48 protein-coding genes (2 of these 48 running past the window's edge) are annotated in these 57671 nt (G+C 65.5%); 24 read left to right on the top strand and 24 right to left on the bottom strand.

The window, feature by feature from the left end; translation table 11 throughout:
* The 3 genes in view from GQY20_RS13080 to GQY20_RS13070 are tightly spaced (at most 1 nt apart) and all read left to right on the top strand, a layout consistent with a single transcriptional unit that may run on beyond the window.
* On the top strand, nucleotides 1–946 hold the final stretch of the coding sequence (locus GQY20_RS13080; protein ID WP_157217541.1) for an ATP-binding protein. Its footprint begins 1310 nt before the window's first position; only the last 946 of its 2256 coding nucleotides appear in the window; the start codon falls outside the window, past its left edge; its stop codon occupies nucleotides 944–946.
* Complete coding sequence (locus tag GQY20_RS13075; RefSeq protein WP_157217540.1) at nucleotides 947–1402, top strand: response regulator; 456 nt, start codon at nucleotides 947–949, stop codon at nucleotides 1400–1402.
* A 1-nt stretch (nucleotide 1403) separates the two neighbouring features.
* Nucleotides 1404–3047, top strand: a complete 1644-nt coding sequence (locus tag GQY20_RS13070; RefSeq protein ID WP_157217539.1) for a hybrid sensor histidine kinase/response regulator — start codon at nucleotides 1404–1406, stop codon at nucleotides 3045–3047.
* A 68-nt stretch (nucleotides 3048–3115) separates the two neighbouring features.
* Here GQY20_RS13070 and GQY20_RS13065 read toward each other — a convergent pair whose 3' ends face one another.
* Nucleotides 3116–3946 (bottom strand): alpha/beta fold hydrolase, encoded by an 831-nt coding sequence (locus tag GQY20_RS13065; RefSeq protein WP_157217538.1) that lies wholly within the window; start codon nucleotides 3944–3946, stop codon nucleotides 3116–3118.
* 139 nt (nucleotides 3947–4085) lie between these two features.
* Between GQY20_RS13065 and GQY20_RS13060 the strand changes: the two genes are divergently transcribed.
* Nucleotides 4086–4508, top strand: coding sequence for a hypothetical protein (locus GQY20_RS13060; protein WP_157217537.1), 423 nt, complete (start codon nucleotides 4086–4088; stop codon nucleotides 4506–4508).
* A 57-nt stretch (nucleotides 4509–4565) separates the two neighbouring features.
* On the opposite strand, the gene GQY20_RS13055 is transcribed toward GQY20_RS13060, so the two are convergent.
* Together GQY20_RS13055 and GQY20_RS13050 are read right to left on the bottom strand one after the other, a co-directional pair.
* Entirely contained in the window at nucleotides 4566–6212 is a 1647-nt protein-coding gene (locus tag GQY20_RS13055; protein WP_157217536.1) for a tetratricopeptide repeat protein, read from the bottom strand.
* Nucleotides 6213–6248: 36 nt separating this feature from the next.
* Nucleotides 6249–6944, bottom strand: coding sequence for a cistern family PEP-CTERM protein (locus tag GQY20_RS13050; protein ID WP_157217535.1), 696 nt, complete (start codon nucleotides 6942–6944; stop codon nucleotides 6249–6251).
* A 210-nt stretch (nucleotides 6945–7154) separates the two neighbouring features.
* Here GQY20_RS13050 and GQY20_RS13045 point away from each other — a divergent pair, with 210 nt between their 5' ends.
* Nucleotides 7155–8507 carry a hypothetical protein gene (locus GQY20_RS13045; RefSeq protein ID WP_157217534.1) on the top strand — a complete coding sequence of 451 codons (1353 nt, stop codon included), beginning with the start codon at nucleotides 7155–7157 and terminating at the stop codon, nucleotides 8505–8507.
* 17 nt (nucleotides 8508–8524) lie between these two features.
* Here the strand turns inward: GQY20_RS13045 and GQY20_RS13040 are convergent, their stop codons facing one another.
* From GQY20_RS13040 to GQY20_RS13025, 4 genes are all read right to left on the bottom strand, one after another.
* Nucleotides 8525–9502 carry an aldo/keto reductase gene (locus GQY20_RS13040; RefSeq protein ID WP_157217533.1) on the bottom strand — a complete coding sequence of 326 codons (978 nt, stop codon included), beginning with the start codon at nucleotides 9500–9502 and terminating at the stop codon, nucleotides 8525–8527.
* A 288-nt stretch (nucleotides 9503–9790) separates the two neighbouring features.
* Nucleotides 9791–11542, bottom strand: coding sequence for an N-acyl-D-amino-acid deacylase family protein (locus GQY20_RS13035; protein ID WP_157217532.1), 1752 nt, complete (start codon nucleotides 11540–11542; stop codon nucleotides 9791–9793).
* Nucleotides 11543–11639: 97 nt separating this feature from the next.
* The gene (locus GQY20_RS13030) at nucleotides 11640–12245 is read right to left on the bottom strand and encodes a TetR/AcrR family transcriptional regulator (protein WP_157217531.1); all 606 of its coding nucleotides are present in this window, start codon (nucleotides 12243–12245) and stop codon (nucleotides 11640–11642) included.
* 47 nt (nucleotides 12246–12292) lie between these two features.
* On the bottom strand, nucleotides 12293–13237 hold the full coding sequence (locus tag GQY20_RS13025) for an aldo/keto reductase (RefSeq protein ID WP_157217530.1): 945 nt from the start codon (nucleotides 13235–13237) through the stop codon (nucleotides 12293–12295).
* 142 nt (nucleotides 13238–13379) lie between these two features.
* On the opposite strand from GQY20_RS13025, the gene GQY20_RS13020 reads away from it, so the two are divergent.
* From GQY20_RS13020 to GQY20_RS13010, 3 genes are all read left to right on the top strand, one after another.
* The gene (locus tag GQY20_RS13020; RefSeq protein WP_232476033.1) at nucleotides 13380–13928 is read left to right on the top strand and encodes an MgtC/SapB family protein; all 549 of its coding nucleotides are present in this window, start codon (nucleotides 13380–13382) and stop codon (nucleotides 13926–13928) included.
* Nucleotides 13929–14008: 80 nt separating this feature from the next.
* A complete protein-coding gene (locus GQY20_RS13015; RefSeq protein WP_157217529.1) occupies nucleotides 14009–14620 on the top strand; it encodes a cysteine hydrolase in 612 nt (203 codons plus the stop codon).
* Nucleotides 14621–14700: 80 nt separating this feature from the next.
* Nucleotides 14701–16866: a prolyl oligopeptidase family serine peptidase gene (locus tag GQY20_RS13010; RefSeq protein WP_157217528.1), complete on the top strand. Its 2166-nt coding sequence runs from the start codon at nucleotides 14701–14703 to the stop codon at nucleotides 16864–16866.
* A 164-nt stretch (nucleotides 16867–17030) separates the two neighbouring features.
* On the opposite strand, the gene GQY20_RS13005 is transcribed toward GQY20_RS13010, so the two are convergent.
* Both GQY20_RS13005 and GQY20_RS13000 read right to left on the bottom strand, forming a co-directional pair.
* Nucleotides 17031–18008 (bottom strand): phosphatase PAP2 family protein, encoded by a 978-nt coding sequence (locus GQY20_RS13005; RefSeq protein WP_157217527.1) that lies wholly within the window; start codon nucleotides 18006–18008, stop codon nucleotides 17031–17033.
* Nucleotides 18009–18204: 196 nt separating this feature from the next.
* Nucleotides 18205–18582 carry a hypothetical protein gene (locus GQY20_RS13000; RefSeq protein ID WP_157217526.1) on the bottom strand — a complete coding sequence of 126 codons (378 nt, stop codon included), beginning with the start codon at nucleotides 18580–18582 and terminating at the stop codon, nucleotides 18205–18207.
* Here GQY20_RS13000 and GQY20_RS12995 point away from each other — a divergent pair.
* Entirely contained in the window at nucleotides 18565–18954 is a 390-nt protein-coding gene (locus GQY20_RS12995; protein ID WP_157217525.1) for a hypothetical protein, read from the top strand. The two genes, GQY20_RS13000 and GQY20_RS12995, sit on opposite strands and share 18 nt — an antisense overlap.
* A 290-nt stretch (nucleotides 18955–19244) precedes the next feature.
* Entirely contained in the window at nucleotides 19245–20150 is a 906-nt protein-coding gene (locus GQY20_RS12990; protein ID WP_157217524.1) for a TIGR03619 family F420-dependent LLM class oxidoreductase, read from the top strand.
* A 10-nt stretch (nucleotides 20151–20160) separates the two neighbouring features.
* On the opposite strand, the gene GQY20_RS12985 is transcribed toward GQY20_RS12990, so the two are convergent.
* Nucleotides 20161–20925, bottom strand: coding sequence for an IclR family transcriptional regulator (locus GQY20_RS12985; protein WP_157217523.1), 765 nt, complete (start codon nucleotides 20923–20925; stop codon nucleotides 20161–20163).
* Nucleotides 20922–22133 carry a CaiB/BaiF CoA transferase family protein gene (locus GQY20_RS12980; RefSeq protein ID WP_232476032.1) on the bottom strand — a complete coding sequence of 404 codons (1212 nt, stop codon included), beginning with the start codon at nucleotides 22131–22133 and terminating at the stop codon, nucleotides 20922–20924. Before GQY20_RS12980 ends, GQY20_RS12985 begins: the two co-directional genes overlap by 4 nt.
* A 103-nt stretch (nucleotides 22134–22236) precedes the next feature.
* On the opposite strand from GQY20_RS12980, the gene GQY20_RS12975 reads away from it, so the two are divergent.
* Both GQY20_RS12975 and GQY20_RS12970 read left to right on the top strand, forming a co-directional pair.
* Nucleotides 22237–23739 (top strand): aldehyde dehydrogenase, encoded by a 1503-nt coding sequence (locus tag GQY20_RS12975; RefSeq protein ID WP_157217522.1) that lies wholly within the window; start codon nucleotides 22237–22239, stop codon nucleotides 23737–23739.
* A gap of 152 nt (nucleotides 23740–23891) precedes the next feature.
* Nucleotides 23892–24653: an SDR family NAD(P)-dependent oxidoreductase gene (locus GQY20_RS12970; RefSeq protein ID WP_157217521.1), complete on the top strand. Its 762-nt coding sequence runs from the start codon at nucleotides 23892–23894 to the stop codon at nucleotides 24651–24653.
* Nucleotides 24654–24684: 31 nt separating this feature from the next.
* Here GQY20_RS12970 and GQY20_RS12965 read toward each other — a convergent pair whose 3' ends face one another.
* The 3 genes from GQY20_RS12965 to GQY20_RS12955 form a co-directional block, all read right to left on the bottom strand.
* Entirely contained in the window at nucleotides 24685–25329 is a 645-nt protein-coding gene (locus GQY20_RS12965) for a glutathione S-transferase family protein (RefSeq protein WP_157217520.1), read from the bottom strand.
* A gap of 135 nt (nucleotides 25330–25464) precedes the next feature.
* Nucleotides 25465–26004 (bottom strand): cytochrome b, encoded by a 540-nt coding sequence (locus tag GQY20_RS12960; RefSeq protein ID WP_157217519.1) that lies wholly within the window; start codon nucleotides 26002–26004, stop codon nucleotides 25465–25467.
* On the bottom strand, nucleotides 26001–27074 hold the full coding sequence (locus tag GQY20_RS12955) for a catalase family peroxidase (protein ID WP_157217518.1): 1074 nt from the start codon (nucleotides 27072–27074) through the stop codon (nucleotides 26001–26003). The genes GQY20_RS12960 and GQY20_RS12955 overlap by 4 nt, the downstream gene beginning before the upstream one ends.
* Before the next feature lie 181 nt (nucleotides 27075–27255).
* Between GQY20_RS12955 and GQY20_RS12950 the strand changes: the two genes are divergently transcribed.
* Nucleotides 27256–28971 (top strand): thiamine pyrophosphate-dependent enzyme, encoded by a 1716-nt coding sequence (locus GQY20_RS12950; protein WP_157217517.1) that lies wholly within the window; start codon nucleotides 27256–27258, stop codon nucleotides 28969–28971.
* Between the two features lie 30 nt (nucleotides 28972–29001).
* Here the strand turns inward: GQY20_RS12950 and ybaK are convergent, their stop codons facing one another.
* Nucleotides 29002–29475, bottom strand: a complete 474-nt coding sequence (gene ybaK / locus GQY20_RS12945; protein ID WP_157217516.1) for a Cys-tRNA(Pro) deacylase — start codon at nucleotides 29473–29475, stop codon at nucleotides 29002–29004.
* Nucleotides 29476–29685: 210 nt separating this feature from the next.
* Between ybaK and GQY20_RS12940 the strand changes: the two genes are divergently transcribed.
* From GQY20_RS12940 to GQY20_RS12895, 10 genes are all read left to right on the top strand, one after another.
* Nucleotides 29686–29991, top strand: a complete 306-nt coding sequence (locus tag GQY20_RS12940) for a Rieske (2Fe-2S) protein (protein ID WP_232476031.1) — start codon at nucleotides 29686–29688, stop codon at nucleotides 29989–29991.
* 119 nt (nucleotides 29992–30110) lie between these two features.
* Nucleotides 30111–31589: an aldehyde dehydrogenase gene (locus GQY20_RS12935; RefSeq protein WP_157217514.1), complete on the top strand. Its 1479-nt coding sequence runs from the start codon at nucleotides 30111–30113 to the stop codon at nucleotides 31587–31589.
* Entirely contained in the window at nucleotides 31589–32986 is a 1398-nt protein-coding gene (locus tag GQY20_RS12930) for a glutamine synthetase family protein (protein WP_157217841.1), read from the top strand. Before GQY20_RS12935 ends, GQY20_RS12930 begins: the two co-directional genes overlap by 1 nt.
* Before the next feature lie 60 nt (nucleotides 32987–33046).
* On the top strand, nucleotides 33047–33910 hold the full coding sequence (locus GQY20_RS12925) for an ABC transporter permease (RefSeq protein WP_157217513.1): 864 nt from the start codon (nucleotides 33047–33049) through the stop codon (nucleotides 33908–33910).
* Complete coding sequence (locus GQY20_RS12920) at nucleotides 33907–34752, top strand: ABC transporter permease (RefSeq protein ID WP_157217512.1); 846 nt, start codon at nucleotides 33907–33909, stop codon at nucleotides 34750–34752. The genes GQY20_RS12925 and GQY20_RS12920 overlap by 4 nt, the downstream gene beginning before the upstream one ends.
* Nucleotides 34753–34757: 5 nt before the next feature.
* Nucleotides 34758–35861, top strand: coding sequence for an ABC transporter ATP-binding protein (locus tag GQY20_RS12915; RefSeq protein ID WP_157217511.1), 1104 nt, complete (start codon nucleotides 34758–34760; stop codon nucleotides 35859–35861).
* Nucleotides 35858–36634 (top strand): gamma-glutamyl-gamma-aminobutyrate hydrolase family protein, encoded by a 777-nt coding sequence (locus tag GQY20_RS12910; protein WP_157217510.1) that lies wholly within the window; start codon nucleotides 35858–35860, stop codon nucleotides 36632–36634. The genes GQY20_RS12915 and GQY20_RS12910 overlap by 4 nt, the downstream gene beginning before the upstream one ends.
* Nucleotides 36635–36826: 192 nt before the next feature.
* Nucleotides 36827–38254 carry an aspartate aminotransferase family protein gene (locus tag GQY20_RS12905; RefSeq protein WP_198350947.1) on the top strand — a complete coding sequence of 476 codons (1428 nt, stop codon included), beginning with the start codon at nucleotides 36827–36829 and terminating at the stop codon, nucleotides 38252–38254.
* Between the two features lie 48 nt (nucleotides 38255–38302).
* Nucleotides 38303–39655: a glutamine synthetase family protein gene (locus tag GQY20_RS12900; RefSeq protein WP_157217509.1), complete on the top strand. Its 1353-nt coding sequence runs from the start codon at nucleotides 38303–38305 to the stop codon at nucleotides 39653–39655.
* Between the two features lie 139 nt (nucleotides 39656–39794).
* Nucleotides 39795–41105, top strand: coding sequence for an aspartate aminotransferase family protein (locus GQY20_RS12895; RefSeq protein ID WP_157217508.1), 1311 nt, complete (start codon nucleotides 39795–39797; stop codon nucleotides 41103–41105).
* Nucleotides 41106–41146: 41 nt separating this feature from the next.
* Here the strand turns inward: GQY20_RS12895 and GQY20_RS12890 are convergent, their stop codons facing one another.
* Together GQY20_RS12890 and GQY20_RS12885 are read right to left on the bottom strand one after the other, a co-directional pair.
* Entirely contained in the window at nucleotides 41147–43564 is a 2418-nt protein-coding gene (locus GQY20_RS12890) for a TonB-dependent receptor (protein WP_157217507.1), read from the bottom strand.
* Nucleotides 43565–43722: 158 nt separating this feature from the next.
* Nucleotides 43723–45021, bottom strand: coding sequence for an NAD(P)/FAD-dependent oxidoreductase (locus tag GQY20_RS12885; protein WP_157217506.1), 1299 nt, complete (start codon nucleotides 45019–45021; stop codon nucleotides 43723–43725).
* Nucleotides 45022–45121: 100 nt separating this feature from the next.
* Between GQY20_RS12885 and GQY20_RS12880 the strand changes: the two genes are divergently transcribed.
* Nucleotides 45122–46189 carry an ABC transporter substrate-binding protein gene (locus GQY20_RS12880; protein WP_157217505.1) on the top strand — a complete coding sequence of 356 codons (1068 nt, stop codon included), beginning with the start codon at nucleotides 45122–45124 and terminating at the stop codon, nucleotides 46187–46189.
* 59 nt (nucleotides 46190–46248) lie between these two features.
* Here the strand turns inward: GQY20_RS12880 and GQY20_RS12875 are convergent, their stop codons facing one another.
* The 7 genes from GQY20_RS12875 to GQY20_RS12845 all read right to left on the bottom strand — a co-directional run.
* Nucleotides 46249–46902, bottom strand: a complete 654-nt coding sequence (locus tag GQY20_RS12875) for a GntR family transcriptional regulator (RefSeq protein WP_157217504.1) — start codon at nucleotides 46900–46902, stop codon at nucleotides 46249–46251.
* Nucleotides 46899–48758: a flavin monoamine oxidase family protein gene (locus GQY20_RS12870; RefSeq protein WP_198350946.1), complete on the bottom strand. Its 1860-nt coding sequence runs from the start codon at nucleotides 48756–48758 to the stop codon at nucleotides 46899–46901. The genes GQY20_RS12875 and GQY20_RS12870 overlap by 4 nt, the downstream gene beginning before the upstream one ends.
* Before the next feature lie 116 nt (nucleotides 48759–48874).
* Nucleotides 48875–49285, bottom strand: coding sequence for a GFA family protein (locus tag GQY20_RS12865; protein WP_157217502.1), 411 nt, complete (start codon nucleotides 49283–49285; stop codon nucleotides 48875–48877).
* Between the two features lie 62 nt (nucleotides 49286–49347).
* Nucleotides 49348–50796: an efflux transporter outer membrane subunit gene (locus GQY20_RS12860; protein WP_157217501.1), complete on the bottom strand. Its 1449-nt coding sequence runs from the start codon at nucleotides 50794–50796 to the stop codon at nucleotides 49348–49350.
* Entirely contained in the window at nucleotides 50793–54122 is a 3330-nt protein-coding gene (locus tag GQY20_RS12855) for an efflux RND transporter permease subunit (RefSeq protein ID WP_157217500.1), read from the bottom strand. The genes GQY20_RS12860 and GQY20_RS12855 overlap by 4 nt, the downstream gene beginning before the upstream one ends.
* A 172-nt stretch (nucleotides 54123–54294) precedes the next feature.
* A complete protein-coding gene (locus GQY20_RS12850; RefSeq protein WP_269769736.1) occupies nucleotides 54295–57459 on the bottom strand; it encodes an efflux RND transporter permease subunit in 3165 nt (1054 codons plus the stop codon).
* Nucleotides 57456–57671, bottom strand: partial view of an MdtA/MuxA family multidrug efflux RND transporter periplasmic adaptor subunit gene (locus tag GQY20_RS12845; protein ID WP_157217499.1) — the final stretch only. The gene runs 1167 nt beyond the window's last position; 216 of the gene's 1383 nt are visible here — the last part of the coding sequence; its start codon lies off the right edge, out of view — the gene reads right to left on this strand; the stop codon is at nucleotides 57456–57458. The genes GQY20_RS12850 and GQY20_RS12845 overlap by 4 nt, the downstream gene beginning before the upstream one ends.

Genomic DNA, 57671 nt, shown 5'->3' with positions numbered 1-57671 from the left:
CGTGCTCTGGTTCCGCCCCGAGGCGGTTCGCACCGTCGGCTGGGGCGGATCGCCGGTGAAGCCGATGGATTCAGCGCCCGCTGGTGCGCGCATCCATCCGCGAAAATCCTTCGAGGTCTGGAAGGAGACGGTCCGCCTGCGCGCGCTGCCGTGGGACGAGGCGGAGATCGACGCCGCCAGCCTGTTGCGCGGTGCGATCGTCGATATCGTCCTGCGCCGCGCCGAGGAGATGGCGGAGCTCAACGATCAGCTTGTCCGATCGAACAGGGAACTGGAAGCCTTCAGCTATTCCGTCAGCCACGATCTGCGCGCACCGTTCCGCCACATCGTCGGCTACGCTCAGCTCCTCAAGCAGAACGAGGGCGAAGCGCTTTCCGAACGGGCCAACCGCTATATCGACACGATCATCGAATCAGCCCTGTCGGCCGGCACGCTGGTCGACGATCTGCTCAACTTCTCCCAGATGGGACGCTCGAGCCTGCATCCTCTGCGGATCGACATGAACGGCCTGGTCGATGAGGTCCGGCAGCGCCTCGCCATGCATATCGGCGACCGGGAGATCGAATGGAAGATCGGCGCGCTGCCGCCCGTAGTCGCCGATCCCACGATGATGCGGCTCGTCATCCAGAACCTGCTGGACAATGCGATCAAGTTCAGCCGCCACCGCGCGCATGCGGTGATCGAGGTGGGATCGCAGCCCGGCAATGGCGAGACCGTCTATTTCGTGCGTGACAACGGCACCGGCTTCGACATGGCCTATGTCGGCAAGCTGTTCGGTGTCTTTCAGCGGCTCCATCGGGTCGAGGAGTTCGAAGGCACCGGCATCGGCCTTGCGAATGTGAAACGCATCGTCGAACAGCGTCATGGCGGACGTGTCTGGGCCGAGGGTAAAGTCGATCAAGGCGCAACGATCTTTTTCGCGCTACCGAACGCCACCGGAGGTTGAATGGCTGCACCCGAATTGAAACCCATCCTGCTCGTCGAGGACAGTCCCAAGGATGTCGAGTTGACGCTGGCCGCACTGGAGCGGTGCCAGCTCGCCAACACCGTCGTCGTCACGCGCGATGGCGCGGAGGCGCTCGACTATCTGCATGCGCGTGGCGCCTATGCAGGCCGGAACAGCGGCGATCCGGTCGTCGTCCTGCTCGACCTGAAGCTGCCCAAGGTGGACGGGCTCGAAGTGCTGGAGCAGATCAAGAGCGACCCGCGGCTGCGCCACACCCCCGTCGTGATGCTGACTTCGTCGCGCGAGGAGCGCGATCTGGTGCGCAGCTATCAGCTCGGCGTGAACGCCTTCGTCGTCAAACCGGTCGGCTTCGAGCAATTCTTCGAAGCGATCCAGGATCTCGGCATGTTCTGGGCCGTTCTCAACGAACCGCCACCGAGAGGATTCGCTGCCTGAGATGAACGCACGCCCCACCGTCGACCTGTCGCCGATCCGCGTCCTGCACTTGGAAGACAGCGCGATCGATGCCGAGCTGATCGGGGAATATCTGCGCCGGGCGGCACGCCCCTGCACGGTCGAGCGGGTGTGGTCGCGGGCGGATTTCGTCCGCGCGCTCGAAGAAAACCGATATGATCTGATCATCGCCGACCATCAGCTACCCGCCTTCGACGGCGAAGCAGCGCTGGCCATCGCGCGCGAAATCGCGCCCGAGACGCCGTTTGTGTTCGTCTCCGGCACGCTCGGCGAGGATGTCGCCGTGGAAGCGCTGAAGCGCGGCGCGACCGACTATGTCGTCAAACAACGGCTGCATCGCCTGCCTGCCGTGGTCGATCGGGCACTGGCCGAGGCGCATGAACGAAGCGAGCGCCGGCGCGCGGAGGAGGAGCTGCGGCGGCTCAACGAGACGCTGGAACAGCGCATCGTCACGGCGATCGCCGAGCGCGAGGCAGTGCTCTCCCAACTTGCCGAGCTGCAGAAGATGGAGGCGGTGGGCCAGCTTACCGGCGGCGTCGCCCATGACTTCAACAACCTGCTGACGCCGATCGTGGGCAGCCTCGATCTGCTGCGACGGCGCCTGGAAGGCGACGATCGCTCGCAGCGCCTGATTGCGGCGGCGATGCAGGGCGCGGATCGCGCCAAGACGCTCGTTCAGCGGCTGCTCGCTTTCGCGCGCCGGCAGGTGCTGGAGCCGCGCGCGGTCGATGCACATGCGCTGATCGAGGGCATGATCGATCTCGTCGCGCGCACCGTCGGCTCACAGATCGAGATCCGCGTCACGGCCGCCCCCGATCTGCCGCCGGCGCGCGTCGATCCCGGACAGCTCGAGCTCGCGCTGCTCAATCTTGCGGTGAATGCGCGCGATGCGATGCCCGGCGGGGGCACGTTGCGCTTCGCCATCGATGCCCATGATGTGGGCCCCGACCATGGCATGGCGCTGCGCCACGGCCGTTATGTGCGCATTTCAGCCTGCGATACCGGCTGCGGCATGGACGAGGAGACGCTGAAGCGCGCGATCGAGCCCTTCTATTCCACCAAGGGCGTCGGCAAGGGCACCGGTCTCGGTCTCTCCATGGTCCATGGGCTCGCCGCCCAATCGGGCGGCGCACTTCACCTCGAAAGCACGCCCGGCCGTGGTACCTGCGCCGAAATGTGGCTGCCCGTGGCCAATGAAGCCGCGGAAGACATGAATGCGGGCACGCCGCGAGGCGTGCCGGCCACCCCGCCGGCGGTGATCCTGCTGGTCGACGACGAAGAAAGGGTGCGCGCAGGCACGGCGGAGCTGCTGGCCGATCTCGGCCACAGCGTGACGGAGGCAAGCTCCGCCACGCATGCGCTCTCCCTGCTGCGGGATGGTTTGCGGCCCGATCTGGTGATCACCGACTATCTCATGCCCGGCATGACAGGCGCGGATCTCGCGGCCGAGGTCCAGCGCCTGTTTCCCGGCATGCCCGTGCTGCTGGCAACCGGCTATGCGCAGCTTGCCGGACATCAGATGGCCAGCCTGCCGCTGCTCGCGAAGCCGTTCCGCCAGGCGGAGCTCGCCGGACGTATCCACGAGCTGCTGGCCGAGCAGGGCAGCACGATCAGGGGCGTCGCCTGAGAAGGCCCGGGGCCGAACGGCGCGCCGAAGCGCATCCCGCAACCGGCCCCGCACGCCCTTCGGTCTCGTCAGCTCCGGATGAAGGCCAGCAGATCGGGATTGATGATCTCGGGATGCGTGGTGCACATGCCGTGCGGCAGCCCGTCATAGCTTTTCAGCGTGCCGTTCTTCAGCAGCTTGACGGACAGCGGAGCGGAATCCGCATAAGGAACGATCTGGTCGTCGGTTCCGTGCATCACCAGCACGGGCACCTCGATCGCCTTCAGATCCTCCGTGAAGTCCGTCTCCGAAAATGCCTTGATGCAATCATAATGGGCCTTGGTTCCGCCCATCATGCCCTGCCGCCACCAGTTGCGGATGACGCCCTGGCTCGGCGTCGCGCCGTCGCGATTGAAGCCGTAAAACGGCCCGGACGGCACATCCAGGTAGAATTGCGCGCGATTGGCCGCCAGCGCTGCCCGGAAACCGTCGAACACCTCGATCGGTAGCCCGCCCGGATTGGCATCCGATTGCACCATCACCGGCGGAACCGCGCCGATCAGCACCGCCTTGGCAACGCGGCCCGGCTCTGCCCGTGCGACATAATGGGCCACCTCGCCGCCACCGGTGGAATGACCGACATGCACGGCGTCTTTGAGATCCAGCGCCGCAACCAGCGCGGCGACATCCGCGGCATAAGTGTCCATCTCGTTGCCGGTCGCCGTCTGCGTCGAGCGGCCATGGCCGCGGCGATCGTGCGCGATCACGCGGAAGCCCTCGCCCAGGAAGAACAGCATCTGGTTGTCCCAGTCGTCGCCGCTCAACGGCCAGCCATGATGAAAGACGATCGGCTGCGCATCCTTCGCGCCCCAATCCTTGTAGAAGATCTCGGTACCGTCCTCGGTGGTGATCGTGCCCATCGCTCCATCCTTTCATCGCGCGGGAGAAGGTCTCGTCCGGCGCTTGAAGGAATAATGGCGCTCGGGCAGCTTCGCGACGGGAATATTGCCTGCGCCCCCGCGAATCCGGCGCCGCTCGGCCAAAAGAAGGAGGAAGAGGATGGACATGTATCGCGCCGAGGCATTTTGCCGCAGCTATGGCGACGCCATGGCGGCCGAGGATGGCCGGGCCATCGCAGGCCATCTCGGCTTTCCCTACATGTCCTTCACCAACGGCCATGTCGGCGCGATGCGGAATCGCGGCGAAGCGGACGCCGCCTGCATCGGCCAGTTCGAGCGGTGGCGCAGGATCGGCCCCGGCTTCACCCTCCATCTCGTCGACATTGCGATCGAGCCGGTCTCCGGCGAATCCGCGCTCTGCCATCTCGCCATGGAGACACGCGGGCGCGACGGCTCGGCCGGCTGGCGCTGGACCAACGTCTATGGCCTGCGCCAGACCGCGCAGACCCAGCATTTCGAATTCGCCGTCGCCGACAACCAACTCCGCGAACTGCTCGCCCGCTACCCGGACTTCTACGGCTGAACCGCGGCCCCTTTCGCTTGAAGGGCGATGGCGAGAGGATGAGGCCGGCGCGGCGCCCTAGCTCCGTCCGAGGAACGCGACCGCCTGACGCCTCTCTCGGAAAGGGGCGGCGTTGAGGTTCAGCGCCGCCGCCGCCTCGCGCCGTGCGTCGTCCGCCTTGCCGCTGACCGAGAGGGCCTGGGCGAGATGCCAGCGTATATTGGGATTGGCCGGCGCCTTCTGTGCGGCAAGCTGGAGCATCGGCAGGCCGTCGGCCGACTGCCGGTCGGCCGAAAAGCTGATCCAGCCCAGCGTATCGAGAACCGCCCCGTTGGAAGGAGCGAGCGCGGCAGCCTTGCGGGCAAGCGGCTGCGCCTGCGCGACATCGCCCGCGTTGAAATAGGCCCAGGCGAGATTGTTCAATATCGCTGCATCGCGATCGCCGATATCCGATCGGATGCGTTCGTAGATGGCGATGGCGCGACGCCAGTCGGCCGCAGCGATCGCGCGGTCGCCATCGACGACCTGACGGGCGAGAGACTGCGCATCCGGCCTGGCCGCGCGGGCAGCATAGACTTTCGCGGCCGCTGCATCGCCCTGCTTGGTAAGCGCCTGCGCCATCAGGGTCAGGCTTTCCCGTGGCGCGCCCAGCTGATCGGCGGCAGGCCGCAGCGCGTCGATCGTGCCGGCGACATCGCCTGCGCGCCACTTCGCCGCGGCAAGCAGCCGGCGCGCGGGCAGATTGACCGGCTGACGCGAGACCAGCTTGTCCAGTTGATCGATCGCGCTTTCATTATTGCCCAGTCGATAGTCGAGCGCGCCGCGCAGAAGCATGGCGGGCGGATAATCGTCGAGTGCATCGCCGCCGCGCATCAGCAGCGTTCGCGCCAGCTCGTCATGCCCCGCATCCGCCGCAAGCTGCGCCTGGAGCTGAAAGGCATAGGAATTCTTCGGATCGAGGCGCAGCACCTGCCGCGTCGTCGCAAGCATCGCGCGGGTCTTGCCGCTGTCGCCCTCGATACCGGCACGCGTCAACAGCGCCGATAAATTCTGCGGATCGATCGCCAGCGCACGGCCGACCCAGGCACGGGCGCCGGTGAAATCCTTGTTCCGCGAGGCGATATCCGCCTGCAGCAGTATCGCTTGGAGCGATCGCGGATCGGCTTGCAGCGCGCTCTTCGCGCTCGCCTGCGCCGCGGACTGGTCGCCCAGCGCAAGCCGCAGGCGGCCGAGATCGGACCAGGTCCAGGCATCGTTCGGCGCGATGCGCAACGCATCCTTGAACGCCGCCTCGGCGCCAGCCGCATCGCCCTTCGCCGCCAGCGCCTCGCCCGTGACGCGCAGCGCGACCGCGCGATGGGCCGGCGGCGCCGCGACAGCCTCCGCTAGAGCCTGATCGAGCTTGCCCTGGCGCAGCAGCGCCTGGGCCATCAGATGATGCGTTTCCGATGCGGCCACGCCCCCGGCCAGCGCGCGCTGGAGCTCGGCTTCGGCCGCAATGCCATCGCCGCTTTCCAGCGCGGTGCGCGCCATCATCAGATGCGCCCGGGCATTGCCGGGGTCCGCCTGCACGGCGTTGAGCGCCTCGATGCGCGCGACCGCCACGTCATGGCGATCGAGCGCAGTCTCGGCATTTTTGAGCGAGACCGCAGGAGGTTGCTGCGCCACCTTGCCGCACCCGGTGAGTGCCAGGGCAGCAAGCGAAACGCTGACGAGAATACGCATATGCACCTCCGGACGTCTCTGCCGGCGATTTCCGTGTCAGGCCGCCAGAGCCAGACGGCGTGCCGGACGGCTGCGATTACGCGCGAAGGCGAGTCCCGCAAGGCCCACACCGAACAGGAGCAATGCCGAAGGCTCCGGAACCGGCGTGCCACCGCCCGACGAGCTGAGCGTGCCGGAGCCGACCGCGGAACTGATCCCACCGGCGCCGCTGATCGACTGATAGCGCACGAAGAAGTCGCTCAGGCTGAGCAGATCCGTCGGTGACGAGAAGTCGAGCGTCAGCGTTCCCGAAGCCGAGTTGCCGAGATCGACGCCGTCGCCGCCGCCACCGGCACAATTATTCGTGCCGCCGCCGCCTTTGAAGCAAACATCGACGGTGCCGACATTGGGCGCGTTGCCGGTTCCGACCGTATCGAAGACGCCGGTCGAGGAGGCGCCGGCAATGTCGGGATCGGTGTTGAAGCCGAAGCCCGAAATGCGCGATCCGGTGATTGGCGTGCCGGACGTGTTGTTGACGGTATAATCGAAGGTGTAGGAGTTGCCCGACACGCCCGAAAGGGTGAAGACGGTCTGGCCGGTCAATCCGTCGATCGTTCCCGCGCCGGTATAGCCGTTATAGTCCAGCGTGAAGCTCTTGCCGATATCCGTCGGCGCGACGCTGATCGAATCGGCAAAGGCCGGGGTTGCTACGAGAGCCAGGCACAGACCGGGCAATAGAAATGACAGGCGCATCGGCTTCCTCCCCACATCATGGTCGGACTTACCAAGCAAACATCATGCCAAAACACCGAATCAACATGTTGAATGGTTAACGACGCGCCCGGTGTAAATATTATCGACATTTTAACCGTCAGAGAGCGGCGTCGCGAAGCCGCGAAAATTCATCGTGCGAGAGACAAGGGACCTCCCGGCAATCCCTCCACCCATGCCAGCCTGGCTATCATGACCGACTACAGCCCCGCCCTGATCCCCGTCGTCCGCACGCTTGCGGCGCGCGGCGCGCTCGACAAGGATCTCGCTACCGCCTTCGGCGTGCCCTTCACGACCATCCGCGCCTGGAAGCAGCAGCATCCCGACTTCGCCGCCGCCTGCCGTCTGTCACCGGAGGCGGCGGACGCAGCCGTCGAACGCGCGCTGTTCCGACTGGCCACCGGCCATGACCGCGAGACCGAGCAGCTTGCCCTGAAGGACGGCGAACTGATCCGCACCACCGTCACCGAGCATGTCCCGCCCAACGACAGGGCCGCCGCCTTCTGGCTGCGCATCCGCCGCCCCGCCCGCTGGGCCGCGCCGATGGTGATCCGACGAGCCGGCCCCGACGATCTCACGCCTACCGAAGAGAGACTGCGCGAGATCGAGCATGTCGCCTATGAGGCCTGGTGTGCCGCGGTCGACGGCGAGCCGGAGATGGAAGGCGACGCCGACACGCTCGCTCGGATCGACGCGCTCGCTCCGGCGGATACGCCGACGGACGATACCGATCCTCTTCAGTTTCTCGCCGATCATCCTCCCCCGCAGGGGGAGGGGGACCAGCCGCAGGCTGGTGGAGGGGCTCACCTCCACTGCGGGCGTGTCGCCTGTCATACGCGGGAACCCCTCCACCGTGCTGCGCACGGTCCCCCTCCCCCTGCGGGGGAAGATGAAATGGCCGAACCGGCGGCAAGCGATACCCTCCCTCATCGCATACACCCCCCTCTGCCGGCACCGATCACCGCCCCCCTCGTCGAACCCATCGACGCCGACCCGCCCGCACCCGCATCACGCTACGACCCCGCCTTCGTGCCCTTGGCCCGTGCGCTGGCCGGACAAGGCGCGCTCGACCGCGATCTCGCCCATGCCTTCGGCGTCACCACCACCACCATCCGCCAATGGACGCTCCGCCACGCCGCCTTCGGCCAAGCCGTACGCCTTCCCAAAGACGTTGCAGACGATGCCGTCGAAGCCGCCCTCTTCGCCCGCGCCACCGGCTACAGCCATGTCCGCGAGAAGATCTTCCGTAACGACGATGGCGACATCATCCGCACCCAGACCCGCGTCGAGCAGCCGCCCTCGCTCGCGGCCATCCTCTTCTGGCTCTCCCGCTGCCCCGACCATCGCTGGTCGCTGAACGCCCGCCCCGATCTCGATCCGGACGAAGCCGCCGCCCTCATCGCCAAGACCCGCGAACGCGTCGCCGACTATGATCTCCACCGCCGCCACTGGCGCACCCATGGCTGCGCACCGCCCGGCCGCGACGAACCCGAGCCGCCCGAGTGGCTCTGGGACGAGGTGGAGGACTGGGACGAGGCCGCCTGATCGAGGGCGGCACCGCTTCAGCTGTGCCCGATCACCGCGTGCGGCACATAGGGGGCTTCGAGCTGCGCTATCTCCTCGGCCGACAGCTCGATATCGAGCGCCGCCACCGCATCTTCGAGATGGCCCGGCTTGGAGGCGCCGATGATCGGCGCGGTCAGGCCCTTCTTCTGCAGCACCCAGGCGAGCGCGATCTGCGCACGCGGCACGCCCCGCGCGGCGGCGACCGCCGCCACCGCCTCGATCACGCCGCGATCGGCCCCTTCGAGATCGTAGAGCGTCGCACCGAACTGGTCGGTCCTGGTACGCTCGGTCTCCTCGCCGACCGGCCGGGTCAGCCGGCCGCGTGCCATCGGGCTCCATGGGATCAGGCCCACGCCCTGATCGAGGCAGAGCGGGATCATCTCCCGCTCCTCCTCCCGGTACAGCAGGTTCACATAATTCTGCATCGAGACGAAGCGCGTCCAGCCATTGCGCTCGGCGACATGCTGGGCCTTGGCGAATTGCCACGCATACATGGAGGATGCGCCGATATAGCGCGCCTTGCCTGCCTTCACGACATCGTGCAGCGCCTCCATCGTCTCCTCGATCGGCGTGTGCGGATCCCAGCGATGGGTCTGGTAGAGATCGACATAGTCGGTGCCGAGCCGCGTCAGGCTGGCGTCTATCTCATGCATGATCGCCTTGCGCGACAGCCCCATCCCGTTCGGGCCCGGCCGCATCGGGCTGAACACCTTCGTGGCGATCACCACCTCGTCGCGCTTCGCGAAATCCCGGAGTGCCCGGCCGACGATCTCCTCCGAGCTGCCGGCCGAATAGACATTGGCAGTGTCGAAGAAATTGATGCCGAGTTCCAACGCCTGCTTGATGAAGGGACGGCTCTGCTCCTCCGGCAGCGTCCATTCGTGCATGCCCCGCCCCGGCTCGCCATAGGTCATGCAGCCCAGGCAGAGGCGCGACACCTCGAGCCCCGTCGATCCCAGCCTCGCGGTCTTCATCAGCCGATGCTCCCTGCTTTACGGACACGGCAGGCCGCCATGCCATGTGTCGGATGCGCGCGAGGTGGGTGCGGTGCCTTCGCTTGGCAAGGCAGCAGCGGCGAAATCCTCCGCGGGAGTGGAACCGGTTGCGACAAGCGTCATGGGCTCATCAATTCGTCATGCCAGCGCAAGCTGGCATCACTCTCAAAACGCACGCCGTACGGAGTAGAGAGCGATGCCAGCTTACGCTGGCATGACGTGGATTTATGCGAAGATCCCCGCTCCCCAGCAAACTGGGGGCGGATTTTACTCCGCCGCGATCTTCACCGCTTCGGCCTCTCCCTGCGGAGACAGCCATGTCCCCGGCTTGGCGCCCGTCGCCTGCTTGCCGTCGAACGTCACCTCGCCACCCACCACGGTGAGCCGCATCGGCGCGGCCGGGCGGGAATAGCGCCAGGTGATGCCGCCCATGCCGTCGTCCGCATCATAGACACGCTCCATGTCGTGGCGCTGCAGCTCGTCGAGGTTGAACACGGTGAGGTCGGCGCGCTTGCCCACCTTGATCTCGCCGATGTCCGTCAGGTTGAAATGGCGGGCGAGCTTGCCGGTCTGGATGTGCACCGCCTGCTCTACGGAGATCACCTTCAGGTCGCGGACATATTTGGTGAACAGCAGGATATTCTCGCCGCCGCCGCACAGCATCTGCTGGTGCGCGCCGGCGTCGGAGATGTTGCCGACCGTATTCGGGTCGTTCATCAGCTCGACCACCAGATCCTCGATCAGCGCGTCCGCCGCCATCCGCACCGCGGAGCGCACGCCATTGGCGAGGAACCATTCGGCCATCGCGTCGGACCGGTGCACGCCGAGCTGCTCGGCATAGTCCTGCAGCGTGATGTCGAACGGCCCGGTGCCGTTGTCCGAGCCGATGCGGGTCAACAGCAGGCGATCGCAATTATTCTGCGGCGCCATCGGCCAGCATTTCGTGTCCCACGTCTCGCGGGCGCGGGCGCGCCAGTCCGGATCGCGCAGGATTGCGGCTTTTTCCTCGTCCGTCTCCGCCAGCACCACCTCATGCCAGACATAGTCGTTGGACTGGGCGAAGAGCAGCGACTTGAAGATGCTGATCTGCGCGGTGAGCGCGACATGGGCATAACCCGGCCACACGTCGATGCCCTCGGCGCGCATCGCGGCGATCCGCTCCTTCATCGGCGCCACGCGCTCGCGGCTATATTCGCGGAAGGGGATGGCGCCGGCGATCTGGACGCGGAAGCCGCGGCCCTTCAGCATGCGCGTCATCCGCTCGGTCTGGGCCGGGCCGGTGTGGCGCATGATATTGTCGATGATCACCTGATAGCAGGCGCCGGGATGACGATCGAGCACGTCGAACAGCGCCATGAACTCGTCGTCCTCGGCCTTCAGCGTCGGGATCGGCCGGTTCTGCCCGTCATGGTCGAGCAGATTGTCGGAAAGGCCCAGCGCGCCGGCCGCCAGCGCGTCGTCGAGCAGCGCGGCCATCTGCGCGATCTCGTCCTTCGTCGCCGCGCGCTCCCAGGCATCCTTGCCCATCACGGTCAGGCGCAGCGCGATATGGCCGACGAAGATCGCCATATTGGCCGGCAGCTTCACGCGGGCCTCGACCGATTTGCGGTATTCGGAGAATGTGTGCCAGTCGAATGGGAGATGCTTGAGGAAAGGCTCAAGCGGAATATCCTCGAAGAAGGAGAAGATCTTCACCATTTCGAGTTGCGCGTCCTTGTCGCGCGAGATGGGGGCGGCGGTGAAGCCGCAATTGCCGCTGATGATGGTGGTGACGCCATTGCCCGGCAGCGGATCGAGCTCGGGCTGCCACCACATCGGCGCGTCATAATGGGTGTGCGCCTCGATGAAGCCCGGCGCGACGTAGCAGCCCTGCGCGTCGACCACCGTCTCGCCGGCCGCGGCGGTCAGGCCCTTGCCGATTTCCACGATGCGATCGCCGGCAATGCGCACGTCCGCCGCGAAGCCCGGTGCGCCGGTGCCGTCGATCACGGTGCCGTTGCGGATCAACATGTCGCTCATTTCCCGCTCTCCAATGCTGGGGTGACGGCCGGATCGCATCAGGGCGCCCGACTCAATTTGGACCCAGTCTAGTTTTTTCGGAAGCCGCGTCTACTGCTTAAATCAAGCCGCGCTGGCGCAGCACCTCGCCGATCCAGGCCGCAGTGGCGACGAGCCGGTCACGCAGCGGATAGGCCTCGTCGAAGCGCCAGCGCTGCACCATGTTGAGATAGGCACCCACCGCGAGCTCGGCGATCAGCCGGCGCTCGGCCGCATGCCGCTCCGCGCCTGGCAGGTCGGCCCCGAGCAGGCGATCATATTGGTCGAGCAGCTCGTCGAGCCGCGGCACGATGCTGGCGTCGTTCCAGCCGAGCTCGCTATGGCCGACCACCGGCCCCCAATAGCTGCGCTCCCGCTCCAGCCGCTCGCCCGCACCGGAAAAGACCGTCATGATGCGCTCCGCCGGATCGTCCGTCGCCGCACAGCAACGGGCGATGCGATCCGCGAAGGCGTGCCGCGTATCCTCGGCCAGGCCATCGAGCAGCGCGGTCTTGCCGTTGAAATAGTTGAATAAGGTAGCGCGCGAGACGCCCGCCGCGGCGGCGATGTCGTCCATCGTCGTGCCATCGACGCCATGGGCGGTGAAACGCGCCCGTGCGACCTCCAATATGGCGGCGCGGGTACGTTCCTTATTCTGCTCGCGGCGGGAAACGGGCCGGGTCATCCCCCCTCGATGCGGGACGCACCGGCCCGGAGCAACAATTTTCGCTATTAGGCGGCTTCGAGCACGCCGGTGATGCGGTCGATCTCGTCCAGCTCCGGCTTGCTCAGCGTCCAGCCGGCGGCGTGGGCGTTGCTCACCACCTGCTGCGGCTTGCTGGCGCCCGCGATGATGCTGGCGACGCTGGGCTGCGCGGCGAGCCAGGAGAAAGCGAGCTCCAGCAGCGTATGGTCGCGCTCCTTGGCGAACGTCTCAAGCTGGGCGGCGACCTCCCATTTCCTGGGATCGCGATAGGGATCGAAGAAGGCCGGCGCATTGGCCAGGCGCCCGTCGGCAGGCACCGGCTCGCCGAGCTTGTACTTGCCGGTGAGCACGCCGTTGGCGAGCGGGAAATAAGGCAGCAGGCTCATCTCATAGCGGGCGAGGACGGGCGCCAGTTCCTTTTCGAGCCCGCGGACGAGCAGGCTATATTCGTCCTGCGCGGTGGCGAAGGGCGCGATACCGGCGCCGACCGCGATCTCCTGCGCCTCGCGCAGCTGCGCCGCCGGCAGGTTGGAACAGCCGATCGCGCGCACCTTGCCCGCCGTCAGCAGGTCCTGCAGCGCGCGCAGCGTCTCCTCGATCGGCGTCACCCCGTCGGGGAAGTGGAGCTGGTAGAGATCGATGCGGTCGGTGCGCAGCCGCGCAAGGCTGCTCTCCACCGCCTTCACGATATAATCGCGCGTGCCCTTGCGCTCGCCTTCCAGCGGATCCTGCGGGCTGCCGAACTTGGTGGCGATCACAAAGGCGTCGCGGCGACCCGCCAGCACGTCGCCGAGCAGCTCCTCGGACGGGCCGTAGCTGATCGCCGTATCGATGAAGTTGACGCCATTGTCCGCCGCCGCATCGACGATCGCGCGCGTCGTCTCCAGATCGGCCGTCCAGCCGAAATTATTGCCGCCGAGACCCACGACCGAAACCTGGATCCCAGATTTGCCCAGCTCACGAAATTCCATGTCGACGCCTCTCCGCACCCGCCCCGCATCCGGGGACTCACGCGCTCGTTTCTGGCACCGCCGGAGACGGATGGGAACGTCGATCGCTTCATGAATCGGGCAGCATCACAAAAAGGGACGTTCGGCCGAAGAGCCATTCGCGATGGCGGTGGAACCATCGCGGCGATCGTCGGTACATCCAGCGATGATCGAGGAGGATTGGACAACCATCGCGCTCCGCCTGGGGCTGGCGACGGTCATCGGCCTCATACTCGGCTTCGAGCGCGAGTGGCGGGGCCATGACGCGGGCCTGCGTACCCATGCGCTCGTCTCGCTCAGCGCCGCGATGATCATGCTTTCCGCGCTGCTCATCTCCGACGATCTGGTGCGCCAGGGCAGCCGCAGCGATCCGCTCCGCGTCGTGCAGGGCCTCGCCCAGGCGATCGGCTTCATCGCGGGCGGCCTGATCTTCGTGCGCGGCGGCGACGTGCGCAACATGACCACCGCCGCGAGCCTGTGGGTCGCGGCGGCAGGCGGGATTGCGGCGGGCGCGGGCCAGATCGCTCTTGTCCTGATCGGCACCGGCATCGCCCTGCTGCTGCTGACCTCCCTCACCCTGCTGAAACGGCTGATGCCGAAGCATGCGGAACCGGCCACGGAGGATGACGAGTTGCTCCTGCCCAACCGGCGCGGCACGATCAGCAAGAAATAGCACCCCTCACCTTGCGCACATCCCAACGGCGATCGCATGGTAGCAATCTCGTCGAACCCCCAACGCCCCGAGGCAAAGCCATGGACCCCCGCACCACCGCCCTCGTGCTGATCGAATATCAGAATGACTTCGTGAAGGAGGGCGGCGCGCAGCATGCGGCCGTGGCCGGCGTGATGGAACGCACCAACATGCTCGCGAACAGCATCGCGGTGGCGCGCGAGGCGCGCGCGGCGGGCGCAACCATCATGCTGGCGCCGATCCGCTTCGCCGAGGGCTATCCCGAAATATCGCGCCAGCCCTATGGCATATTGAAGGGCGTGTTCGATTCCCGATCCTTCCGCGCCGGAAGCTGGGGCGCCGAAATCATCGACGAGCTGGCGCCCCAGCCCGGCGACGTGGTGATCGAGGGCAAGCGCGGGCTGGACTGCTTCGCCAGCACGAACATCGATTTCGTGCTCCGCCAGCGCGGTATCGAGACGGTGGCGCTCGCCGGCTTCCTCACCAATTGCTGCGTCGAATCGACGATGCGATCGGCCTATGAACGCGGCTATAAGGTCATCACCCTGACGGATTGCGTCGCGACGCTGGGCGAGGAGGAGCAGCGCGTGGCGATCGAGAAGGATTTTCCGATGTTCTCCTTGCCGATGACGCATGATCGGTTCCTCGCCGAACTCGCCGCGCCGGGCGACTGATCCAATCCGGTGCCGATGGCCGGAACGGCTTTGACTTCACTTTTTGCCCATGCGTGGGCAGCGCATGAGAGGGGACTGCGATGACCGGGATCGATCGGCGGGCATTCATGGCAGGCAGCGGCGCGGCGGTGCTCGCGACCGGTCTCGCAGGGCGGCTCGCCGCGGCGGCGCCGGCCGGCAACAAGCCGCCAATGCAGGCCCGCGTCGCCCCGGTGGTCGACGACTATTATGGCACCAAGGTAAGCGATCCCTATCGCTGGATGGAAAATCCGAAAGACCCGGACTGGCTGCCCTTCCTCCATTCGCAGAGCGATCACGCCCATGCCGTGCTCGATGCCATTCCTGGCCGCGCAACGCTGGCGAAACGCATCGCCGCCTTGTCCGGCGACGCCGCGGCGACCCGCCGGGTAGCCCCCGCCGGCCCATGGCTGTTCTACGAGCAGCGGCCCGCAGGCGCGGACAATTTCAAGCTGTTCGTGAAGGGCGCGGATGGTGCAGTGCGCACGCTGATCGATCCGACGACGATGAAGATGGGCGAGGCGCACGTTTCGCTCGACTGGTGGGAACCGTCGTTCGACGGTACGCACATCGCCTACGGCCTTTCGCCCGCCGGCTCCGAAGCCTCTGTGCTGCACGTGATGGAGGTGGCGACCGGCACGATCCTGCCCGAGCGCATCCCCAATCTCGATTACGGCATTACGGGCTGGCTGCCCGATGGCAGCGGCTTCTACTATCTCGCCCTCGTCAATCCACGCGGCACGCCCGAATTCTATCTGGACAGCGAATGCCGGCTGCATCGGCTCGGCACCGATCCCAAGGACGACCGCCTGGTGCTGAAGCGCGGGCTCTATCCCGAAATTCCGATGGAGCCGGTCCAGGTGCCTGCCGTCTATACGAGCGAAGGCACGGACACGCTGCTCGTCATGGTGCAGGATATCCGTACCGAAAAGGCGATCTGGACGACCAGTGTCGCCGCGCTCGACAGCGGCAAGCCTGCCTTCGCCCGCGTCGCTGATTTCGACGACCTGATAGTAGGCACCACGCGGAGGGGCGACGATCTCTATCTGCTCAGCAACAACGGCGCGTCACGGGGCCGCATCCTGCTGACTTCGGCCAGCAAGCCTGACCTTGCCGGTGCACGCGAGATCATGCCCGAGAGCGCATCGGTGATCGAAGATCTGACCGCGGCGCGCGATGGCGTCTATGTGACGATCATGGATGGCGGCGTCGAGCGGCTGTCACGGATTGCGGGCACCACCGTCGCGCCAGTCGCGCTGCCCTTCGAGGGCGCGGTGGGCGCAGTCTTCGCCAGCACGAGCCGCGACGGCGCCTATCTGCTGCTGACCGGCTGGCTGCAGCCGAGCGGCATCTGGCAGGTGAGCGCCGCCGGCAAGGTGAGCGACACCGGCATCACGCCCCGGCCGCCGATCGACACGAGCCCCTATGAGACGCGACGCGGCTTCGCCACCGCCAGGGACGGCGTGAAGATCCCCTACACGCTCGTCTACCGCAAGGGCATGCAGGCGACGGGCGCCAACCCGACCCTGGCGACGGGCTATGGTGCCTACCAATATTCGGCGACCCCGCATTTCTCCCCGAGCCTGCTGCCTTTCCTCGATGCCGGCGGCGTCTATTGCAACGCCAATGTCCGCGGCGGCGGCGAATATGGGCGCGACTGGCACAAGGCTGGACAGAAGGCGACCAAGCCGAACACCTGGCGCGATCTGATCGCGGTCTGCGAGGCGCTGATCGCGGACCGCGTCACCAGCCCGCGTCATCTCGCGATCAGCGGCACCTCGGCCGGCGGGATCACGGTGGGCCGCGCGCTGACCGAACGGCCCGACCTGTTCGCCGCGGCGATCGACAATGTCGGCTGGACCAATCCGATCCGCTACGTCGCCGAACAGAATGTCGCCGACATCGACGAATGGGGCCCGATGACGGATGCCGAGAGCTTCCGCATCCTCTATGCGATGGACGCCTATCACGCGATCAAGCCCGGCACCGCCTATCCCGCGGTGCTATGCGTGACCGGTGCCACCGATCCCCGCGTCGCGCCCTGGCACGTCGCCAAATTCGCCGCCCGCCTGCAAGCCGCGACATCGAGCCGCAACCCCGTGCTGCTGCGCGTCGATTTCGACGCAGGCCACGGCGTCGGATCGACCCGCACGCAAGGCGACGCGCTGGCGGCTGACATGTACGCCTTCGTGCTGTGGCGGACCGGCGCTGCGGGATTCCAGATGTAAGGCGCGCGCAACGAGATCGAAGAAACCGGCAACCAACACCATGGCTACCGATTACAAGCGCTTGATTCCGTCGTGCCCCTTGCTCCCGGCGTCCTTGCCTTAAACGCGCAGCTCCGACGCTTCACCCGAAGCCGCTCAGCGCATGTGCCTGCGCAACTATCCGATCATGTCGACGCCGCCGTTACCGAAGCGGCGCGTGATTCCGGCACGGTCGAAGCCAGCGCCCAGCCCGCGCGTTCGGAATAACGGAAACGCCGTGCTGCATCGTAAAGACTATGCGTGAACGAAAGGCCGATGGCGGTAATGATGACCCCGCAGACGAGATCGGCGGCATAATGCCCGCCGGACAGGAGCGCGCCCAGGATCATCAGAATGTTCGCGGGAACGAAGATCATGCGAGCCCAGCGGAGCGGCCACGCTGCCCATATGTAAAGAAGTGCCGATATTGTGTGGAAACTTGGGAAGCCGATGATTCCCTGCCAGAATGTCCCGCTCGGCGGACGATAGCCCTGGCGGATCTGCAGGAGCTCGTGAATCCAGCCGTCCGTGCCGGGCAGCAGATAGCGATAAATGGCCAGTCGCGCCGGCGAATGCCACTCGTAGGTCCATGCCGTCGTGACCGGATAGAAAATGAAGATCAGGATCGTCAGCGCGAGAGTTACGGTCATCGTGACGACGAATTTTTCCAGCCGCTCATAATGGGAAGCCTGTATCAGCAGCAGAATAAGCAATACCGGCTGAACGACATTGCTGTTGTAGCATAAAATGGTCAATCGTGCGAAACTGGGATGTGAAGCGAAGAACAGCGCGAATGCCCGCCAGTCATATCCGATCATGCGATCGAACCGGAGCATGGCGGAATCGACCAGAGGATGCCCTGCCGTGGCCGCGCAATAGGCAAGGATGACGCCGGCGCTGGCGATCGTAGATGCCTGCATGAGCGCACTCAGCGCCTTGCCCGCCTTCCCGAGCCTTCCGGCGCGCTCACCCAGAGTGACGGAGACCAGAATGCCGAGGCCAATCTGAAAGACGAGCGCCGCCAGAGGCCCCCAACCGACAGGAAAATCGCTTTCGATCAATGCAATGACGGCAGCGCCGGCGAACAACGCCACTGGCGCCCAAATGGCGGGACCCAGGGCCATCTCCTGCCCTGGCGACCGCATATCCATGCGCCGGTCAGATGGTCCGGACATCAGCGGGATAGTTGCATCAATGCCGCGCGATCCTGCATGTCGCCACGCAGGGATGCCGTCCGAAACACCATGAGTCTTTCCGAATAGAAATGTCCCTATCTCGCAATAGCGGAACAGGTCTTACGAAGTCGTTATTTGGCTTTCGTCAGGAGCCGCTCGAGACAGGCGCCGGCACCGGGAAATGCGACGTCACGTCTTTGGGACGGCAGATGGCAAAACGGCGGCGCCAGCGTGCCTCCACGAAGGTGAGGAACTGCCTGGCCCGGTGCCTCGCGCCGCGCGTCTCCCCGTTTTCGACCGCGAGTTCGATCCTGATCCGTCCTTCCTCGTCCAGCAGCGCCAGCATGTGGAGCAGCGGGATTCCGATCGCGTCGGCCCACGCGAAGAGATTGGGGGAGATCAGCGTCGGGCCACCGGAAGGGGACACATAATCGACGAAGACGACGAGCACCCGACCCTCCTCCAACGCGGCGCGCGCCTTGAGGAAGACAGTCGGATCGGCGGCATGGATGCGTTCGATCATGTCACTGCTGCCCCAGCTCCAGGACCGCAGATCGCCGTCACCGAAGCCGATGAACAGCGGACTGCGCCCATCGATCCGCAGGCCGCCATGGGCGGCCAGCGCAAGCTGTGTGTGCACCGTCGCGACCACGGCACCCTGCCCCGCGCGAAGCCGCTCGCGGAGCAATTCGGCGCCGACGAGATCGATATCGAGCGGAAACGCAGGGTCGATCAGGCAAAAGCGCGACAGAAGATTGTTCATCAGCATCGCGCGGACCGGAATGGCGCCGTCGCCGCGCGGGCCGAGGAAAAGGGACGCCAGCGGCTCTACGCAACGCGCGAAGACGAAGGCGCGCCGCTGCGCGCGCTGTCGCCGTCCCGCTTTCCACAATAGCCAGGCAGGCAGGGGTGCCAGCCGGTTCCATGTCGCGTACAGGCATTTTCCCAATTGCCTCCGCATGATACCCCCTCAGAATTACCCCCAAGGATAGTATCAAATTTGCGCGCAAAATCACGTCTCATGCTGCATTGGCGAAATATTATCATGGATTTCATCGCCCGGCTCACTGAGGTCCCGGTTTCGGTCGCCAGCATGATCGTCGCCTTGCCAAAAGCTTTCGCGATTGTCGCATACCGCCCCCGGATCTAGCCCGATTGCAGGAAACACGGGCGAGGGTCGGGTGGATGGGCGCAGTCAGGCAAGTCGGTATCACGCTGCATCGGATCGGCGTCCTGACCGGGGGCGACATCGGCAAGGTTCTGGAAATGGCGCAGGTGGCCGATGCGGCCGGGATCGATATGATCAGCGTGCCCGATCATATCAGCTTCGGCCCCGGTGCGCGGGAGGAATATCCACAGGGGCCGGACAAGTTTCCCGGCGGCATCGACGAGGACTGGTACGAGCCACTGACCCTGCTGGCCGCGATCGCGTCGGTGACGACGCAGATCCGGCTGTCCACCGCCATCCTAATCTCGCCGCTGCGTTCCGCGGTGTTCCTCGCCAAGCAGTTGGCGACACTCGACCGCATTTCGAACGGGCGCGCCGTGCCCGTTTTCGGCGCTGGATGGCATCGCGCCGAATTCGCGTCCTGCAACATGCCGTTCGACACCAAGTTCACCCACATGGAGGAGCAGATCGGCGCCTGCCGGGCGCTCTGGAAAGGCGGCGCGCAGAGCTTCCACGGCACGATCGTGAATTTCGACGATCTCTGGTCCTATCCGCTGCCGGTCAACGGCGACATGCCGATCTGGCTCGGCATCAAGCCCTCGCCGCGCAATATCGAACGCATGGCGCGGCTGGGAAATGGCTGGCTGCCGGCGATGGAATCGCTGGAGGTGATCGCCGACACCAAGGCGAAGGTGCTGGCGAGGAAGACCGAGTTGGGGCTGCCGGCGGAGTTCACCATCCGCAAGGGCCTGGTGCCCGTCTATCGCGCCGACGGAACGCCGGATGCGGATGCGACCTTCGCCCAGGCAGGCGCGATGACGGAAGCGGGCGTGGACGTGGTGGACCTCGCGCCGATCTTCCTCAGCGGGGACTATCGCGACGCGGCGAGCCTGATCGAGCGAATGGCCGCGCTGAAGGGATGACGGAATGCTCTCACGGCGCGCCGAGGCGCTGCGACACTTCCGCGGCAGCATTGCGCAGCAGAGCGATCAGGCGAGGCCGATCGCGGGCGACGCGATCGATCGGGCCTCCGATCATCATCGCCGCGGCGACGCTGCCGGACGCATCGAAGACCGGCACGGCGAGTCCGGACACGCCCTCGGTCGTGTCGCCCGCGGTGATCGCGCAGCCTTCGGTGCGGATCTTCGCAAGGATTGCACGGAGCCGCGCCGGATCGGTGACGGTGCGATCGGTGATGCGATCGAGCCGGGCGCTGCGCAGGAAGCTCTCGATCCAGGCAGGCGGCTGATAGGCGAGCAGCAGCAGGCCGCCCGCGGACGCGTGCAGCGGTCGCCGGTCGCCGACGGTGGCGGCGAAGCGGATCGCGCTCAGGCTTTCGAACTTGGCGACATAGACGATCGCGCGTTCGTCCGGCGCCATGGTGGCGAGGATGCTCGTCTCGCCGGCGTCCAGCGCCAGCCGTTCGAGGATGGGAGAGGCTTCCCCGGCCAGATCCGGCGAGGCGCCGAGCAGCGAACGGGCCAGGGAAAGGCTGGCAGGCCCCACGGCATAGAGGCGCTGCCGCAAGACGATGTGACCGCTCGTCCGCAGGCCGCGCAGCAGGCCGAGCAGGCTGCTCTTCGGCACGTCCAGCACCTGGGACAATGTGGTGAGAGACAGGCCGCGGGGATGCTCAGCAAGCAGCGCCAGTACGGCAAAGGCCCGATCGACCGCGAGCGGGCCGCGCGGATCGCTCACGCGCCGCCGAGCGTCCCGCCCGCCTTCAGCGCATCGATCTCCTCGGCCGTAAAGCCGGCGTCGGCCAGCACCGCGCGCCCGTCTGCGCCGAGCTTCGGCGCCGACCGGGTGATCGCGCCCGGAGTGCGCGAGAAACGCGTCGGGATGCCGGCGAGGCGCATCGGCCCATCCTCGTCAGAGATGCTCTGCCAGAAGCCGACCGCCTCGAGATGGGGATCGCGGGTCAGATCCTCGGTGGTGAGCAACGGGGCGGCCGGGATCTCCGCCCGTTCCATCTTGTCCAGCCAGGCCGCGGTGGTGTCGCTGGCGAAGACCTCGCAGATCCGCTCCAGCACATGATCGATATGCTCGCTGCGCGACTGCATGGTGGAGAAACGCGGATCGCGCGACCATTCGGGATTGCCGAGCAGATCGAAGAAGCGCTTCCAGTGGCGGTCATTGTAGATCAGCACGCTGATATAGCCGTCGGCCGTGCGATAGGGCCGCCGATCCGCCTGCACCGCGCGGCGATAGACCGGCCGGCCCATCGGGGGATCGTAAATGCCGCCGACGCTGTGCTCGGCGAAGAGGAAGGAGGTCATCGTCTCGAACATGGGCACCTCGATCTCCTGCCCCTGCCCGCTCCGCTCCCGCTCGTAGAGCGCCGCCATGATCGCATAGGCACCGGTGAGACCGCCGACCTTGTCCGCCACCACCGTCGCGACATAGCTCGGCTCGCCGCCGGCCAGCTCGGTCTGCAGCATCGCCGCGCCGGACATCGCCTGGATCACGTCGTCATAGGCAGGCCGCCCGGCATAGGGACCGCCGCGGCCGAAGCCGTACATGTTGAGGTAGACGAGGCGCGGGTTACGCTCCGCGAGCGCAGCGTAGCCGAGGCCGAGCCGTTCCATCGCCGAAGGGCGCATCGAATGGAGGAAGACGTCGGCCTGATCGACGAGCCGAAGCAGCGCCTCGCGCCCTTCCGGCTGCTTCAGGTCGAGCACGATCGAGCGCTTGCCGCGGTTGAGGTTGATGAACATCCCGCCATGGCCCACCGCGCGGGCCGGCCCCAGATAGCGGGTGGTGTCGCCATCGGCGCTCTCCACCTTCACCACCTCGGCGCCCAGGTCGCAGAGGATCTGCGCACAATAAGGCCCCATCAGCGCTAGGGTGAGATCGATCACCTTGACGCCGGCCAGCGGCCCGCTCTTCGGTTCGGATATTCGCACGGCAATCCCCTCTTTTGTGATCTGCGTATTCGGGCTGGATCATGCGGTCAACGCGCAATAGACTGAGTCCAGAAATTCGAATATCCGAACAAGGGAGACGAGGATGCTGCAGACCGCCCGGCCCGAGGCCGATATCCGGCGCGAGCCGAAACTGTGGATCGGCGGCCAATGGGTCGATCCGATCGACGGCGAGATGGGCCAGTCGATCGATCCGTCGACCGGCGCAGTCTGGGCCGAAGTCGCCTTCGCCGGGCCTAAGGACATCGATCGGGCGGTCGCCGCCGCACGCGAGGCGTTCAACGGCCCCTGGCGCAAGATGCTGCCCTGGGAGCGCGCGGCGATCCTGCGCCGCCTCGCCGACATCTACAAGGAGCGCGCGCCGGACCTGGCCGTGCTCGAATCGCGCGACACCGGGCGCGCCATTCGCGAGATCCGCGGCGAGTTCGCCAACCACCATCATTTCTGGCAGTGGTTCGCCTCGCTGGCCGACAAGCTCGACGGCCGCGCGGTCTCGGTCGATCCCGCGGTGCACGCCTTCACCTCGCGCCTGCCGGTGGGCGTGGTCGGCGCGATCACGCCGTGGAACGCGCCGATGCTGACCACCATCTGGAAGATCGCACCGGCGCTGGCCGCGGGCTGCACCGTCGTCCACAAGCCCGCCGAGCTGACTCCCGTCACTGCGTTCGAGCTGGCGCGGATGATGGAAGAAGCCGGGATTCCGGCAGGTGTCTACAATGTCGTGCCGGGCTATGGCCATATCGCTGGCGCGCATCTCGTCGCGCATGAGGATGTCGACAAGATCGGCTTCACCGGCGAAGGCGCGACCGCGAAAGAGATCCTCCGCACCGGCGCGCACACGCTGAAGCGCTTCTCGTTCGAGCTTGGCGGCAAGTCGGCGCACATCCTGTTCGACGATGCCGATTTCGATCAGGCGATGAATGCGGCGGTTGGCTCCTCCTTCGCGGTCTGCGGCCAGAGCTGCGCGCTCGGCAGCCGCATCCTCGTCCAGCGCGGGCTATACGAGCGGGTGACCGGCGAATTTCCGGGCCGCGCCGGCAAGGTGCGCGTCGGCATGCCGCTCGATCCCGAGACGCATATGGGACCGCAATCCAACATCAAGCAGCTCGAGAAGACTTTGTCCTATATCGAGGCCGGCCATGCCGACGGTGCGCGGCTGATCGCCGGCGGCAACCGGATCACCACCGACGGCATGGCGAACGGCTATTTCGTCCAGCCGACGGTGTTTGCCGACGTCACCAACGAGATGAAGATCGCGCGCGACGAGATTTTCGGGCCGGTCGTGTCGCTGATCCCGTTCGACACCGAGGAGGAGGCGATCGGCATCGCCAACAGCACGCGCTACGGCCTGTGCGCCGGCCTCTGGACGCGCGACGTTAGCCGCGCGCATCGCGTAGCGGCGCAGATCGAGGCGGGCACGGTGTGGGTCAACACCTATCGCTATATCCGCTGGGCGCTGCCCTATGGCGGGATGAAAGCCAGCGGCTGGGGCCGGGAGAATGGCGTCGAGGCGCTGGATTCCTATCTGGAGACGCGCACGACGGTGATCAGCACGACGGGACAGTTCCCGGACGCCTACGCGTCCTGAGCGGAAACGCGTCCAGTAACCGCCGTTCGCACTGAGCCTGTCGAAGTGCTCCCTTTTTCTTCTTCGATAGAGAAGAGAGATGAGGACTTCGACAAGCTCAGGCCAAGCGGGTTTTAATTCGAAGCTGCCTATCAGAACTGAGAGGATTGCCAATGAAACTGGTCAACAAGCTAGCGGTGGTGACCGCTGCTGCATCCGGCATGGGCCGCGCCGGCGTCGAGAAATTCGTCGCCGAGGGCGCGACCGTCGTCGCGGTCGACATCAACCGCGAGCGGCTGGACGAGCTCGCGGCGGCCGGCGGCGGCAAGGTGATACCGCTGGTGGCCGACCTCACCGATCCGGAGGCCTGCCGCCGTTTCGTGCATGAGGCGGCCGGGATGCTGGGCGGGCTCGATCTCCTCTGGAACCATGCCGGCTCGACCGTGCCGGGCGGCGTCGAGCAGATCGACCTTCCCTCCTATGACCGCACGATGATGCTGAACGTCACCTCCGGCGTGCTCGCCTGCGCCGAGGCGATCGGCCATATGCGCAAGCGCGGCGGCGGATCGATCCTGTTCACCGCATCGGTGGCCGGGCTGGTCGGATCGATGGGCAGCCCGATCTACTCGGCCGAGAAGTTCGCGGTGGTCGGCTACGCCAAGTCGCTCGCGCAGCGCTTCGCGGCGGACAATGTCCGCGTCAACGTCGTCTGCCCGGGAATCACCGACACGCCGATGCTGGCCGATTTCTACAAGGACCATGGCGGCAGCGGCGGGCCGGAGGCCTATGAGGCGGCGGTGCGCGGCGCGACGCCGATGGGCCGGCTCGGCCGGGCGGACGAGATCGCCAACGCCGCCTGCTTCCTGCTGTCCGACGAGGCCTCGTTCGTCACCGGCATCGCGATGCCCGTAGACGGGGGCTATACCTGCCGCTGAATGGGCTCACCGGAACACGACGGCTGGCGTCTCAATCGCGCCATTCGTCGGCCAGACCCTCCACCTCCAATATGCGCTGCACCGCAGGGCGGGCGCGGATGCGGGCGCGATGGGCGAGGATGTTCGGCAGGCGAGAGACGTCCCCGCGATCGCCCTTGCGCAGATAATTGGCGTAGACGGACAGATAGGCGTCCGAGAGGGTGAAGCGATCGCCATGGACATAGAGCCGTCCATCCGCGAGCCCCTGTTCGATCACCGCAAAATAGCGGTCGGCCAGTTCCGGCACCTTGTCCCGGAGAGCTTTTGCTGCCTCTTCGCCGTCGGCATAGGTGTCGGGAAAGACGATCTGCCGGAAGGCGACATGAATATTGGCCGAGATGAACAGGTTGAACGACTGGACACGTGCAAAGGCGAACGGATCGTCGAGCGGCGCCAGCCCGGCTTCGGGATGGCTCTGCGCGATATAGGACAGGATGGCAGGATTTTCGGTCAATGCTCCCCGATCGGTAAGCAGGACGGGCACCCGGCCCAGCGGGCTGATCGTGCGAAAGGGCGGCTGGTTGTTCTCGCCCACCGCATAATTCACGCGATGCCGCCGGTAGTCGGCCCCGGCTTCCTCGAGCGCGATATGCGGAACCAGCGAGCAGGCGCCCGGTGCATAATATAGGGTGAGCATGGCATCCTCGGATCTTGTCGTTGCAATCGAATGAGATCCCATCGTGCAGACGAAATGGTTCCGATCAAGAACAGGCCCAAAGAAATACTGAAGCCCGTGGCCGCATATATGGAGTGGCGGCGATCGGCGAGGCGATCACCCTCCTCTGCCCGCCATGCTGCGGAAGACGCCGTCCCGACGGATGAGGCCGTGGACGAGCGCGGCACCGACATGACCGAGTATGAGGAGAAAGAAGGCGTAGCCGAGCAGGCCATGGAGGCGGCGCAGCCAGCCATAGGCGACGATGTCGTGCGGCAGGATCGGGAAGAGCGCGACGCCCTTCCACAGGATTACCGGATAACCGCCGGCGGACTGCATCGCCCAGCCGATCAACGGCATCGCGATCATCAGCGCGTAGAGGAGATAATGCGATACCCTGGCCGCGGCTGCCTGGATCGGTGGCAAGTCCGCTGGAAGCGGCGGTGGACGATGGGTGAGGCGCACGGCCAGGCGGACGAGCGCCAGGACGAGGATGGCGATGCCGAGCGGCCGATGCCAGGCGAGCAGCGCGGGATAGGCGGCGCTCACCGTCGAGACCATGCCGGCGCCGATGAACAGCATCGCGAGGATCAGCACCGCCATCGTCCAGTGGAGCAGGCGTGCGGGAAAAGCGAAGAGTGTGTCGGGTCCGTTCATTTCGCGCCTCCCTCTCCCGCCTGCGTCAGCGCATCGGGACGCGGCCCTTCGATCGCCCGGCGCCGGAAAGACGCCGAATAGGCTGCCGAGCGTGCCGGCAGCAACGGGTCGTCCGATGCGGTCACACCGCGCGGCAGGACCAGCGGATCGAAATTATAGTCGCGGCAGTCGCCTGCGGCTTCCGTCGCGGCGCGATCGAGCGTCAGCGTGCCGACGTCGACGCGGCGATGACCCGCCCCCCAAGGAATGGTGGCATTGTCCGTCCGGTCGCCTGGATTGGCCAGCACGACGATCATGTGCCAGCGCATCGGACCGGCGGAGAGCCGCTTCAGCGCATCCACGAACAGGAAGTCGCGCGGCTGCGCGTCGAGCGTCTTCTTGTCGAGCGCGGCAAAAGGCGCCTCGGGTTCGAACTGCCAGCGCACCGCGCGCGATGCGCCCCCCGCATCGACGAAGCGGAAGGCATTGATGCTGTAATAAGTCCCGTTGGCGAAGCTCGACGGCAGCGGCGCGGACTTCATATAGTCCATGAACGCCTTGGTTTCCGGATGCCCGGCCAGATAGGCCTGCAGCTTCGCCGGGTCCGGCTTGTGCGTGGCGGGATCGGGAATGCCGGCGATCTGGAGGGAGACGAAATCCGCCGGCGTGGCCACCGGGAAGATCGGCGTATGATCCATCGCCATGCGCCATTGCTCGCCGTCCGGCAGGCGGAACAGCAATGCCATCGAATGGAAGACGTTGCGTCCGTCGCCGGCAAGCGGATCGCCGCCACCCAATGAGAATCGCCCTGTCACCGGGATACGGCCGGCGGGAAACAGCGCTGCGCGCGAAAGCGCGGTGCCGGTGCCATTCGCATCGAAATAGCCACTGACGCACAGGCCCTTGGCGTGGGCGCGGCGCCAGCCAGGCTCGGGCTTGCCGAGATTGTCCTGCAGCGCATCGGCAATGGCCGCACCGCCGATCCGCCGCGGGCTGAGCCACCCGCCTGCCCAGGCGAAGGCCAGCGCGACGAGGCCGAGAATGCCGGCGATCAGGAGAAGCGCGACCGAAGGCCTTAAAGCTGTTTTCACGGAGAGGCTCCTCTGTTCGAAGCGGATCGATCCTAACACCGATCGGGCGCGATGGCGCTAACACCTTCGTTTGCGATGGCAGGCGACGACGGGCCACCCATTAAACCGGCGTAACATCCTCATGCCCCCGAACCCTATGCGCTGCCATGCATTGTGGCCACATTGCGAAAAGGAGATCGAGATGAGCCGTACCGTGGCCGAAGTGATCGTCGAGACGCTGGCCCAGGCGGGTGCCAGGCGATGCTATGGCGTGCCTGGCGACACGCTGAACTATGTGACGGACGCGATCCGGCGGAGCGAGATACGCTGGGTGCATGTCCGCCACGAGGAAGCGGGGGCTATGGCGGCCGGCGCGGACGCGCTGCTGACCGGCGAACTGGCGTTGTGCGCAGGATCGTGCGGACCGGGCAGCCTGCATTTCATCAACGGTCTCTACGAAAGCAACCGCAACCGCGCGCCCGTGGTGCTGATCGCCAGTCAGATCGTGCGCGACGAGCTCGGCTTCGATTTTCCGCAGGAGGTGGACTTCAAGGCGGTCTACGCCTCCGGGAGCGTCTTCTGCGAGGAGATCCGCACTCCCGCCCAGGCGCGGCGGATGACGGCGATGGCTGCACAGGCCGCACTGGCGCGCAAGGGCGTCGCCGTGCTGATCGTGCCGGTGGATGTGTCGAGCGCGACCGCGCCCGACGAGCCTGGCTTCGCGGTGCACCGAGCGCGGCCGATCGTGCGGCCGGCCGAGGAGGAATTGGACAACGTCGCTGCGCTCCTGAACGCCGGCAAGCGGGTGACCATCTATGGCGGATCGGGCTGCGAGCGGGCGCACGATCAGGTGGTGGCGCTGGCGGACCGGCTGAAGGCGCCAGTGGCGCGCACCTCCCGCGCCAAGGATTATCTGGAGCACGACAATCCCTTCGATGTCGGCATGACCGGCGTGTTCGGCACCGCAGGCGGCTATGAGGCGCTGATGGAGTGCGACACGCTGCTCCTGCTCGGCTGCGACTTCGCCTGGCGGCAATTCTATCCGGGCAAGGCCAAAATCATCCAGATCGACATCGAGCCGACCCATCTCGGGCGACGCCACCCGGTCGATCTCGCCGTGGTGGGCGACATCGCGCCGACGCTGGATGCGTTGCTGCCCCGGATCGCCGCGCGTACCGACCGCCGCTTCCTCGACGAGGCGCTGGAGCGGGCCGCCAAGGCCGAGGACCGGCTGGAGGCGCGCGCCGTCGTCGGCAAGAGCGGCGTGATCCATCCGCAATATCTGGTCGATCTGATCGGCCGTCATGCCGCCCCGGACGCAATCTATACCGCGGATGGCGGATCGCCGATGGTCTGGTGCCTGCGCCACGTCCCGGCGACAGGGCGCAACCGGACGATCGTGAGCCTCAGCCACGGCACGATGGCCAATGCCATGCCGCAGGCCCTGGGCGCCAAGGCGGCGTTTCCCGAACGCCAGGTGATCTCCCTGTCCGGCGACGGCGGCTTCGCGATGCTGATGGGCGACCTCTTGACCACGGTGCAGGAGAAGCTGCCGATCAAGATCGCTATCTTCGACAACAGCTCGCTCGGTTTCGTGGAGCTGGAGCAGAAGGTGGAAGGCCTGCTGGACGCCTATACGGATCTCACCAATCCCGATTTCGCCAAAGTCGCGGCGGCAGTCGGCATATGGGGCCGGCGCGTCGAGAAGCCCGAGGAGCTGGAAGCCGCCGTGCAGCAATGGCTTGCGGAACCGGGACCGGCACTGCTCGACGTCGTTACCGATCGCTACGAGCTGGTGATGCCGCCCAAGGTGGAGATCAGCCAGGTGGTGGGCACCGCGCTCTACTCGGCGAAGGGCCTGCTTTCGGGCCGGGCCGGCGCCGTTGCCGGACTGATCGAGGGCGCGATCCGGAGTTGAGCATCGACAAACCGGCCATTTGCCCAAGTGTCAGACGCGCAGCGGCGCCACTATCGCGTCCAGCACGCGCTGCGCGTCCCGCGGATCGAGCCTTACCTGCAGGCCGCGCTGACCGGCGTTGATATAGACATAGGGGTGGGCGAGCGCGTCGGCGTCGATCGCGGTGCGGATGCGGCGCTTCTGGCCGAAGGGGCTGATCCCGCCCACCTTATAGCCGGTGATGCGCTCGGCATCGGCGGGCTTCATCATCTGTGCGGACTTGCCGCCGAACGCCGCCGCGAGCTTCTTCATCGCCAGTTCCCGATCGGACGCTATGATCGCGCAGGCGGGCTGGCCATCGACCAGCGCCATCAGCGTCTTGAGCACGCGGTCGGGCGCCTCTCCCAGCGCGTCTGCCGCCTGGATGCCGACGCGATCGGCGGAGGGATCGTAGGCATAGCTGTGCACGGTAAAGGCGACGCCCGCACCTTCAAGCATCTGCGTACCGCGCGTGGCCCTGGACATGGGAACTCCTTCGAAGCGTCATTGCGGGCGATGCCGAATGTGGACACGCGGCGGCAACCCTTCTTTCAGCGCCGGACAGCGCGCCGTAAATCCTCCGTGAAGACTTGCCCGCTACCCAGACAGAGCGGAACAGACCATCGTCAGAGGAGAGCCATGGCGGACCCGTCGCCATTCTGCTGGTGGACGCCGGCCGGGATCGCGATCGGCAGGATGGACGAGATCGAAGACGGCACAGCCCGCGTCTACGAGATCGAGCTATCTGAACGCCGGTTTCGCGGCCTGATCGCGCGGCGCGGCGAGCGACTGTTCGGCTTCGTCGATCGCTGTCCACATGCCGCCGTGCCATTAACAAGATCGGCAACCGACGATCCCATCGACAATGGACTGATCCAATGCTGCTGGCACGGCGCACGCTTTGAAATGGAAAGCGGCTACTGCGTTTCCGGCCCGTGCCAGGGCCGGTCGCTCAGCCCATGGCCGATCGCAGTGAAAGGCGACCGGATCGTGACTGCCTGAGACGGTCGCCCTGCCGCGGCCTGGGACGCGGCCCGCTTGCTCGTGCAGCGTAGATTCTGCCACTCGCCCCCTTCTCGTCCGAGCGATTCTGTGCAAGTGTGATCACAGATGGGGATGACATGATCGACGAACGGACCCTCGATAAGGCACGATCGCTCTGCCAAGCGCTGATCGGCGGCACGATGAGCGGCGCGCGGAGTGGCATGACCTTCGCCAACGTCAGCCCTCGCGACGGACGCACGCTGGCCAATGTCGCCGCATGCGACGCCACGGACGTGGACGCGGCCGTGGCGTCAGCGCGCGCCGCGTTCGAGGACGGGCGCTGGCGCGACCTGCCTCCCAAGGCAAAGAAGAAGGTGCTGCACCGCCTGGCCGACCTGATGGAGACGCATGCCGACGAGCTTGCGTGGCTGGAATGCCTGGACATGGGCAAGCCGATCTCGGACGCGCGCGGCGTCGACCTGCCGCTCGCGATCGATACGGTGCGCTATTATGCCGAGGCGCTGGACAAGCTCTATGGCGAGGTCGGCCCCTCGCATCCCGGCCGGCTTTCCTATGCGGTGCACGAGCCGCTGGGCGTGATCGGCGCGATCGTGCCGTGGAACTTCCCGCTGCTGATGGCGATGTGGAAGGTGGCGCCAGCGCTGGCGATGGGCAATTCGATGGTGCTCAAGCCCGCCGAACAGTCCCCCTCCAGCGCGATCCGGATCGGCGAACTGGCGCTGGAGGCGGGACTGCCGCCGGGCGTGCTGAACGTGGTGCCTGGCTTCGGCGAGACTGCGGGCAAGGCGCTCGCGCTCCACGTGGATGTGGACATGATCGCCTTCACGGGATCGGGCAGCGTCGGCAAGCTGTTGATGCGCTATTCGGGCGAGAGCAACCTCAAGCGCGTGTCGCTGGAACTGGGCGGCAAATCGCCTCAGATCGTTTTCGCCGACTGCACCGATCTCGATGCGGCGGCGCAGGCGGCGGCCTGGGGCATCTTCTACAATCAGGGCGAGGTGTGCACCGCCGCCTCCCGCCTGCTCGTGCAGCGCGACATCAAGGATGCCTTTCTCGAGCGCGTGCTCGCGGTGGCGAAGGGGATCGTGCCGGGCGATCCTGCCGATCCCGAAACGCGCTTCGGCGCGATGGTGAGCGAGGAGCAGATGCAAACCGCGCTGCGCCACATCGAGGCCGCGCGGCAGGAGAGCGGACCGCCGCTCATCGGCGGGCGTCGGGTGCGCGAGGAAACCGGCGGCTTCTATGTCGAGCCGACGATCTTCGATACCGCGCCGAGCGCCGCGCTTGCGCAGCAGGAAGTCTTCGGACCGGTATTGGGCGTGATCCCGTTCGACGCTCCGGACGAGGCCTTCCGGATCGCCAACGACACCATCTACGGCTTGGCCGCAGGTGTCTGGACCGGTAGTGTCGACCTGGCGCATCGTTCTGCCAAGAAGCTGCGCGCCGGGCTCGTCTGGGTGAACGGCTGGGACGCATGCGACATCACCATGCCGTTCGGCGGATTCAAGCAATCCGGCTTCGGCCGCGATCGCAGCATGCACGCCCTGGAAAAATATGCAGACCTGAAGGCCGTGACCTTCAGCTTGAGGACATGATGCACGCCCGCGCCCACCGACCCGGCTTCGCGGCCGATCCGCAGGAGGCCATCGCCTTCCTGACCGCCAATCCGCAGATACGCTTCATCGAGGTGTTCTTCACCAGCATGGCAGGCGTGCCCCGCGGCAAGCGGCTGCGGCGCGACGAACTGCTCGCGATCTACGAATATGGTCGGTTCCTGCCGGGATCGGTGCTGGTCGTCGACATCACCGGGCAGGATTGCGAGAATACCGGCCTGGTCTGGGAAGATGGCGATGCCGACCGGCTCGCCAAGCCAGTGCCGGGCACGCTGGTGCCGACGCCCTGGCTGGGGCCGGACATGGCGCAGGTTATGACATCGATGCACGAGCTCGACGGGACGATCAACGATCTCGATCCGCGCGCCGTGCTGGCCCGTGTGCTCGATCGCTTCGCCGCGGACGGGCTGACGCCGGTGACGGCATGCGAGCTGGAATTCTACCTGATCGAGCCGCGCGGGCCGGACGGCGTGGTGCGTGTGCGCCGATCTTCGCTCGGCGGACGCGAGCCGGAGGGCGTGCAAGCCTATGGCCTGCCCGAGCTGGACGACGAGACGCCGTTCCTGCGCGATCTGTGGGACGCCGCGGACGCCCAGGGCATCCCGCTGGAAGGCGCTATCTCCGAGGCGGCGCCGGGACAGCTCGAGCTCACCCTGCACCACAAGGCGGACGCGCTGCGCGCCGCCGACGATGCCGTGATGTACAAGCGTGCCGCCAAGGGCATCGCGCGCGTCCATCGCTGCGATGCGACCTTCATGGCCAAGCCCTGGTCCGACCGCTCAGGCAGCGGGCTACACCTGCACGCCAGCGTCGAGGATGCCAAGGGCGCGAACATCTTCGCCAGCGACGATGTCGCCGGCGGTCCGCCGCTGCGTCATGCGATCGGCGGCATGGCCAGGCTGATGGCGGACAGCATGGCGATCTTCGCGCCGGGAATGAACAGCTATCGCCGCTTCCGCGCGAACAGCTATGCGCCGATCGCGCCGACTTGGGGCGTCAACAACCGCACCGTGGCGCTGCGCGTGCCGGCGGGGCCGCCGCACACCCGCCATGTCGAGCATCGCGTGGCCGGGGCGGACGCCAATCCTTATCTCGCCCTCGCCGCCGTGCTGGCGGGGATGCACCATGGACTGACCAACGCGATCGATCCGGGTCCGCCGACGGTGGGCGACGGCTATGCCGCCGCGGCCGCTTCCGGCGCGTCGCTGCCCACCAACTGGTTCGATGCGGTGCGGCTGCTGGAGAAATCGGAGATATTGCGCGACTATCTCGGCGACCGCTTCGTCGACATGTATGTCGCGGTGAAGCAGACCGAGCAGAATCGCTTCTTCGAGCAGGTCTCGAGCCTCGATCATGACTGGTATCTCGCCAATGCGTGAGGGGGTGGCGCTCAGTTTCTCACCGTTCGGTTGGGCCGGGCCGGAGTTGGGGGACCGCTGATGGAACAGGATTGGAAGCAATCCCGCGGATCCTTCTTCACCGCCTTCGCGCCGCCGGCCTTCTGGCTGACGCTCTTCTTCCTCGTGCCGCTGGCGATCATCTGGGCGTACAGCTTCGGCAAGAACATCAGCATGACGGAGGTGGCCGTCACCGGCACGCTCTCCAACTATGCGCGCATCGCCGATCCGGTCTATATATCGATCTTCGTCAAATCGATCGTCTATGCGGCGTTGACGACCTTCCTCTGCCTTATCGTCGGCTTCCCGGTCGCGCTCGCGATCACCTTCGCGCCCGACAAGGCCAAGGCCTGGCTGTTGCTGCTGATCATGCTGCCCTTCTGGACCAATCTGCTGGTGCGCACCTATGCGCTGATGGCAGTTCTCAGAACCGAGGGTTATGTGAACACCGTGCTCGGCTGGATCGGCATCGGGCCGCTGCCGCTGCTGCACAATAATTTCGCGGTGGTGCTCGGGCTAGTCTACGTCAACCTGCCCTTCCTCGTGCTGCCGCTCTACTCCGCACTCGACCGGCTGGACCGGTCGCTGCTGGAGGCCAGCCTCGATCTCGGCGCGGGGCACATCCGCACGATCCGCGAGATCGTCATCCCGCTGGCATTGCCCGGCATCCTTTCGGGATTGCTGATCACCTTCATCCCAGCGCTCGGCTCCTACCTCACGCCCGACCTGCTCGGCGGCCCGGACAGCCAGATGATCGCCAGCGTGATCGAGCGGAACTTCAAGCGCGCCAATGACTGGCCGTTCGGATCCGCCCTGTCCTTCATCCTCATGTATCTGACCTTCTTCGCCATCGCAGCGCAGACGCTGGTCGCGGCACGGCGCAGAAAGGCGGGAGGCGAAGCATGAGCAGCAAGTCGCCGCCCGCCCCGCTAGACTATCTGCGCCGCTGGCCGCTGCGCCTGTGGATCGCCGGCGTCGCCTTCTTTCTCTACGCACCCCTCGTCACCCTGATCGCGTTCAGCTTCAACGAAAGCCGGCGCAACATCGTTTGGACCGGCTTCACCTTCGACTGGTATGCGCAGGTGTTCCAGGACGACGCGCTGATCGAGGCGTTCGTCAATTCGCTCACCATCGCGGCGATCTCGACCGTGATCAGCGTCATTCTCGGCGCGCTGGTCGCCGTTGCGATGTGGCGTTTCCGCTTTCCCGGCAAGCCGGTGTTCGAGGGGCTGCTGGCGCTGCCGATCGTCGTGCCGGAAATCTGCATGGGCGTCGCCATGCTGGTCTTCTTCAGCCGTATTCTGCCTTGGCCGAGCGACCTGCCATGGCCGCTCGACCTCGGCGCGATCACCATCGCGCACGTCTCGTTCAGCTTCCCCTTCGTCGCGGTGATCGTGCGGGCGCGGCTGCTCTCGTTCAACCGCGAGCTGGAGGAAGCCGCCAAGGACCTCGGCGCCAGCGAGTGGCGCGCGTTCATGGACGTGCTGGTGCCGCACATGCGGCCCGCGCTGGTGGCGGGCGCGCTGCTCGCCTTCACGCTCAGCCTCGACGATTTCGTGATCACCTTCTTCACATCCGGCCCGGACACGGTGACCTTCCCGGTGAAGGTCTATTCGATGGTCCGCTTCTCGGTGACACCGGAGGTGAACGCGGCGTCGACTTTGCTGATCCTGATCACCGTGGTGCTGACCGCGATCGGCCTCCGGATGCAGGGCAAGGATATCGCACGGGCGGAAGGGGGCGCCTGAACTTCATGGCCAAGACGTTGATCTCCATCCAGAATATCACCAAGCGCTTCGGCAATTTCGCCGCAGTGGACGATGTGTCGCTGGAGATTGCCGAAGGCGAGTTCTTCGCGCTGCTCGGTCCGTCGGGCTGCGGCAAGACGACCTTGCTGCGCATGCTCGCCGGGCTCGAGATGCCGACCGAGGGACAGATCCTCATCGACGGCCAGGATATGAGCCGCGTGCCGCCGAACAAGCGGCCGGTGAACATGGTGTTCCAGTCCTACGCCGTCTTCCCGCACATGAGCGTGAAGGCGAATGTCGGCTACGGCCTGCGCATCGACAAGGTGGCCAAAGACGAGATCGAGGCGCGGGTGCGCGAGGCGCTGGCGCTCGTCAAGCTCGATGGGCTGGAGGAGCGCAAGCCCGACCAGCTTTCCGGCGGCCAGCGACAGCGTGTCGCGCTGGCCCGCGCGCTGGTGAAGCGGCCGCGCGTGCTCCTGCTCGACGAACCGCTCTCCGCACTCGACGCCAAGCTGCGCGAGGCGATGCGCTCCGAGCTGGCGCAGATCCAGGAGAAGGTGGGCGTCACTTTCGTCATGGTGACGCACGACCAGGACGAGGCGCTGGCGATGGCGACGCGCTGCGGCGTGATGCATCGCGGCGTGCTGCAGCAGGTAGCCGCGCCGTCCGACCTTTATGAATATCCCAACAACCGCTTCGTCGCCGACTTCATCGGCAGCGTGAACCTGTTCGAAGGAACGCTGACCATCGACGAGCCCGATCATGCGATGATCGAATCCGAGGAACTGGGCGGTCCGATCCATCTCGATCACGGCGTGACCGGGGCGACCGGTGCCACCGTCTGGGCAGCGCTGCGTCCCGAGAAGATCGCGATGGCTCATCGCGACGAGGGCGCCGCCGCGCCGCAGGAGACCAATGTGGTGCCCGGCGTGGTGCGCCACCTCTCCTATCTCGGCAACGAGACGCTCTACGAGGTCGAGATCGCGTGCGGGCGGCGGATCAAGGTTACGCGGTCCAACGTCGCGCGTTACGAGGAGCGCGGTTTTTCGGGCGGCGAGCCGGTGTGGCTGAGCTGGCACCCGCGCGCGCCGGCGGTGCTGCTGTCATGACCGCGCGCCCGCTGATCGGCATCACCGCTTCCAACCGTCCGTTCGAAGGCGAGACGGCGCAGGTGGTGATCGATCGCTATCTGGAGGCGCCGGCCAGGCATGCCGATGCCGACGCGCTGCTGATCCCCGCCCGCCCCGACATCGTCGACGCCAGGGCGATCGCGGCGCGGCTGGACGGGCTGGTGCTGACCGGCAGCGTCACCAATGTCGCGCCGGAACATTATGGCGATCCGGGGCCCGGCGTCGGCCCGTTCGATCCCGGCCGCGACGCGATGGCGCTGGCGATGATCGACGCGATGATCGCGCTCGGCAAGCCGGTCTTCGGCATCTGCCGCGGCTTCCAGGAGATCAACGTCGCCTTCGGCGGCACGCTGGCGCGCGACCTGAGCGCGCCGGGACGCCTGCTGCCGCATCATGCCCCCGAAGGCGCATCGCTCGACGCGATGTTCGCCCATGCGCACGACGTGACGCTGACGCCCGGCGGCATGCTGGCGACCGGGCTCGGGCGAGATCGGCTGCGGGTCAATTCCGTGCATTTTCAGGGCATCGGTGCGCTCGGATCCGGCCTCGCCGTCGAGGCCGAGGCGCCGGACGGGGTGATCGAGGCCGTATCCGCGCAGCCCAATGGCGCGCCGGTGGTCGCGGTGCAATGGCATCCGGAATGGCAGAGCGACGCCGATGCCCAGTCGCGGCAACTGTTCCGTCTGTTCGGGCGGATGCTGCGTGGGGAAAGGATCGGCACCGCGGGGCGCAAGGAGGCAAGCGTTGGCTAGTTTCCGATCCGTCATCCCGACGAAAGTCGGGATCCATTTAGCGCTCCGCGAAAGGACTGGCGCAGCGATGCGACCTTCCGTCATCAAAGCGCGAATGGATCCCGACTTTCGTCGGGATGACGGCGTTTTCTGGAAAAACCGCGCCCCTCAAGGCGACGAAAACCAATCCCATATCGCACAGGAACGCGTATCATGACCCGCCGCAACTATGACATCGCCGAGATCCGCCGTCTCGATGTCGCGCATCATCTGCCCGCCCAGGCGAGCTACAAGCTGATCCGCGATCTCGGCGGCAGCCGCATCATCACCCGCGCCGAAGGATCGACCATCTGGGATGGGGACGGCAACGCGATCCTCGACGGCATGGCGGGGCTATGGTGCGTCGATGTGGGCTATGGGCGTTCCGAACTGGCGGATGTGGCCCATCAGCAGATGCTGGAACTGCCTTATTACAACAGCTTCTTCCGCACGGCGACGGTGCCCGCGGTGGAGTTGGCGGCCAAGATCGCCGGGCTGCTGGGTGGCGATCTGCAGCATATCTTCTTCAACAGCTCGGGCTCGGAATCGAACGATACCGTCTTCCGGCTCGTCCGCACCTACTGGGCGATCAAAGGCCAGCCCGAACGCAGCATCTTCATCAGCCGGCGCAACGCCTATCACGGCTCGACCGTGGCCGGCGCGAGCCTCGGCGGCATGACGTTCATGCATGCGCAGGGCGGCCTGCCGATCCCCGGCATCGAGCATGTGATGCAGCCCTATGCCTTCGGCGAAGGCTTTGGCGAGGATCCGGAAGCCTTCGCCGCGCGCGCTGCGCAGGATATCGAGGATCGCATCCTTGCCGTCGGCCCCGAGAAGGTTGCCGCCTTCATCGGCGAGCCGGTGCAAGGCGCGGGCGGCGTGATCATCCCGCCGCCCGGTTACTGGCAGCGTGTCGAGGCGATCTGCCGCAAATATGGAATATTGCTGGTATCGGATGAAGTGATCACCGGTTTCGGCCGGCTGGGCGAATGGTTCGGCTTCCAGAAATTCGGCTATACGCCAGACATCGTCAGCATGGCGAAGGGCCTCTCCTCGGGCTATCTTCCGATCTCGGCGACGGGCGTCAGCCATGAGATCGTCGAGACGCTCCGCTCCGTCGACGACGATTTCGTTCATGGCTACACCTATTCGGGCCACCCCGTATCGGCTGCCGTTGCGTTGCGTAACATAGAGATCCTCGAGCGCGAACATCTCGTCGATCGCGTGCGTGACGACATCGGACCCTATTTCGCGCAGGCGCTAAAGCGGCTCGACGCGCATCCGCTGGTCGGTGAAACGCGCTCGATGGGGCTGATCGGCGCGGTCGAGATCGTCAGCAGGAAGGGCACCAACCAGCGCTTCGGCGGCACCGAGGGGAAGGCCGGGCCGGTGGTTCGTGACGCCTGCATCGCCGGCGGGCTGATGGTGCGCGCGATCCGGGATTCGATCGTGATGTGCCCGCCCTTCGTGATCACGCATGAAGAGGTGGATCGCATGATCGCGATCATCGGTGCCGCGCTGGACGACGCGCAGGAAACGCTGGCCCATCTTGCCGCCCCCCTGCCGCTGGAGGTGAGCGAAGGAGCCGAACCGGGTCTTTAGCATCCCCCTCTCTCTATCCAGCGCGCGAACAGGGACGGGAACGGAATCATGAGCCGAAGCATCAAGGACTGGATAGCGGAAAACCGGATCAGCGAGGTGGAATGCCTCGTGCCCGACATGAACGGCGTCATTCGTGGCAAGGTTTGGCCGGCGAACAAGTTCATCGATTCGGTGAAGAACGACTCGCTGCGCATGCCGTCGAGCGTATTTTCGGTGACGGTGACCGGCGAATATGCGGACGAGGAAAAGGACAGTAAATCCTACAGCGATCCGGACGTCTCGCTGCATCCCGATCCGGAAACGCTGTGCGTGGCCCCCGGCTTCAAGACGCCCACCGCCTTCGTGTTCGCCGACGCCCATTACAAGGGTGGCGGCGGGCCGTTCGAGATCGCGCCGCGCCACGTGCTGAAGAAGGTGATCGCGCTGTACGAGGAGAAGGGCTGGCAGCCGGTGATCGCGCCGGAGCTGGAATTCTACCTGACCCAGCAGAATCACGATCCCGACCTGCCGCTGGTACCGCCGCCGGGCCGCACCGGACGCGCCGAGACGGCGCCGCAGCCTTATGGTCTCGAGGCGATCAATGAATATGAGGATCTGATCGAAGAGATCTACGAATATGCCGAGGCGGCCTCGCTCCACCTCGACACGATGATCCACGAAGCCGGCACCGCGCAGCTGGAGATCAACTTCAATCATGGCGATCCGGTGCACCTGTGCGACCAGGTGATCATCTTCAAGCGGATCGTGCGGCAGGTGGCGTTGAAGAATGGCGTCTACGCCACCTTCATGGCCAAGCCGATGGAAAACCAGCCCGGCAGCGCGATGCACATCCACATTTCGATGGTGGAGAAGGAGAGCGGCAAGAACCTGTTCGGCGCGGGACCGAAGAATCTCAAGCCACTGTTCCGCCACTTCGTCGGCGGCCTCCAGAAGCTGCTGCCAGAGGTCGCGCCTCTGTTTGCGCCCAACGTCAACAGTTTCCGTCGGATGCGGCCCAGCTTCTCGGCACCGATCAACCTGCAATGGGGCTATGACAATCGCTCCTGCGGACTGCGGGTGCCGATCACCGACGCGCAGAATACGCGGGTCGAGACGCGGGTCCCGGGCGCGGATGCCAATCCCTATCTGGCGGCTGCGGCGGCGCTGGTCTGCGGCTATATCGGCATGCGGGACGATATCGAGCCGGCACCCATGGTCGAGGGCAATGCCTATCTCCATGATCGCACCCTGCCCCGCAATCTCGATGACGCGTTGGATCGGATGCTGAAATGCGAGCCGGTGATCGAACTGCTCGGCGAACGTTTCGTCCACGCCTTCCACCTGATCAAGGCGGATGAATTGCGCGCCTATGAAGGGGTGATCAGTTCTTGGGAGCGCGATCACCTGCTGCTGAAGGTTTGACCCATCTCTCCCTCTCTCCTCCGGGGTGAGGGAACGAGTGGACGTCCTGCGACCGACGCCGAAGAAGAGAAGAACTTCCCTCTGCCCGGCCCTCTCCCGCAAGCGGGCGAGGGAGAATATAGAATATCGTGAGGCCCCTATGACCATCCCCAACGATCTCTCCGCCTTCTGGATGCCGTTTACGGACAATCGCGGCTACAAGGCGGATCCGCGCATGTTCGCACGCGCAAAGGACATGAGCTACTGGACACCCGACGGACGCGAAGTGCTGGACGGCACGGCGGGCCTGTGGTGCGTCAACGCGGGACATAACCGGCCGAAGATCGTCGAGGCGATCAAGGCGCAGGCCGAGGTGCTGGATTTCGCGCCGACCTTCCAGCTTGCGCACCCCCTCGCCTTCCAGCTGGCGACCAAGCTGGCCGGCATCCTGCCCGACGGGCTCGACCATGTGTTCTTCACCAACTCCGGATCGGAATCCGTGGAATCCGCCCTCAAGATCGCGCTCGCCTACCAGCGTGCGATCGGACAGGGATCGCGTACCCGGCTGATCGGCCGCGCGCGCGCCTATCATGGCGTCAATTTCGGCGGCGTGTCGGTGGGCGGCATCGTCGGCAACCGGCGCCATTATCTGACGCTGCCCGGTGTCGATCATCTGCCGCATACCTATAATCTCGCCGAGCAGGCCTTCACGAAGGGACAGCCAGGCTGGGGCGCGCATTTGGCGGATGCGCTGGAAGACCTGGTCAACCTGCATGGCGCAGAGACAATCGCAGCGGTGATCGTCGAGCCCATGGCGGGATCGACGGGCGTGCTGCCGCCGCCGGTCGGCTATCTGGAGCGACTGCGCGAAATCACTGAGAAGCATGGCATATTGCTGATCTTCGACGAGGTGATCACCGGATTCGGCCGGCTCGGCGCGCCGTTCGCGGCGCAGGCTTTCGGCGTGACGCCCGATCTGATCACCGCAGCCAAGGGCCTGACCAACGGCGCCGTGCCGATGGGAGCGGTCGGCGTCGCCAATTTCGTTCATGATGCGGTGATCGACAATGCGCCGGCGGGCATCGAGCTGTTCCACGGCTACACCTATTCAGGCCATCCGCTGGCGGCGGCGGCGGGCATTGCGACACTCGATACCTATGCCGAGGAAGGACTGTTCGATCGCGCGGCCGAGATCGCGCCCTATTGGGCGGATGCGGTGCACAGCCTCCGCGATCTGCCGCATGTGGTCGATATCCGCACCTGCGGCTTCGTCGCGGCAATCGAATTCGCCTCACGCGATGGCGCGGTGGGCGCGCGCGGCAAGGCGGTGTTCCATGGCTGCTTCGATGCTGGCCTGCTGGTCCGCGCCACGGCGGATACGATCGCCCTCTCCCCGCCGCTGATCGCGACGCGGGAGCATGTCGACCGGATCGTGGACATGCTCCGCACCGTGGCGAAGGACGTGGCGTAATCCATATCCCCTCTCCCGCAAACGGAGAGGGGAGACAGGGTTCACATCCGATACGAGGCCGTGATACCGAACGTCCGCGGCCGCCAAGTGCTGTCGGTGAATAGCACCGTATCGATGCCGCTGTGGGTGCGATCGATCAGCGGTGCATTGTCGAGTAGATTGTCGACGAACAGCGAGACATCCGCACCGCCGACCGTCGCCCCCCAGCGCAGGCTTATGAAATGGGTCGCCGCGGAAGCGACGAGGCCGGGATCATAGCTCGCAAGCGCGGCGGGATCTCGTTCCTTGATCCGGCCTTCCTTGCTGGCGAACTGATAATCGCCGCGCACATAAGCATCGTTTCCGAATGCCTTGAAATCATATTGGATGCCGAGCGCGGCGGTCCAGGGGGCGCCGCCCAGGCTGTCACCCTTGATCGCGAGGATCGAGGTATCGGTCTGATAGGCGGCGGTCTTGGTGAAGCGTGCGTCCGTATAGCCCAGCGAGGCGTCTAAGGTGATACCGGGGAATGGCCGCGCGGTGACCTGGAGATCGAAACCCCGCGCTCTCGCCTTGCCGAGATTGTCGATATAGCGGATCGCGCATTGGTTCAGCGTGACGAACTGCTGAATCCCGCTCCAATTGATGTTGAACACGCTGGCTTCCAGCGAAAGCTTGCGATCGAACAGCTTGTTCTTCGATCCGAGCTCGAAGCTGTTAACCGTGTCCGATTTGAACGATGAAGGCGCGGCGGTGATACCGAGGTTATCGAAATCATCTGAACACGCATCATAGGGAATCGGCGCATTTGCACCGCCTGGACGGAAACCCTTGGAATAGGTGAAATAGAGAAGATTATCGCGATCGATCTGGAAGGAGATGTTCGCCTTGGGCGTGAACGGCTTCTCGCTGGTTTTGCCGGACGCGCTCGTATAGCCGTAATTTTGCGGACCGTCCGCGAAATTGCTGAATTTATAGTCGACCTTGGCGTAACGCCCGCCTGCTGTCACGCTCAGCCGTTCCGTGATGTGCCAGGTGATGTCGGCGAAAATCGCGATCTGCTTCTCATGCGCGACCGACTGATTGATATAGCTGTCGATACCGTTGTAGAGCGGGATCGGGCCGTCATTCTCGGCCGCCGCGCCAAAATAATCCTCCAGCGACTGACCGAAAAGCTGCTCGAACAGCTTGTTGCCCAGCGGATCGACCAGTTCCTCGCGACTCATCTGGCGCTGTTTCTGATAGAAGAGGCCCGCGACCCAGGTGATGGGCGCGTTTGGATTGGTCGATTGCAGGCGCGCCTCCTGGGTGAAGATGCGCTGCGTGTTCGTCACCTTGCTCGGTGCAAGATAATAAGCGACGTCCGGATTGATCCCGTTCGGGAGAAGCTGCTGCGCGGGCCGTGTGCAGCGGGGCAAGGCAGGATCGTCTGGATCGACGCAAGTCGGATCGATCGGCAATGTCTGGTAATAAGAAAGATTATAGACAGTGCCGTCGTAGCCGGAGATGTTGCGGCGCTTGAAATAGCTGGTGTTACTGATGAACTGGACGCCGCCGAAAGCATAATCCACCTTCAGCACGGGCAGGACGAAGCGATCGGGGTTGCGGCGATATTCCGGGCTGGAATCCTTGAAGACACCCTTGCCCGGATTGGACAGGCCCTCGACATAATAATCGTCGTCGCGCGAGAGGCGCCGCTGATAATGGATGGAGGGCGTGATCTTGAGGCCGTCCGTCGGCTGCCAGGTCAAGGCGCCGCGCAGCACCGTCACATCGTCGCTGTTGGTATTCTTCTTGAGGACGTTGCCATAATAGTCGGTCTTGTCGATCCATCCGGAATCGCGCCGATGCCAGGCGCTGACCCGGAAGCCGAGCTTGTCCTGGACGATCGGTCCGCCGAACGCGATGCCGCCCTCATAGCTGACCCCGCCATGCTGGGTCGTGGACAACTCGGTGCGGGCGTAGGCGGTATATTTGTCCAGGCCGGGCTGCGGCGTGATGTAGCGCACCGTGCCGCCTTCGGATCCGGCGCCGAACAGCGTGCCCTGCGGCCCACGCAGCACCTCGACCCGCTCCAGATCGAAAATGGCGGGCTGGCTGTCATCCGAATTAAAGCCGAGATTGCGGATCTGAATGGGCGTATCGTCGATATAGATGCCTGTCGTTCCCGCGCCGGCATTGGACGAGATGCCGCGGATCGCGATCTGATTGCTGCCGCTCGTGACTTGGATGCCGGGCGTGAAGCGAGCCACGTCAGCCAGGGTCTTCACGCCTTTCGAATCGAGCGTCTTCTGATTGAAGGCGCTGACGCTGATCGGCACGCGCGAGAGCACCTGCTCCTGGCGCGTGGCGGTGACGACGATCTCGCTTTGATCGGTCGTGTTCGGAGCGGCGGCAGCGACTTGCTGCGCCTGCGCAGGCAGGGCGAACAGAGCGGCGGAAGCAAGCAAGCTATGGGCAAGGTGACGCGGCAAGAACATGCGATATCCCCTTCTCGCAGCCGATCGACGACGCCTCTCCCGTTCGACGTCTCTCGCGCCTGGGCTTATGTGATCACAGTCTGGCTGCCAAAGTCAACGCTTTGCACCCGATGCCGAGCGAATAGGCCGCACCGCGGCGACGCAGCAACACCTTGCGATCACAGCCGATCGCGTAGCGCGTAAAAGGACATGGCCGCCACCAGCGTGGGCCAGCGCAGCAACCGGCCGCCGGGAAAGGACGGTACGGGAAGCCGCGTCAAAGCATCGAAGGCGGGGCTGCCGCCGGTGATCGCATCGGCGACGAGCTTGCCGAAATAGGGCGCCAGCAGAACGCCCAGCCCCGAAAAACCGCCGATTCCATAAAGGCCCGGCCGTAGCTCGCGAACATAGGGCAACCGATGCGGCGTGACCGCGAGCGTGCCGCCCCAGGCATAGTCGATGCCGACGTCGGCGAGGCCGGGATAGATGCCCAGCATATGGCGGCGGACGAAGCCGGCAATGTCACCGGGAAAGCTGTAGGAATAATTCTCGCCGCCGCCGAAGAGCAGCCGCTGGTCGGGCGTGATCCGGAAATAATAGACCACGAACCGCGAATCGGAGACGGCATAGCCTCCACGGATCAGGCTTTCGGCACGCTCTCGGCCAAGCGGCTGCGTCACGGCGACGAAATTGTTGATCGGCATCACCCGTGCCTCGATTTCCGGCACGAGACCGCGCAGATAGCCGTTGGCGGCGACGATCACGCGGCCGGCACGCACCTCGCCCCGATCGGTGCGCAGGCGCCAGCCGTCGCCGATATGCTCTATCGCTGTGACGGAGCTCTCTTCTGCCAGCAGCGCGCCTTCCTGCCGCGCCGCCCGGGCGAGGCCGAGCGCCCAATTGAGCGCGTGAAGATGGCCGCCCCGCATGTCGAGCATGCCGCCATGATAGTTGCCGCCGCCCAGCATAGCGCCAAGCTCGTCCCGTTCGACGAAGCGGACATGCTCATAGCCATAAGCCTCGCGCAGATGATCGACCGTCCTGCGGGTATGCGGGACGTAACGCTGCTTGTGATCGACATGCAGCAGGCCCGGGGTGAGATCGCAGGCGATGCCATATTCGCGGATCGCCCAATCCAGATGCTCGCGCGCGTCGAGGCCGATCGCCCAGAGCTGCCGCGCGGCATCGGGACCGAGCTTCGCCTCAAGCCATTCCTGTTCCCGCCGCATGCCGACATGCACCTGGCCGCCATTGCGCCCCGATGCGCCCCAGCCGATGCGCGCAGCCTCCAGCAGGACGACTTGCCTGCCGGCGCGGGCCAGATGAAGCGCCGCGGAAACGCCGGTGTAGCCGCCGCCGACGATCGCGACCTCAGCCTCGTGACTGCCCTCCAGCGGCGGCAGGACGACGTCCTCGTTGCGGGTAGCCGCATACCAACTCGACGGAAAAGCCGGATCGAAAGCGGATGATCGTGTCATTGTGATCACAGCTACGCCAATTTTCGAGCGCGTCAATGTTGACCGGAACCGCAGCGCACCATAGCCTGCCCGCACCGCAACATTGATAGAGGAACCGCCGATGCCTTTCCCTCTTCCCACGCGCCGAGGTTTCCTGGCGGGGCTCGGCACGGCAGCGGTGGGATTGAGCTTCGGCCTGTCGGGCTGTCACAAGGGCTCGGGCAAGAAGATCAACTTCTATAACTGGGACACCTATATCGGGAAGACCACGCTCAAGGACTTCCAGGCTGCGAGTGGCATCGACGTGAACATGAGCCTGTTCGCGAACAATGACGAGCTGTTCGCCAAGCTGCGCGGCGGCAACCAGGGCTATGACGTGATCGTGCCGACCAACGATTTCGTGCAGCGCATGGGCGCCGCGGGCATGTTGATGCCACTCGATCACGCCAAGATCCCGAATTTCAAGAATATCGCACCGGAGTTCCAGGACGTCGCCTTCGATCCCGGCCGCCGCCTATCCATGCCCTACACCTGGCTGGTGCTCGGCATCGGCTATCGCAAGTCCAAGGTACAGGGCGTGCCGGATGACTGGAAATGGGTGTTCGATTCGCCCATGTACAAGGATCGGATCGCTTTGCTTTCCGAAGCAGGCGACCTGTGCCGGCTGGTGTTCAAATATCTCGGCTATCCGATGGACACCAGCGATCCTGCCGCCTTCCGGAAGGCCGAGGAGTTGCTGATCAAGCAGAAACCCTATGTCAAAGCCTTCCATGACGACAACGGGCAGGATCTGCTGCTGGCCGGCGATGTCGACATCGTCATCGAATATAACGGAGATATCGCGCAGGTAATGCGCGAGGATCCTGACCTCAACTTCGTCGTCCCACGCCAGGGGAGCCAGATTTCGTCGGATTGCCTCTGTATCCCGAAGGGTGCGCCCAGCCCCGACCTCGCGCATGAATTCATCAACTATCTGCTCGACGCCAAGGCCGGCGCGGAGATTTCGCAGACCATCCAATATCCGACGCCCAACGCCGCGGCAAAAGCGCTGATGCCGGCCACCTACCGCGACAATCCCGTGATCTTTCCGCCGCAGCCAATTCTCGCGAAATGCGAATATGCCAAATATGCCGGCGAGGCGATCTCTCGACAATATGAAGAGATCATCACGCGCGTCCGGGCAGCGTGAGCGATCGCCGACGTAACACCCTCGTCATGCCGAAACGAGTTCAGCGTGACGAAAACCCCTCAGCCCGCCGCCTCTATCGCGATCAGGGCCATGCCATCTTCGATATCCGCGGTGATCGCCTGCCGCAGCGCCTCTTCGTCGCCGCGGGCGATGGCGTCCAGCGCGACATGATGCTGATCCACGAGCTTGGCGGTGCCCACGCGGCCATAAACGACGCGCATCAGCGGACCGAACTGCAGCCATAAGGTCTCGATCATTCGCGGCAGGATCGTCTTTCCAGACGCGCGATAGATCATGAAATGGAAACGGGCATTGGCCTCCATATAAGCGACCACGTCGCCGCGCAGCAGCGCGGCATCCAGGGCGGCGTCGACCGCCTTGAGCTGCTTGAGCAGCGGCGGGCCGATAAAAGGCAGCGCCTGCGCCGCCGCCTCCGGCTCGATCAGCTTGCGGCAGCGCATCACCTCGTCCAGCCGCTCGGCCGTCATCACCGGCACCGCGATCTTGCGCTTCGAACGGATCTCGACCGCGCCTTCGGCGGCAAGCCGGCTCAGCGCGTCGCGCACCGGCATCTGGCTTACGCCGAGCTGCTGCGCGATGCCCCGGGTGGAAAGGCCGATGCCGGGCGCGATCCGCCCGGCAATCAGCCGCTGACGCAGTTCCTCATAGACGCCGGCGCGCAGCGTATCTTCGGTCTCCTCGGGTTTGCTCAAGCCAGCAACTCACCTATGGCCCGATGCGCCTGATCGATCGCGCTGTCCGTATAGGCGGCAGCACCCGAATCCGAATTGGCGATGGCGATGCGGCCGAAGCGCTGCCTCGCTATGATCTGCGGCTGTTTTTCCGGCGGCAATTCTTCCTCCCACAGGGGATTATATTCCGGCGCATAGCCATGTGGCCAGCGGTTGACCGTGATCGCCGCAATATCCCGCGCCGGATCGAATCCGCCACCCGACAAGGCCCGGCCGAGCTGATCGCGCAAATTGCGCTCGAACGTGGAAAAGGGCGTTTCGAGCAACTCCATACGGCCGACCTTGTTCTGCTCATATTCCGGCAGGCCGGGCGAGCAGGGCACGCGCTCCAGACGAATCAGGATCGGCTCGTCGGGTGAACGCGGACTCTTATAATCGCCGACGTCGACCGTGTCGTTGAGTCCGAAGGAACTGAAATAGCAGCCGGGCGACCAGACATTGGAGACTTTGAGCCTGTCGAACGCATGCCAGTTGGCGAGCGCGACGCTGGTGTAGACGAGCGGGCATTTGACGAGCCCGTGCAGCGCGGCCTTCTGAGGCTCTGGCAGTTCCGGAACAAGATAGGGAATCATCATATTATAGCCAGCCAGAACGCACTGCCCCGCGCGTACCGTCTTGAGCTTGCCCGCGCTGATATAGGTGATCTCCACCTCCTTCGCGCTTGCCGGATCGCCAAGATTGCGCGCCTTGAGCACGACGCTGCTCAGCCGGATGCGGACCTGCTGGCCTGGCCGATCGAGCCGCGCATAATCGGCCCGCGCCGTGACGCAATCGGGCGCCGAATGGCCCGGCATCGCCTCCGGGATCAACGCGCGCACCAGCAGTCGCGCGATCGTCGCGTTACCATCCGGAAAATGCAGCGTGTAGGATCCGCCGGTGTCGGCGTAACCCCGCGGCGTGTAACCCATGCGCGGGATTCCGCCCGGATCGAGCTTGAGGCCCTGAAAGCCGGAGAATTTCATCGCCCAGCAATCGAGCGCGGTGACGGCATCGATGCCGACGCCCCACCAGCCGTGCGAGCGCGGTTGATAGAAGGGCAAGGTCGCGGGATCGATCTTTGCGATCTTGGTCAGATAGTCGGCATAGCTCATCCGCGACAGCCGTTCCTTCTTCTCGGCGGAAGAAAGGCCCGGCATATAATCGGTCTCGCCATCCTCGATGCGGGCGATGTCCGCGCGGATGGCTGGCGCGATCGGCGCCGCCTTCAGCACGGCGGCCCAATTGCCGTCGCCGACGCCGCCCACGAACGCGTCGGTCCCGAAATTCTCGCGATCGAAGAATAGGCCGCGGCCCATTCCGCGGCTTCCGTAAAAATCTTCCTTCTCGATCGATTTCATTCCGTCCGGATCGATCCCGATCTTGCGGATCAGCCCATCGGCAACGCGACTGTAGGGGCGCGGACTGTCGATGCCGAGCGTGCCGCCGTTGAGCAGGTTGAGCCGGCCGCCGAGATGGAATTCGTTGCGCTTGGCATGGCCGCCGAAATCATCGTGGTTGTCGAGGATCAGGATACGGGCATCGGGCTTGGCCTGTCGGAAGAAATAGGCGGCCGACAAGCCGCTGATGCCGCCGCCGACGACGATGAGATCATAGCGCTCCCCGCTGTCGAGCGGCGGCGGGAAACTCTGACCGTCGCGCAGCGCATGCGCATTTTCGAACGAACCGGGATGCGAGCCGCGCATGCCGGTCCGCATCGGCGGATAGTCATCGGCTTGCGAGGCGGCCGCGCCGGTCGGCAAGGCGGACAGCGCCGCCAGGCCGGCCGCTCCCAGTGCCGAATCGTGGAGGAAATCCCGCCGTGTGATCGCCCGATCCATGCCAAGATCACGATCGGACGCTCGCCGTTCATCAGCCATTTTCGCAGACTCCACGCCGCCTCTTGCGGCGTTGGAGAGCAAACTAAGATCACAGTTTGTCGGCTGTCAATTCACTGTCACACCGAGCCGTCCGGCCCCGCATCCGGATAGCGTGTCAGATGATCCGCAGTTTCGAACCAGCCTATCCTGCTGCCATGCCAGATATGGAATTCGGGCGGGCTCGCTTCCGGCACGTCCAGCGTCGCGATCGCGATGTCGATCGTATCGATCTGATAGTCGACATGCATGGCGATCTGGCAGCCGCAATCGCCGCAAAACCAGCGCTCGCCGATAGGCGACGAGCGGTGTCGCCGGGGATTGCCCTGCTCGACGACGAAGGCGTCGCGCGGCACCGTGCCGAACACCAGCACCGGCGCGCCGGACGCGCGCTGACAATTGCGGCAATGGCAATAAGCAACGGCCTGCGGCGCCTCGGCCAGCCGATAGCGGATGGCGCCGCACAGGCAGCCGCCCTTCGATTCCGTCATGCCGTCTCTCCTGCGAACTTCACCGACGCATATCGCGGTATAGGCGGTGCGGCCTTCGCCGGCTATTTCGCAGGATCGCTGTCCACCCAGGTTCCGCCGATCGCCTGAATGAGCGTGATCGCGGCGACCTGACGGTCGACGATCGCGCTCGCTTCCGTCTGGCGGGCGCTGAGCGCCGTGGTCTGTGCCGTGATCACATCGGTATAGGCGATGATACCGGCGACATATTGGTTCTGGGTGAGCTGCTCGACCCGGTTGGCAGCGACGGCGGCGGCGACACGCTCATCGCCTACCGTCTTCAGCACGCGCACCGCGGCAAGTTCGTCCTCGGTCTGCTGGAAAGCGGTGAGAACGATCTGGCGGTAGGTGGCAACCGCTTCGTCATAGGCGGCACGCGCCTGCCGCACCTGCGCCGCGCGGGCACCGAAATCGAGCAGGGTGAGCGCACCGGTCGCGCCCAGCGACCAGACGCTGCTCACCGCCTTGAGAAGATTGCCCAGCGAACTCGAATTGCCGCCGACCGACCCGCTGAGCCCGATGGTCGGGAAGAAGGCGGCGCGGGCGATGCCGATCTGCTGATTGGCGGCGGCAACACGGCGTTCGGCCGCCGCGACGTCCGGCCGGCGCTCGATCAGCGCGGAGGGCAGGATGCCCGGCACGTCGGGTACGGCGCGGTTCCAGGCGGCCGGGGCGATCGAGAAGGTGGACGGGCTTTCACCGACAAGCACGGCGATCGCATGCTCGAAAATTGCCCGCTGCCGCACCAGATCGGCGGCGCTGGCGCGAGCCGTACGCAGCTGGGTTTCCGCCTGAAGCACGTCGACACGGGCAACCACGCCCGAATTATAGCGATTGGTGGTGATCGTCAGCGCACGCTCATAAGCGCTGATCGTGTCGGCGAGGATCAGTTGCTGCGCCTCGATGCCGCGGAGCTGAACATAATCCAGAGCGAGTTCGCCCTGCGCCGAGAGTGCGGCGTTCACCAGATCGGCATGGCTCGCCTGGGCGTTCGCCTTGGCCTGGCGCACGGTCGATCCGATGCGGCCCCATAGATCCGGCTCCCAACTCGCGCCGATCGAGACGGTGTAGCGCTTGCTGCCGTTGCTCGAGCTGTTCTGGACGCCACCGGAATTGTTGATCGTCGTCGTCCCGCTGCCGAAGGTACCGGCGCGAGTGGCATCGGCGGAAAGATCGACGGTCGGCAACAAGGCGGCACGCTGCTCGCTCACCGTGGCACGCGCCTGGCGATAGGCAGCTTCGGCAGCAGCCAGATTCTGGTTCGAAACGAGCACGCGCGCCTCGAGATCGTCCAGCACGGGATCGCCGAACAGCTTCCACCACTGGCCCTTGGCGATATCGTCCGCAGGCTGGGCGGTGCGCCAGCCGGCCTCTTCCTTGAAGCCCGCCGGGATCGGCTGCGCCGGACGGCTGTAATGAGGCGCCATGCTGCATCCGGAAAGCAGCATCGCCGCCAGCACCGGCACGGTCGTGGCTGCGCGCAAGAGGCTCATGCGGATATGTTTCCCTGTGTGGGTGAGATCGGACGGTCGCTGTGGCGTGCGAGCAGCCTTTCGTTGGGCGAGCGGCGGCGGAAGCGATCGAGCGCGAGATAGACGACCGGTGTGGTCAGCAGCGTGAGGAACTGGCTCGCGATCAGGCCGCCGACGATGGCGATGCCGAGCGGCCGACGCAGCTCCGCCCCCTCACCGAAACCGATGGCGAGCGGCAGCGCGCCGAAGGCTGCGGCGAGCGTCGTCATCAGGATCGGGCGGAAGCGCAGCAGCGATGCCTCGCGGATCGCCTCGAACGGCGTCAGCCCCCGCGCCCGTTCCGCATCCAGCGCGAAATCGATGATCATGATCGCGTTCTTCTTCACGATGCCGATCAGCAGGATGAGGCCGATCAGGGCGATCAGATCGAATTCCGATCCGGTGATCATCAGCGCGATCACCGCTCCCAGCCCTGCCGACGGCAAGGTGGAGAGCACGGTGAGCGGATGGATGGCGCTTTCGTAGAGGATGCCGAGCACGATGTAGATCACCAGCAGCGCCGACAGGATGAGGATCGGCGTCGACGACGTCGATTGCTGGAACACCTGGGCGGTGCCGGCAAAGCTGCCATGCACCATCGACGGCAGGCCAAGCGAGGCCTGGACCGACTGGATCCCCTGGGAGGCCTGGCCAAGCGAATAGCCGTTGGCGGTGTTGAACGAGATGGTGGTGGCGGGCGCCCCGTCCTGGTGATTGACCGAAGCCGCGGTGGACCCCGTCGCCCAGGTTGCGATCGTGGACAAGGGCGTCATGCTGGACGGCGCGGTATTGACGGCTGCGCCCGTGGCCGCGCCGGCGGCCTGCCCCGTGGTCGACACCGGCGAGGATCCGCCGGTCGCCGATCCGACGATGGTGGAGCCGTTGACCGTGGTGGTGTTCGTCGTCGCGCCGGCCGAGCTCGCCGCGCTCGACGAAGCGGCGGTGCCCGAGATGCTTGATGTGGTGGACGTAGCTGTCGTCGTGGTCGCCGTACTCGCGGTCGGCACATAGACGTTGCTGAGCTGGTCCGGCGAACGGGTGAGCTCGGGAGAAACGCCCATCACCACATGATATTGGTTGAGCCCACTGTAGATCGTCGCGACCTGCCGCTGGCCGAAACCGTCGTAGAGGGTGTTGTCGACCATCTGCGGCGTGACGCCCAGGCGGCTGGCGCTATCGCGGTCGATCGTCACATAGACTTCCGCCGCGCCATCGGCCTGATCCGTATCGACGTCGGTCACCGAACGCTCGCTCTTGAGCGCGACGGCGAGCTTCTCCGCCGAATCCTGCAACACCTTCTGATCGTCGGCCTTCAACGTATATTGGTAGGTGCTGTTGGACGATCGCCCGCCGACGCGCATGTCCTGCACCGGATTGAGGAAGACGCTGACGCCGGTGATCTTGGCGAGCTTGGGCCTCAGCCGCGTGATCACGTCCCGGCTGGAATCGCGCTGGCTCTTGGGCTTCAGCACGACGAACATGAAGCCGCCGCCCGCGCGCGAGCCGCCGGTGAAGGCGACGACATTCTGGACTGCCCGATCGTGGCGGATGATCTTCACGATCGCCTGCAGCTTGGTCTGCATGTCCAGGAAGGAAATGCTCTGATCGGCGCGCAGGCCGCCCTGCAGCGATCCGGTATCCTGTTCCGGGAAGAAACCTTTCTGCACCTGAATCAGCAGGAAGATGTTGAGCGCCACGGCGCCCGCGAGCAGCAGCAGCATCGTCGCCCGGTTGGCCAGCGCCCAATCGAGATTGCGGGCATAGCTGCGCTGCACCCGATCGAATTGCCGTTCGGCGAAATCGGACAGGCGGCTGGCCTTTTCCTTCGGCTTGTCGCGCAGGATCAGCGATGCGAGCATCGGCGTCGTCGTCAGCGAGATGACGAGGCTGATCAGCACGGCGACCGTCATCGTCACCGCGAATTCACGGAAAAGGCGGCCGATGATGCCGCCCATGAACAGCAGCGGGATGAACACCGCGACGAGGCTGAGCGAGATGGAAAGGACGGTGAAACCCACTTCGCGCGCGCCACGCAGCGACGCCTGGCGACGGCTCATTCCCTCTTCGATGTGGCGGCTGATATTCTCCAGCACCACGATCGCATCGTCGACGACGAAGCCGGTCGCGACGGTGAGCGCCATCAGTGATAGGTTGTTGAGGCTGAAGCCGAGCAGGTACATCACGCCGAGCGTGCCGAGCAGCGATACGACCACGGCCACGGCCGGCACGATGGTGGCACGCAGCGAACGCAGGAAGACGCTGACGACCATGACCACCAGCAAGGTGGCGATGACGAGCGTGATCTCCACCTCGTGCAGCGAGGCCCGGATCGTGGTCGTCCGGTCCGACGCGACCGAAAGCTTGATGTCCGCCGGCATGGCGGCCTGCAGCGCCGGCAGCTGTGCCTTCACCGCATCGACCGTGGCGACGATATTGGCGCCGGGCTGTCGGCTGATGATGATGGTCACCGCCCGCTGCCCGTTGAACAGGCCCATGGTGCGGATGTCCTCCGGGCCGTCATAGACTTTCGCGACATCCGACAGGCGGACGGCGATGCCGTTGCGCCAGGCGACGATGAGGTCGTGATAGTCCGCGGCCTTCAATCCCGGCTTGTCGCCATAAAGCTGATAGGCGGTATCCCCGCTCTCCATCACGCCGCGGGGACGGTTGGCATCGCTGGCGGATACCGCAGTGCGGACATCCTCCAGCGGAATGCCATAGCGCGCCAGGGCCAGCGGATTGAGGTCGATGCGGACCGCTGGCAGCGCCGCGCCGCCCAGCTCGACGCCGCCGACGCCCTGCACCTGCAGCAGCCGCTGCTGCACGACATTGGACACGGCATCGTAGATTTCCGCCGGAGAGCGCGTCTTCGACGTGAGCGCGATGATCATGATCGGCGCATCGGCCGGATTCATCTTGCTGTAGCTGGGATTGGTCTTGAGCGTGGCGGGCAGATCCGCGCGCGCGGCATTGATCGCCGCCTGCACGTCGCGCGCGGCGCCGTCGATATTGCGCGACAGATCGAATTGGAGGGTGATCCGCGTCGAGCCTATGCCCGATTGGGAGGTCATTTCGGTGACGCCCGCGATCGTTCCCAGGCGCCGTTCCAGCGGGGAGGCGACGCTGGTCGCCATCGTCGTCGGCGACGCGCCCGCCAGGTTGGCCTGCACCATCACCGTCGGGAAATCGACCTGCGGCAGCGGCGCCACGGGCAGTACGAAGAAGGCCGCGATGCCGGTCAGCGCAAGGCCGATAGTCAGCAGCAGCGTGCCGATCGGCCGGCGGATGAAGGGTGCCGAGATGTTCACGGCCTGCGCCTTCCGTTCTTCATCCTCCCCCAAAGGGGGAGAGGGACCGCGCGAAGCGCGGTGGAGGGGTTCTCGCCAACTGCATGCGTCACATGGATTGTGAGCGGGGCCCCTCCACCATGCTTCGCATGGTCCCCCTCCCCCTTTGGGGGAGGATGACAGGTAAGACCCCTCACGCGCCGCTCTCCAGCGGCAACTCGGGCTGCGCGTCGCTGCGGCGGCGGAACCGCTCGGACAGGCGCTCGAAGGCCAGGAAGATCACCGGCGTGGTGAACAAGGTCAGCGCCTGACTGAGGATCAGGCCGCCCGCGATGGCGAGGCCGAGCGGGCGGCGGAGCTCCGATCCCATGCCGGTGCCGAAGATCAGCGGGATGGCGGCGAACAGCGCGGCGAAGGTGGTCATCATGATCGGGCGGAAACGCAGCATGGCGGCCTGGCGGATCGCCGTGTCGGCATCCTTGCCCTCCTGCCGCTGCGCATCGATCGCGAAGTCTATCATCATGATCGCGTTCTTCTTCACGATGCCGATCAGCAGCACGATGCCGATGATCCCGATGACGCCCAGATCGTTGCCCGTCACCAACAGCGCGAGCAGCGCGCCGATGCCGGCCGAAGGCAGCGTCGACAGAATCGTCACCGGATGGACGAAGCTCTCATAGAGCACGCCGAGCACGATATAGACGACCACGATCGCGGCAAGGATCAGCCAGATCTCGTTGGACAGGCTCGCGCGGAAGGCGTCGGCCGCACCGAGGAACTTGGTGGTGATTAGCTCGTCCGGGAAACCGATGCGCTTCTGAGCGGCCGTGATCGCATCGACCGCGCCGCCCAGTGATTCGCCGGGGGCCAGATCGAAGCCGATCGTTGCGGCGGGGAACTGCGAGACGCGTGAGACCTGGAGCGGCGCCGTACCGCGCACGACGGTGGCTACGGTGGTGAGCGGCACGGACGTGCCGCTGCTCGTTGCGATGTACAATCGGGACAGCGCTTCAGGCGTTTCCAGCATGTCGGGCTGGCTCTCGAGGATCACGCGATATTGGCTGGACTGGGTGAAGATGGTCGAGATGATGCGCTGGCCGAAGGCGTTGTAGAGCGCGCTGTCCACCGCCGAGGCGCTGATGCCGAGCCGGGCCGCCGAATCGCGGTTGAGCTGGACGGTGACGGCGGGGCCGTTGGTCAGTACGTCCGACACGACATGGCGCACCTTGGAGACATGCTGCAGTTCGGCGACCAGCTTGCCCGCCCATTCGTCGATCACCGCCTGATCCGCGCCTTGCAGCGCGAAGCGATAGGCGGTCGGCCCGCCTTCGGCATCGATCGTCAGATCCTGTACCGGCCGCACGTAGAAAGTGACGCCGGGGATATGCGCCACGCTCTCCTGCAGCCGCTTGATCAGCTTCGCCTGGCTGCCGCTCCGATCGCTGTCGTCCTTGAGGTTGATCAGCATACGGCCCTGATTGAGCGTCGCATTCTTGCCGTCCACGCCGACATTGGAGCTGAGGCTGGAGACGTCCGGATCCTTGAGGATCGTGTCGGCCACCTGCTCCTGCAGATCGGACATCCGCGCGAAGGATACCCCCTGCCCCGCCTGCACGACCGCCTGGAGCTGGCCAGTATCCTGTTCGGGGAACAGCCCCTTCGGCACCAGCACGAACAGCAGCGCGGTGAGCGCCAGCGTGCAGGCGAAGACCACCATCGTCGCCCGCTGCCGCGCCAGCACCCAATCGAGCCAATGGCGATAGCGATCCGCCAAGCGCTCGAACCAGCCCTGGGTGATCTCGACGATACGGATCTTGCGGATCTCTTCCTCCGGCTTGAGCCAGCGGGCGGAGAGCATCGGGACGAGCGTGAGCGCGACCACCGCGGAGATCAGAATGGTCACCGCGAGCGTCACCGCGAACTCGCGGAACAGCCGGCCGACGACATCGCCCATGAACAGCAACGGGATCAGCACCGCGACGAGGCTGACGGTGAGGGAGATGATGGTGAAGCCGATCTCGCTCGATCCCTTGAGCGCGGCGGTGAAGGGGCGCTCGCCCTTTTCGAGATGACGGGCGATATTCTCGGTCACGACGATGGCGTCGTCGACCACGAAGCCGGACGCGATGGTGAGCGCCATCAGTGAGAGATTGTTGAGGCTGAAGCCCAGCATGTACATCGCGCCGAAGGTGCCGATCAGCGACAGCGGCACGGAGATGGACGCGATGAGCGTCGCCTGCGGACTTCCCAGGAACAGGAAGATCGCCAGCGTCACCAGGATGACGGCGAACACCAGCTCCATCTGCACGTCATGCACGGAAGCGCGGATGCCGGTGGTGCGGTCGGTCAGCAGAGTGACATGGACGTCGGCCGGCAGCGCAGCTTCCAGACTGGGCAGCGCCTGCTTGATCATGTCGACGGTCTGGATGACGTTGGCGCCCGGCTGGCGTTGCACATCCAGCACGATCGCAGGGGTGCGGTTCATCCACGCACCGATGCGGCGGTTTTCGGAGGCATCGACGACGTTGGCGACGTCCGACAGGCGCACCGGATCACCGCCCTGATGCGCGATGATCAGGCTCCGATACTCTTCGGCGGTGGCGAGTTGATCATTGGCGTCAATCGACCAGGATCGCGTCGGCCCGTCGAAGCTGCCCTTGGCACCGTTGACGTTCGCGCTGGCGATCACGCTGCGCAGCTGATCCATCGAAATGCCGCGCGATGCGAGCGCCTGGACGTTCGCCTGGATGCGCACCGCGGGCCGCTGCCCGCCGGACAGCGAGACCAGGCCGACGCCGGAAATCTGGGCGATCTTGTTGGCGACACGCTGGTCGACAAGATTCTGGACTTCCGAGAGGGTCCGCGTCTTCGACGTGATACCCAGGCTGAGGACCGGCGCGTCGGCGGGATTGACCTTGGCATAGATGGGCGGCGCCGGCAGATCGGACGGCAGCAGCGTGCCCGCGGCGTTGATCGCCGCCTGCACCTCCTGCTCGGCTACGTCCAGCGACAGGTCGAGATTGAACTGGAGGGTGATCACCGATGCGCCGGCCGACGACACCGAAGACATGCGGGACAGCCCGGCCATCTCGCCGAACTGCCGCTCCAGCGGGGCCGTCACCGTCATCCCCATTACGTCCGGGCTCGCGCCGGGATAGAGGGTGCTCACCTGGATGGTGGGATAATCGACCTCCGGCAACGCCGAGAGCGGCAGCATGCGATAGGCGATGAGCCCCGACAGCAGGATCGCGAGCATGAACAGCGTGGTCGCGACCGGCCTCAGGATGAAGGGCCGGGAGGGATTGGCCGAAGGCGCGGTGATCGCGTCGGCTTCCTCCTCGCTGCGTTCGTCGGTCACTGGGCGCCGCCGTCCGCATTGTGACGGCGACGGTGCTGCTGCCTTTCGCCGGACTGGTTGCCATCGGCCGGTGTGGATCCATTGTCGCCGCCGGCAGCACCCTCGCCGCGCCGGTGGCGTCCCGAGCCACCACCATTGTCGCTGCCGCTGCCGAATAGCCAGCCGAACAAACCACCGCTGCTGCGATTGCCCCGGCCGCTGCGCGGCGCATC

It is taken from the genome of Flavisphingomonas formosensis, from assembly GCF_009755815.1.
GTDB classification, from domain to species: Bacteria; Pseudomonadota; Alphaproteobacteria; order Sphingomonadales; family Sphingomonadaceae; genus Flavisphingomonas; species Flavisphingomonas formosensis.
This window is presented reverse-complemented; position numbering and strand designations above follow the sequence as displayed.

Coding starts and splice junctions, on each gene's coding strand:
- ybaK (WP_157217516.1), bottom strand. CDS start 29,475: ATGTCCAGGGCCACGCGCGGTACGCAGATGCTTGAAGGTGCGGGCGTC.
- GQY20_RS12900 (WP_157217509.1), top strand. CDS start 38,303: ATGAGCCGAAGCATCAAGGACTGGATAGCGGAAAACCGGATCAGCGAG.
- GQY20_RS12925 (WP_157217513.1), top strand. CDS start 33,047: ATGGAACAGGATTGGAAGCAATCCCGCGGATCCTTCTTCACCGCCTTC.
- GQY20_RS13055 (WP_157217536.1), bottom strand. CDS start 6,212: ATGCGTATTCTCGTCAGCGTTTCGCTTGCTGCCCTGGCACTCACCGGG.
- GQY20_RS12895 (WP_157217508.1), top strand. CDS start 39,795: ATGACCATCCCCAACGATCTCTCCGCCTTCTGGATGCCGTTTACGGAC.
- GQY20_RS12990 (WP_157217524.1), top strand. CDS start 19,245: ATGGGCGCAGTCAGGCAAGTCGGTATCACGCTGCATCGGATCGGCGTC.
- GQY20_RS12965 (WP_157217520.1), bottom strand. CDS start 25,329: ATGCTCACCCTATATTATGCACCGGGCGCCTGCTCGCTGGTTCCGCAT.
- GQY20_RS13075 (WP_157217540.1), top strand. CDS start 947: ATGGCTGCACCCGAATTGAAACCCATCCTGCTCGTCGAGGACAGTCCC.
- GQY20_RS12975 (WP_157217522.1), top strand. CDS start 22,237: ATGCTGCAGACCGCCCGGCCCGAGGCCGATATCCGGCGCGAGCCGAAA.
- GQY20_RS13060 (WP_157217537.1), top strand. CDS start 4,086: ATGGACATGTATCGCGCCGAGGCATTTTGCCGCAGCTATGGCGACGCC.
- GQY20_RS13035 (WP_157217532.1), bottom strand. CDS start 11,542: ATGAGCGACATGTTGATCCGCAACGGCACCGTGATCGACGGCACCGGC.
- GQY20_RS12920 (WP_157217512.1), top strand. CDS start 33,907: ATGAGCAGCAAGTCGCCGCCCGCCCCGCTAGACTATCTGCGCCGCTGG.
- GQY20_RS13000 (WP_157217526.1), bottom strand. CDS start 18,582: ATGATCGAACGCATCCATGCCGCCGATCCGACTGTCTTCCTCAAGGCG.
- GQY20_RS13070 (WP_157217539.1), top strand. CDS start 1,404: ATGAACGCACGCCCCACCGTCGACCTGTCGCCGATCCGCGTCCTGCAC.
- GQY20_RS13015 (WP_157217529.1), top strand. CDS start 14,009: ATGGACCCCCGCACCACCGCCCTCGTGCTGATCGAATATCAGAATGAC.
- GQY20_RS13025 (WP_157217530.1), bottom strand. CDS start 13,237: ATGGAATTTCGTGAGCTGGGCAAATCTGGGATCCAGGTTTCGGTCGTG.
- GQY20_RS12870 (WP_198350946.1), bottom strand. CDS start 48,758: ATGGATCGGGCGATCACACGGCGGGATTTCCTCCACGATTCGGCACTG.
- GQY20_RS12885 (WP_157217506.1), bottom strand. CDS start 45,021: ATGACACGATCATCCGCTTTCGATCCGGCTTTTCCGTCGAGTTGGTAT.
- GQY20_RS12960 (WP_157217519.1), bottom strand. CDS start 26,004: ATGAACGGACCCGACACACTCTTCGCTTTTCCCGCACGCCTGCTCCAC.
- GQY20_RS13040 (WP_157217533.1), bottom strand. CDS start 9,502: ATGAAGACCGCGAGGCTGGGATCGACGGGGCTCGAGGTGTCGCGCCTC.
- GQY20_RS12940 (WP_232476031.1), top strand. CDS start 29,686: ATGGACGAGATCGAAGACGGCACAGCCCGCGTCTACGAGATCGAGCTA.
- GQY20_RS13050 (WP_157217535.1), bottom strand. CDS start 6,944: ATGCGCCTGTCATTTCTATTGCCCGGTCTGTGCCTGGCTCTCGTAGCA.
- GQY20_RS12860 (WP_157217501.1), bottom strand. CDS start 50,796: ATGAGCCTCTTGCGCGCAGCCACGACCGTGCCGGTGCTGGCGGCGATG.
- GQY20_RS12905 (WP_198350947.1), top strand. CDS start 36,827: ATGACCCGCCGCAACTATGACATCGCCGAGATCCGCCGTCTCGATGTC.
- GQY20_RS12915 (WP_157217511.1), top strand. CDS start 34,758: ATGGCCAAGACGTTGATCTCCATCCAGAATATCACCAAGCGCTTCGGC.
- GQY20_RS12995 (WP_157217525.1), top strand. CDS start 18,565: ATGGATGCGTTCGATCATGTCACTGCTGCCCCAGCTCCAGGACCGCAG.
- GQY20_RS13010 (WP_157217528.1), top strand. CDS start 14,701: ATGACCGGGATCGATCGGCGGGCATTCATGGCAGGCAGCGGCGCGGCG.
- GQY20_RS12970 (WP_157217521.1), top strand. CDS start 23,892: ATGAAACTGGTCAACAAGCTAGCGGTGGTGACCGCTGCTGCATCCGGC.
- GQY20_RS12935 (WP_157217514.1), top strand. CDS start 30,111: ATGATCGACGAACGGACCCTCGATAAGGCACGATCGCTCTGCCAAGCG.
- GQY20_RS13045 (WP_157217534.1), top strand. CDS start 7,155: ATGACCGACTACAGCCCCGCCCTGATCCCCGTCGTCCGCACGCTTGCG.
- GQY20_RS13005 (WP_157217527.1), bottom strand. CDS start 18,008: ATGGCCCTGGGTCCCGCCATTTGGGCGCCAGTGGCGTTGTTCGCCGGC.
- GQY20_RS12890 (WP_157217507.1), bottom strand. CDS start 43,564: ATGTTCTTGCCGCGTCACCTTGCCCATAGCTTGCTTGCTTCCGCCGCT.
- GQY20_RS12950 (WP_157217517.1), top strand. CDS start 27,256: ATGAGCCGTACCGTGGCCGAAGTGATCGTCGAGACGCTGGCCCAGGCG.
- GQY20_RS12910 (WP_157217510.1), top strand. CDS start 35,858: ATGACCGCGCGCCCGCTGATCGGCATCACCGCTTCCAACCGTCCGTTC.
- GQY20_RS13065 (WP_157217538.1), bottom strand. CDS start 3,946: ATGGGCACGATCACCACCGAGGACGGTACCGAGATCTTCTACAAGGAT.
- GQY20_RS13030 (WP_157217531.1), bottom strand. CDS start 12,245: ATGACCCGGCCCGTTTCCCGCCGCGAGCAGAATAAGGAACGTACCCGC.
- GQY20_RS12865 (WP_157217502.1), bottom strand. CDS start 49,285: ATGACGGAATCGAAGGGCGGCTGCCTGTGCGGCGCCATCCGCTATCGG.
- GQY20_RS12930 (WP_157217841.1), top strand. CDS start 31,589: ATGCACGCCCGCGCCCACCGACCCGGCTTCGCGGCCGATCCGCAGGAG.
- GQY20_RS13020 (WP_232476033.1), top strand. CDS start 13,380: ATGGCGGTGGAACCATCGCGGCGATCGTCGGTACATCCAGCGATGATC.
- GQY20_RS12880 (WP_157217505.1), top strand. CDS start 45,122: ATGCCTTTCCCTCTTCCCACGCGCCGAGGTTTCCTGGCGGGGCTCGGC.